The sequence below is a fragment of the Chryseobacterium culicis genome (genome assembly GCF_002979755.1).
GTDB lineage: Bacteria > Bacteroidota > Bacteroidia > Flavobacteriales > Weeksellaceae > Chryseobacterium > Chryseobacterium culicis_A.
This window is the reverse complement of record NZ_PCPP01000001.1, coordinates 1252423-1310093: the sequence shown is the minus strand read 5'-3', so window position 1 is coordinate 1310093 and position 57671 is coordinate 1252423. Positions and strand designations below refer to the sequence as shown.

Here is a 57671-nt window from a genome sequence, read left to right as displayed (position 1 = left end):
TAATATCAAGAACAACCTCCAACTGATTCTGAAACCTTGATTCAAAAGTGGGTGGTGCTTCAGGAATATCCATATTTAAAAGATCAAAATAAGGTTTGAAAGTTTCAACGGCCTTTTGATATTGCTCTTTCGTGTGTTCTTCGTCAATAATATCGTGATCATTTACCCAGAGATTAAGGTTGTAAGGTTGATCTGTTTTGGCTTCTATGGCTTTGTGAATGTCATAGATTTCCTGTGGTGACAATGTGTAAGCTCCAAAACCTCCCAATCCGCCAAGATTACTCACCGTTGTTGTCAACGCAACGGTAGAAAGACCTCCTCCGAAAGGACCTTGCAGAATAGGATATTCAATACCCAATAATTCCGTAATTCTATTTTTATTCCACATGACTTTACTCTTTTTTAGTTAAAAATTTGAATTAAAGGGGTACATTGGTTAATGTCTTGTTAACGATGAACCATTTTCCGTCTATATGATTGAAAGTTATGAAATTATAATAATTAAAATCATACATTCTGACCTGTAATTTTGCTACAGCAATCGAATTAATGACCTCAATAGAAAGAATTATTGCTTTAAAATCTTTTCCGGATTTCTGTGGGCTTACACGGTTTCCCACTCCTTCAATATATTTTTCTGCTGTTTTGAAATAGGGAACTCCATCAACATCTCCGAAAAGCAAAGCGCCTTTATAGAATGCTTTTTTAAGAAGTTCAGTATTCCCTTCATAAATTCCTTTGAAATAATAATTCTCTATGACATTTCTTATTTCGGTTTCTGGGGTTGGGTAGGTTTTCATATCCTTTACATTTTGTGCATGGCCGCTCAACGGAAAGCTGAGCAGCCATGCTATAATTAATGATAGTTTCATGATAAATGGTGTCCGGCTCCCATTCCTCCATCAACATTGATGATGGCACCGGAAATTAATTTGTTTTTGGCGATAGCATGAAGCATCTGAGCGACTTCTTCAGGCTCACCAATGCGGTTAATCAGATGTATTCCTGCATTGTTATCAAGACCTGCACCATGCATCGGTGTTCTGATCAAGCCCGGAGCGACCGTATTTACCCTGATATTCTCTTTCCCAAATTCCGCCGCCAGCTGTAAAGTAAGAGCATGAATAGCTCCTTTGCTTGAAATAGGCGCTGTAGAAGGAGATTCTGCAATTGCATGAGATACCAATGGCGTTCCCACATTGATAACCACTCCGTCTTTTTGCCTGATCATCTGAGGAATGACAGCCTGCGTTGTGAAGAACGTTCCTTTTAAATTGGTTGTTAAAAATCGGTCCAGATAATCTTCAGTGACTTCCAGAAAGGGCTTGTTCTCATAAATTCCGGCATTATTGATAAGAACATCAATTGAACCAAATCTTTCAAGGGCTGTTTTTACCAAGGCTTCTCCCGTTGCTTTCTCTGATACATTTCCGGCAACCATCGCCAGATTTTCTCCGGCTCCCAGTTCATGATAGGCTTCCTCTAATTTGGATGCTGTTTGCGAATTGATGATTACATTGTCACCTCTGTCCAGAAAATAACGTGCTGTTTCTAATCCTATTCCTGAAGAGGCTCCTGTTACAATTATGGTTTGCTTTTTCATTTTTACGCTTATTTTTTTACTGTTGAAAATCCTTGTTCTTTTAACACTGAAACCTGTTCTCCGGCATATCCCCAGTTATCATCTTCAATTTCGTTAATCACGATATGGGTTAAATGAGGATCCTTATTCAAAACCGAAGTGACTGCTTCACTGATTTTTCTGATTAATTGTTGTTTGGTTTCGCGGGTAAGATCTTCGCGAAGCACCTCTACTTTTATGAATGGCATAATGGTAATTTTTTAAGTTGAATAGAATTAATAAGCTTCTGCAACAAGATGAATATGTAAATCAAAATTGTTGTAGATCAAAGTGTCTCCAAGATTGGTGAAGAAATTGGAGGATCTGAATTTGATATTGAATTTCGTTCTGTCGACTATGATTTTGGTTTTTAAAACAGCCGTATCGTTTGTTGTTACAATATGCAGGCTGGTGTCGATAGGATGGGTAATCCCTTTTATGGTAAGATCTCCTTTTACATAATAAAGGTTTTCATCACCAGGTTCAGCGTGAGTGATTTCGAAGTAGGCTTCAGGAAACATTTCAGAATTAAAAAAATCATCAGAAGCCAGGTGATTGGCAAACTGCGTATTGGTTTCAGTATCTTCAATATCAAGAATCCTGATGGTGCGGGTATCAATGGCAAACTTGCCAGATACAGTTTTTCCTTCTCCGAATGTGAAGTTTCCTTCTTTTACACCAATCGTTCCGTTGTGAGCTCCGGTTACTTTTCTTCCGGTCCAGTTGATGGTACTGTTTCCGGCATTGACTTTAAAATTTTTTGTGTCCATTTTTATGGGGTTTAAATATTGACACAAAGTTCAGTCGATCAAAAGAAAAAGTTACGTGATGTACCTCACAAAATAGAGGAGGAGATCAATCATTGTAAAGATGTTAATTATTGGTGCAGTCTGCTCAAGGTTTCTCTGGTTACCCCAAGATAAGAAGCAATCAGATGCTTGGGAACCAGATTATACAATTGAGGATACATGGATAAAAGCTCCTGATACCGGAATTTGGCATCATTATTCATAAAAGAAAGCAGACGTTTCTGTGCGGCAACATATCCTTTGTTGGTTCTCCATCGGAAGAAATGTTCAACCTCGTGAATTTCATTGCAGATTTTCTCTCTGTCTTCATTGGAAATAGAGAGTATCGTTGCGTTGGTGATACAATCTACATTGATGGTAGCCCTTGTTTTGTTATAAAGTGCATCAAAATCGGTAACCCACCAGGTCGGCATAGCAAACTGGAGGATAAACATTTTCATGCTGTCATTAAGATAAAAAGCTTTTAAACAGCCTTCAAGCACAAAATATTCATGGTTTACAAAGTCACCCTCCAAGATCAGGCTTTGTCCTTTCTTTAAAGTAATCAGATTAAAATGGCCAAAAACATAATCCAGCTGCTCGTCTGTGAGCGTCGTAAATTTTGAAATGTGATCTTTTAATATTTCTTTAGAATTAACCATGATGGGGAATGAATATTCAAAAGTAAGTCTTTTTCAGAATAATTTTAATGTAAATAATGCTATACTTCCGATCTTTGATTTCTTGAAGATGATCCTCTAAGTCTTAAATTTATTTTTCATATATTTAAGCAAATACCAGTAAAAATGTTTTTAACAAAACAGAATTTATTGCGACACATTAGAAAAACTTAAAACTATGGGTATATATTTAGCGCCCGTTATTTTCTTCGGGCTTATCATTTTATTTGCTTCGTTTTTTGTTGTTAAACAGGAAACTGCAGCTATTATTGAACGTTTCGGAAAATTTCGGGGTGTAAAACATTCAGGGCTTCATCTTAAACTGCCCATCATAGATCAGATTGCGAAAAGACTGAATTTGAGAATTCAGCAGCTGGACGTAATGATTGATACGAAAACATTGGATAACGTTTTCATCAAAATGAAAATTTCTGTTCAGTACCAGGTGATCCGAAGTCAGGTAGGAGATGCTTATTATCGTTTGGAAAATCCGGAAAATCAAATTACTTCATTTGTATTCGATGTCGTGCGTGCTGAGGTTCCGAAACTGAAACTGGATGATGTTTTTGTAAGAAAAGACGATGTAGCAATTGCGGTGAAAAGTGAACTTCAGGAAGCGATGAACAGCTACGGATATGATATTATCAAAGCGTTGGTAACCGATATTGATCCTGATGAGCAGGTAAAACATGCCATGAACAGAATTAATGCGGCAGAAAGAGAAAAAACAGCTGCAGAATATGAATCAGAAGCACAGAGAATCCGAATTGTAGCCGTTGCAAAAGCAGAAGCAGAATCTAAAAAACTTCAGGGACAAGGGATTGCAGACCAAAGAAGAGAAATTGCAAAAGGACTTGAAGAGTCTGTAAGAATGCTGAATAATGTAGATATCAATTCTCATGAAGCATCAGCACTTATCGTGGTAACACAGCACTATGACACACTGCATTCGGTGGGAGCAAGTAACAGAAGTAGTCTTGTACTTCTTCCCAATTCGCCTACTGCAGCCAGCGGAATGCTGAATGATCTGGTTGTAGCCATGACAACCGCAAATACAGTAGGAGAGACTACCAAAGGAAAATATCCTGATCCCCCTCAAAAAGAAACCGGATTTTAAGATAGAAAGGAAGATGAATATATAATTGTTAACTTTTCCGGATTGACCAAAAGTAACTTCTGACTTCATTCTTCCAGCTTCCAACATAAAAAAAGTTCCTGAAATTTTCAGGAACTTTTTTTATTAATTATTTCTTCGTTTTAGAAACTTGCTCTACCAATGTGTATTTGATTGAAGAAGCGTCTGCCGGAGGGTTTTCGATTTTTTCTGTTTTTACTTTTAAAACATATTCGTAACCCGGTTCATAAGTAAATCCTTCAATACTGCTGTAGAAATTTGTCCAGTTTTCAGAAGCATTTTCTTTTACCTGCATGCATTTCATACGGCCTGCTCCTGCAGAACAGTCTACGGTTTGTGGCCCTACGATAATTGTCTTTTCATTGGCTGCCAGTTCTTTCTTTTTTGTTTTAGAAACCTGTTTTACCAATGTGTATTTTATGGAAGATCCATCAGCTGGCGGATTGGCAATTTTTTCTGTTTTTACTTTTAAAACATATTCATATCCCGGCTCATAAGTAAATCCTTCGATATTGCTGTAGAAATTGGTCCAGTTTGCGGAAGTGTTTTCTTTTACCTGCAAACATTTCATAGGAGCTACGCCTGTACAGTCTGCTGTCTGTGGTCCTACGATGAATGTTTTTTCATCACCTGCGGATGCATTGGCTGTGGTTGTACATTGCGTCATTGCAAATAATGCTAATACGGGTGCTGCTCCTTTTAGAATTGTTGCTATACTTTTCATAAACTTGATTTTTTTCCCCATACCTCGCAATTACCATGCCGAAATTGTAGTACTTCTGCTATTGCTTTTTATTTTTTTAATCGTTTAATTTGAATTTCTTAAACACTAACCACAAAACATAATTCTTATAATAAATATGGAAAATCAAATGCAAGTTGAAAATTACAGGATTCAAAAACCTGAAATGTGGGCAGGAAATATCGGGGATGAGGAAATAAAAAACCGAATCAAAGACTCCGAATTTGCCAAGAGACAAATTGATGAAGGTCGTGATTACTGCTACTTTTTAGACAAAAAATACTATACAAGCAATAAAGAAAACAGTGAATATGTCTGCATGGCATATACCCTGAATGAGCCTGGAAACCTTGAAAGAGCCTCGGTTTCCGATGTCATTGTGGAAGAGAATGAAGTCTATCAGATTCACAGAATCAGCGTTTTGAGAGATGGCGTTTTGATTGATAAGATTCCGGATACGAAAATTAAAGTTCTTGACAGTGAAAATCAAAGTAGTGGAGGCGTTTTGAGTAGTAATAAAAAGATCAATATTACCATCAAAGATCTCAGACTGTATGATGTGCTGATTCTGGAAGATTCAAGAATTAAAGAATTCACAGCCCGTGATTTTCTAAGAAAGGAATTCTCAAAATACGTTTGGGTAAGTCCTGATAATTACTGGGCTTATGGCCGCTTTACATTCACTTTTATCAATGAACGTGAACAGACCATTGCTTATAAGAAGACCTTTTTCAGAGACGAGCAGGGCCATGTTCTTGAGCCGGAAACGAGCTTCCTGAAGAAAGGAGAACAGTTTGTCATTGAAGAACAGAATTATATCAATCCTGTAGATTCCGGGCGTGAAATTTTTCCTTATATAGATTTCGCTACAGACAGTAACTGGAAAGACCTTTCCAATTATATTGTACCGATCTATGAGGAGATTTTCAATGCATCTTCTTTACAAGATTTTGCTCCAAATCTGGTTGAAAAACTGGATGCTATAGCTGATCAGGATGAAAAACTGCAGTTTGCGATAGAATATGTCCAGAACCACATCTATTATATTTTCAATGCTGATGAAATGAATGGGCACAAGCCGCAGGAGCCGTCAGTAACCTATGAAAACAAACAGGGTGACTGTAAAGCGAAATCCGTTCTGTTAAAAGTAATCCTTGATTATATAGGAGTAGATGCATCCGTTGTACTGGTGAATTTTAATACCGATTATTATATTAAATATTATCTGCCATCATTGCTAAACTTTAACCACGTTGTCGTAAAAGTGAACTATAAAGGCGAAGAATATTTTATTGATGCTACTATCCGTGATGAATTCGGACTGATTGAAAACAGAGGATTTATGTATTTTATGCATTATCTGGAAGTGAAAAAAGATCAGGAACTGCAGGTAAGGAAATCTTATAAATTCCCTTACTTCTGTATTGATGAAAAAGTAGATCTGAATGCGCAGGGGAATACCGGAAAGTTCACTTTGTCAACTACTTACAAAGGAAGCAGAGCCAATGCAATGAGAAGGTATTTTAAAAGTACCAATAAAAGAGAAATTATAGACACCTGGAACAGTTTCCTTTTCTATGCGCTTAATTATTCAGGGGACAGAAATGGTACTGATGTCAGAAATGTATTCAAAGATGCTGCAATTGATGTGGTAAGCGATGATAAAAGGCTGAATGAAGTTAAGATTCAATATACAGCTGTTGTTGAGAATCCATATTTTGTAGATCCTCAGAAAAACCGTTTTCTGATGTACTTTGACCGAAATGTAGTGAAGGCAGGTGCAAGAGACTTTATGCACAAAGATTTACCATTCTGGCATAATTTCGACAGTGAGAAATATGAAATCAATCTGCACACAGATCAGAAAATTGATACGGAAGAAAAATATACCATTCAGGAAAGTACCATTGCAAATCCATATTTTGACTATAAAAGCCGTAAAAAAATACATAAAAATGGGGCAAGTGTATCTATAGAATACCATCCTCTGGTCAATCTTGAGATTCCGCAAAATGAGTTTGAACAGTTCAGAACTGACCATCATACTGTTGCAGACAGTAATTTCGGACTGGGAATTGATATCATTGAACCAGGGCTGATGAATATGCTGAAATTCAGCTTTAAGAAGAAATTTAAATAAAATACCGGTTTTAAATTCAACGTTTAGGATTTGTATTCAGCGGGCGGCTTCGCCGCCCGCTGAATACTTTTATTCTAAGGATATATTCGTTTAAAATCATACAATTATAAGATTAACCCATGCACAAGATATTTGTTCTTGCATTTTTTATGGCGGTTTCTCCATTGATGAAGGCGCAAAAATTAACCAAAGAAAATGTTACAGGATTCTGGAAACTGAAGGAAGCCGGATTTTATGAAGATAACAAGAAGGTGGTAAAACAATTTGATAACTGCCGTTTGATGAGGAATTATGCGATCCGAGAAGATGGTTTTGCCGTTTATAATTATGTGGAAGGAAAAACAGGTGACTGCAGTCCCTCAGAACCCAGACTTTCTTTTTGGAGGATTGTAGAAAACAGAATTCAGTTCTATGTAGATGACCAAAATATTCTTGAAGAGGTGGAAGTGACATTGAATAAAGATCATACAATAACTTTTTCAAGTTATATTCCTAAACGGACAAGTGTGAATGGAGATGCTCTTGCTGAAAAAATAGTAAATACGGTTCACTACGACATACTTGAAAAAAAATATTAATGGTAAACCCTAAACTTTTTGATGTATGAATTATGTAACGATAATCTATCTCCTGAATATTCTGCTATATGCTTTATATTTCTTTGGAAGAACCGGAAGTGAGGTGGCAATGTCCAGCCTGGATTATACCGTTTCCGGAATCCTGTCCCTTTTTCTGATCTTTGCGGGATACCTGAATGCAAAGCAGAAAATGATCTACAGAACTGTTCTGTGGGTGTTTTTTGTGAATGTATTTTTATTCATCTGTTCCGGTTTGTTTGATCAGTTTGGAAGCCATTTTAATATCCTTTCCAATGGCAATAGTGACAGTTTTTTCTTTACCTTGGCACTGCTTGTGTATAACGGATATCTTTTCTCTCTAACGGTTATTCTTGAGGGTTCAGGACTGGCATTGATATTCCCGGTAGTATTATCTTTCATTCTGCCTTCATTGGGATATCTGATAGGGAAGAAGCTTCATCCGGATAAACAAAATCCCACTGAATTATAGTCATTGCGAGCCGAAGGCGAAGCAATCTCAATAGAGAAATAGAATTTGGAATACTAAGTATAAGTTTTTTTGAACACGCAAAGGCGCTAAGATTTTTACAAACCAAGTGTATGTAAGACGCAAGTATTTTATCTTTGATAAAATTGGATACTGCATATTCTTAACCTCTCACTTCTAATGTGATCTTTGAGAAATTGATAATATTACTTGCTGAAAATCTGGGATTTTCTTGCGCCTTAAAATATGCGCAAAATATGAACTCTTGCGCCTTTGCGTTTTCCAACATTAAATAATTTTAAGTAAAAAACAAAAAAAAGTTTAAGGTTACTCCTGATTCTGAGGTTTATTATCAGGCATTATGAATTTCTGTTTACCAATCAGCAGTTCAAAAAAGAGCCTGAAATCTGAAATCAGAGACCATAAAGGATATTTAAAAGTAGCAGGTTTGTTTCTCTCAATCACAGCATGACTAAACCATGCAAAACCGTAGCCTACAATGGGAATATACCATAGAAACCTTTCTTTTCCGGAGCTTATGACATACCATATCACGAAAAATACGAGAAATGTTCCGATAAAGTGAAAAATACGGGTTCCTGTTTTACTGTGTTCCGTAAGATAAAACTGATAAAATGCTCTGTATGTTTTAATTCTTTCAGTCATGGCGGTCTAGTTTATTGATTCTATTGAAGTTAAAGCAATAATTCTGCCGATTTTGAAAGAGAATAAAAAAAGAAAAAGGCAAAATCGCAAATCAGTTTCTCCATCAGGTTTAACCTCTTTGCCATTTTGCCTTTTCGCAATTATGCTTGTTTATCTAGTTATTCTTTAATTCTTTTCCCAGTTTACTGTTTTTGTATCCGTAGCAGAAGTAAATCACCATACCAATCAGGAACCACATCCCGAACCAGAACCAGTTCTCATGGCTCATTCCTGTAAGAAGGTACAGACATGAACTTAATCCAATCAATGGAATTAATGATAAATTCTTTACAAAAGCCACAACACATAAGATCAGGTTAATGATGATAAAGAAGAAAATAGAAGCTCTGAATTCTCCTTCATTAGGATCTGACCAGTTCATCAGGTTGTCAAAAAACTCCGGTTGCCATTTGTAGAAAGCCAGCAAACCACCGATAAAAATAACAGGGAAGATGATTTTACCATTCACATAAGGAAGGTGAAATCTGCCTTTGATTTTTTCTTTAGCAGGAAGAAGAAGTACCCCGGCACACACCAATACAAATGCGAAAATAGTTCCGATACTTGTAAAATCAAGGATGAATGTTTTATCTGTAAATAGGATAGGAATTCCTACTACAACCCCGGTAACGATCGTTGCATAGGATGGTGTTTTATATTTAGGATGTACTTTTTGAAATCTTTGAGGCATCAATCCGTCACGGCTCATTGCGTACCAGATTCTTGGCTGTCCCATCTGGAATACCAATAATACAGTGGTAATGGCAACAATCGCTACAAAGGAAACAATAAGTTCCATCCAGGCTACATTAGCGTTTGTTTTTTCAAATATGAATGAAAGCGGGTCTCCCACACCATCGAATTTCTTGTAATCTACCATTCCTGTTAATACAAGCGTCAGTGCAATATAGATCACCGTACACAGTACAAGAGAGATGATCATTCCTTTTGGTAAGGTTTTCTGTGGATCTTTGGTCTCTTCAGAAAGTACACTCAAAGCATCAAATCCTATATAAGCGAAGAATACACCGGATACGGCACTCATTACTCCTGCAAAACCATTAGGCATGAAGGATGGTGTTCCTGTTGTAGGGCTTATTGGGGTCCAGTTTTCAGTGTTGACATAAGCACAGCCCACAAGAATTACCAGTATGATCACTGCCAGTTTTAAGATAACCAGAGAGTTGTTGAAGTTTTTACTTTCTTTTACTCCTACATAACAAAGCCATGTAATCAAACCATTGATAACCAATGCCGGAATATCTACAATGAACTTTAAGCTTCCAATCAGTGGAGCAGTATTCCATGCACTTAAAAGTTCTTTGTTTTCTGAACCATATTGAACAGCTTTTCTGGCTTCCGTATAACTACAGGTCAAATAATCAGGGATATGCATTCCGAGACGTCCTAAGAAGCTCGTGAAATAATCCGACCAGGAAAAGGCTACGTAAATATTTCCGAAAGAATATTCCATGATCAGGGCCCATCCAATTACCCAGGCAATCAGCTCTCCAAAGCTGGCATAGGCATAGGTATAGGCAGATCCTGCTGTAGGTATTCTGCTGGCAAATTCAGCATAGCATAAAGCTGTAAATCCACAGGCAAAGCCGCAAATCAAATATAGCAGGATTACACCGGGACCACCTCTGAAAACGGCTTCTCCTAAACTACTGAAACTTCCAGCTCCAATAATGGCCGCTATACCAAAAAATACAATGTCCCATACACCTAAGACCCTTAAAAGTCCCGTTGAAGTATCTGTATCTGAATAGATTTTTCTTCTAAAAAGTTGACTCATTCAATAACTATATTTGATTTGAAAAAAAGCAAATGTAATGATTTTTTATTTTGATGTTAACAGTTGTTAAGAACATTTGGGGAAAAATGCTCAAACAAAAGGCTTTAATCATTATAAACAGGGATTTCCACGTAGCTGTCGTTATACCATTTTATCTCCAGAGGTTCCCCGGAATCCTTTATCGTTTCATCACTTACATCTTTACCGGACCCATAATTGACCTGCCAGTTTTTACTTTTATTAACTCCTACCACTAATACCAGTTTGCTTCCCTTTTCTATTTTTTTGCTCATAAACAATGAATTTTTGATCGGGATCTCCTCCTTTTTGCCGGGTTTCAGAAGCTGGCGTTTGGAATTGTCTTTTGCAAAGCTGGCTCTTGTAAGATGTGTAGATAGTAAAAACGTCTTACCATCCGGTTGTACCTGATACAATGCAGTACTAGGGTCAAAATCTTTCTTATTAATGGAAACGTTGAATACCCCGGATAAATTTCCGCTTAGTATAATATCTCTGTCCAGAACTTCACTTTCAAAATGAACAGAATTGGTTACATATACACTGTCCTGTTTGCTTACTTTATGATAAAGATATTTAGGATTTCTGTCTTTAAAATCAATGTTCTGTTGGGTAAATTGCTCGGTTTGGGGTTTTTTAAAAACCGAAGATCCTTCTTTATGATTCTGAAGATAAAATTTAAGCGTAGACGAGTGCATTTTATCAAGACTGGGAACATGTTTCCAGGTATTGCTGCTCATAATCTGGAAATTGACTTTATCTTTTAGAAGTTCCGGTTTTTTGCCATCTTTCAGAATATAATCGAACCATGAAAAAGCAAGTTCATCAATACTTATCCTGGCTACAGGATCTATGAGGGTGCTCCCGGTACCATAGACATAGTTGTATCCATAACTTTGAGCTCCTGCGTGATCATAAGGCCCTATCACTAAATAATGGTTAGGGTTTTTGTTGTATTGGTGATGTTGTTTATAATAATACAATGCTCCGATCTGATCAGCATCATAATAGCCTGTAGTCGTTAAAACAGGAATGTTTATTTTAGCAAAATCCTTTTTATAAGGAACCATTTTTTGCCAGTATTTATCATAACCGGGATGATTCAGCCATCGTTGGAAAATTTTATTGGGCTTCCCGCTTATGGAATCCAGCGTTCTGAATGACTTGCCACTTTTATACCACGCTGTATTGATAGAATCCCATTTTGGATAATTAGTGAAGGTTGCTTCATCGGTCAGCTTATTATTGGTAACATAACGAATCCACTGCATCATATAGCTCATGAATACATTGTTTTGAGCAGGATAATCGATCCCGATTCCTACCGCTACCTGAGGGACGATTGTTTTTAAAGCCGGATGCAGTTTTTTTGCTGCTGCCCATTGGCTGAATCCTAAATAACTTCCGCCTATCATTCCTACTTTACCATTGCTCCAGGTTTGTTTGCTTACCCAGTCTATGACTTCGTAAAGATCCTGTGCTTCATCTTCAAATGGATTATTGGGGTCATTACTGTCTCTTTTTCCACGGGTATTAACCACGGCTCCTACATAATTGTAAACGGCTGCTCTTTTTCCCATCCCTGCATCTGCAAGTTCTCCGGCATATATATTATTGGTAAGAATAACGGGAAGAGGAGAGGTGTTTTCTTTTTTTCGTACAATAGTAATCGTGAGTTTCGTTCCGTTTTTTAAAGTAAGATTCTTGGTATCGATGATGAATTTTTCCTGCTCCTTTGCTTTAAATAGCAGCATAATCTGAGGCTTGATGCTGGAATAGGTCTTATAATTGACATAATTTTTACATAAAGCCAGTGCGGAAGCGTAATCTATACTATCCTTATCTTTTTGTTTGGCAAGGGCTGTTTTCAGAGATTTTTTATAATCCTTTACATCACCATCCAGAATGGTCCCTATTTTGGCAATCAGCGGATCGGATAAACTTTCATATTTTGTAGTAAAGGCTGTTTGAAGAGCATTGGGAAAAGAAATTTTTTTATCTTTTTCCATCAGTTTGGCCATGCCGTAGATTTCATAAGCGAGAGATTTGTTCCCTGCCATATTATGATCTGCATATTCTTTACGGTAATCAGTTAAGCTGGCAATAGAATTTTTGTAATCTTTTGCAGCAAGTTGTAAACGAAACAGGTTGTCTAAAAATGTAACGTTAGATTTCGGTTTATTTTTAGAAGACTGATGTTCGGTAATCACCTTGAGAGCCAGTTCCGGGATTTGTTTTTCCAGAATGACTGAATCTGTTGTTGCTGTTTTCGGAAAGTAAAACTTCTGGGCCTGCATTAGATTGGCAAAAACTAATGCTAAAAGTATCTTAAATTTCATTAATAGTGTATTTTGAGCGCTGATGAAAAAGCCTTACATTAAAATAAGGTCTTGATCATTGATTACTCAATTGGTTATTTTTTTTAGCTGACTAAAATAAGAATTTTTTCATATAAAGTCTGCTGAAATTTGCTCAGACAAAAGGCTTTAATCATTATAAACAGGGATTTCCACGTAGCTGTCATTGTACCATTTTATCTCCAGCGGTTCCCCGGAATCCTTTATCGTTTCATCACTTACATCTTTACCGGATCCATAATTGATCTGCCAGTTAGGATTTTTATTAACCCCGACTAATAGCAGGAGCTTGCTTCCTTTTTCTATCCTTTTGCTCATAAAATAGGAATTGCTGATAGGAATCTGTTCTGTTGTATTGGGCTCCAGAAGCTGTCGTTTTTCATTATTCTTTGCATAGCTGGCTCTCACGATATGAGTGGATAATAACGAAGATTTTCCATCCGGAGAAATCTGATACAGATAAGTATCCGTATCAAAATCTTTTTTATTGATGGAAACATTGAAAATCCCTGAAAGGTTTCCACTGATGATCATATCTTTATCCAATACTTCACTTTCAAAAGTGATAGAATTCGTTATTTTTATACTGTCTTTTTTGCTGACTTTGTAATAGGTGTCTTTCTGATCCCTGTTTTTAAAATCAACCGTTTGTTGAGTGAAATTCTGAGTCTCAGGTTTATTGAATACCGAAGATGTATTTTTTTTGTCCTGAAGATAAAATTTCAAAGAAGAAGTATGCATTTTATCAAGATCAGCTACATGCTTCCAGGTATTGGTATTCATCACCTGAAAATTGATTCTGTCTTTTAATATTTCCGGCTTTTTTCCGCCTTTTAGAATATAATCAAACCATGAAAAGGCAAGATCATCAATGCTTATTCTGGCTACCGGATCAATAGGATTGCCATTCACGTAAGTAAATCCGAAACTTTGTGCTCCTCCATGATTGTAAGGGCCAATGACAAGATAATGGTTTGCATTTTTATTGTACTGATGATGTTGCTTGAAATAATAGAGTGCCCCTATCTGATCATCATCATAATATCCTGTTGTCGTTAGAATAGGAATATTGATGTTAGAAAAATCCTCTTTGTAAGGAACCATTTTCTGCCAGTACTGATCATATCCCGGATGATCCAGCCATCGTTGGAATATTTTGCTTGGCTTACCGCTTATTGTATCTAAAGATCTGAATGATTTCCCGCTTTTGTACCATTTTGTATTGATAGAATCCCATTTTATGGCGTTGGCAAAATCCTTTTCATCGGTAAATTTGTTATTGGTTACATACTGTATCCATTGCAACATATAACTCATGAAGATATTATTCTGAGCCGGATAATCGATCCCGATTCCTACTGCAACCTGAGGCACAATGGTTTTTAATGCAGGATGCAGTTTTTTTACTGCTGCCCATTGGCTGAAGCCCAAATAACTTCCTCCAATCATTCCTACCTTTCCGTTGCTCCACGGTTGTTTGCTTACCCAATCGATCACTTCGTAAATGTCTTCAGATTCATGCTCAAAAGGATTGTTCACATTATTACTGTTTCTCTTACCTCGGGTATTAACAACAGCACCTACGTAATTATAAGTAGCAGCCCTCTTTCCAAAGAAATCATCAATGGGTCCAGCATAGATATTGCTAGTAAGAATAACAGGAAGCGGAGAGCTATTATCTTTTTTTCGAACAATGGTAATCGTTAAGGTATTTCCATTTTTTAATTTTAAATCTCTGGTTTCAGTAATAAATCTTTCTTTATTTTTTGAATCCAGCAGCTGCATCACCTGAGGTTTGATACCAGAATAGGTTTTATAACTCAGGTAGCTTTTGCATAATGCAAGAGCCGTTCTGTAATCAATGCTGTCTTTGTCTTTTTGTTTATCCAGTAGTTTGTTCAATTGTTTTCTGGATTCTCTTACATCTCCGTCAAGGGCAAGGATAAGTCTGGGAATCAGTTTTTCCGGAAGGCTTTCATATTTTTGATTGAATACTTTCTGGAGTGCACCGGAAAAAGAAGTGTTACTTTCTTTTTGGGTCATCTTAGCCATGCTGTACAGTTCGAATCCTATATATCTGTATCCTCCCATATTGTGATCGGCAAAAAGATTACGGTTTTCGGAAAGAGAAACTAACGAATTTTTATAATCCTGTGCCACCATCTGTAAACGGAAAAGATTGTCCATAAGATCCACTGTATTTTCCGGTTTGTATTTGGCAGATTGAAGTTGGGGAATCACTTGCTGAGCAAGTCCCGGCATCTGTTTTTCCAATATAACAGAGTCTGTGACAGCTGCCTTTGGAAAGTGAAATTTTTGCGCCTGCAGGAGGTTTACAAAAATTAATGCTAAAAGTATCTTAAATTTCATATATAGTTTGTTTATGGTATGTTTTTCGCTGCTGTTCAAAAAAGTATCCGGTCAAAATAGGTTTTTGATAACTATTTATTAAAATTGTTTACATTTTATCAGACGAAAGTAGTAATTTTTATCATTGTGCAGTGAGAAAATTTTCATTGTTATGGAATGAATATTAACAACCATTAACGCTGTTAAAACTTGCTTAAACAATAAGTTTTTAATATTTTCGTTAACTTATTTAGACTAATTTTCTTATATCAAGAAGAATGAAATCAAAAAAAATACTCTTAGCGGCTGCAGTAATTTATTTCGGAATCTCCGATGCTCAACAGTCTCAATATTTTACCCAGAAAGAAAATTACAGGTTTAATCTAGCCGAAAATCTTTATCAAACTAAAATATACAACGCTTCTCAATACGAATATGCAAGACAATACTTCTATAATCAGAATTTGTCCCGTTCGAAAAAAGAAGGTGCGCAGTTTTTTGATAATGTAATTGGTGTGATTCTTCAGAAAAATCATGCTGAAGAAGGATTAACCGCTTTCATGAAAGAATATCCGAATTCTGCTTATTTTGCGCAGGCTAATCTTCCTTTGGCAGATTATTACTTGGCAAAAAAAGACTTTGACAAAGCACTGGAAACTTTGAAAAAAGTGAATCAGTATCAGCTTTCAAAAGAAGAAAATACCCAGTATATTCTGAAGCTTGGTTATGCCAAATTCATGACGGGTGATTCTAAAGGCGCCATTGATGCTCTGGAAGAAGCTTATAAAACAGCAGATCAGTCTCAAAAAGGAGATATCGCTTATATGCTCGGGCATTTATATTACAGCAACAGACAGAATGATAAAGCTTTCCAATATTTTGATTCTGTAAAAGATCAGGATAAATTCTCTAAGCTGGTACGTCCTTATTATGTACAGATGTATTATAATGATAAGAACTACGATCAGGCAATTACAGAAGGAAATGCTCTGTTAAACGAAAATATTTCAGATTCTTATAAAGCGGAAGTTCATAAGATCATCGGGGAGAGTTACTTCATGAAGAATGATTACACCTCTGCCTATCCGCATTTGAAAGATTATCTCAGCGTACAGCAGAATCCGTCTGAAAACGATTTGTATGAGATGGGATTTGTGGCTGCACAGCTGAAAAAATATGATGAAGCAGTTTCCTATTACAACCAGCTTCTGAACAGTAATTCTGCGTTAGCTCAAAATGCTTACTACCAGCTAGGAAATGCTTACCTGGCAGTAGATAAAAAGCAGGAAGCTCTTTCAGCATTCCGTTCTTCTTATCAGATGGATTATGATGCGAAAGTGAAAAAGCTGGCACATGAGCAGTATGCTAAACTAAGTTATGATATCGGTAACCCGTTTGAAAGCCCTTCTGCGGTAATCCAAAGTTATATCAATGATAATCAGAATGGAGCTAACGCTACGGAAATGAGATCTTTATTGGTGAAATCCTATCTGTATTCCGGAAACTATAAAGAAACGCTGAACGCTATTGACAGATTGCAGAGCTCAACGCCTGAAATCAATAAGGTAGATCAGGAAGTTTCTTATTTATTGGGAACTGAAGAGTTCAACAAAGGAAACTATGACGAAGCTGAGAAATATTTCTTAAGAAGTCTTGGTTTCAATATTAATAAGGAATTCAACAGCCGGGCTTTATACTGGCTGGCACAGGTGTATTACCAGAAAGGGAATTATCCGTCTGCCATTGTTCGTTACGAGAAACTCCTTACCGAAAACTTCCCTGAGAAACAACAGTTGCCTTATGATTTAGGATATGCTTATTTTAAATCTAAGAAATTTGATCAGGCATCAACGTATTTCAAACAATATCTTACCAATCCGAAGCCGGAATTTAAAAATGATGCAGAACTTCGTCTTGCAGATATTCATTATGCGAATAATGACCTGAATGAAGCCATTGCCATCTATGATAAAAATGAAGATGCTACGGATTATACGTTGTACCAAAAAGCCATGGCTTTAGGATTTAAAGGAGATACACAGGCGAAGATTACCAACCTTAAAAACCTTTTATCAAAATATCCGGATTCCGAATATTATGACGATGCTCAATATGAAATAGGAACAGCCTATGCTGCTCAGGATGATTTTGCCAATTCCAATGATTATTTCGGAAAAGTAATTAAAGGATCTTCGGACAAAGACCTGATCGCCAATGCCTCTATTTACAGAGCGCAGAATTATATTGATCAGAATCAAAACGATAAAGCACTTTCTGAACTGAAATCTTTGGGTGAGCAGTATAAAAATACAGCCTATGCTCAAAAGGTTGTTCAGGCAGCAAAACCTATCTTTACGAAAAACGGAGATGTTTCAGGATATGAAAGTTTTGCAAGAAATATTGGAGTGAATGTAGATGCTGCAGAAATTGATGAAATCAACCTTTCTACCGGTAAACAATATTTCGCGAAGAAAGATTATAAAAATGCAATTTCTTACTACGAAAAGTATCTGACACAGAATCCAACAGGGGAAGGATTGTATCAGGCGAAGTATGAATTAGGAGAAAGTTATTACCAGACTAGTAATTCAACTAAAGCTTTACTTGTTCTTCAGGAAGTAGCTGGAATTCAGAATGATTACCAGGATGACGCACAAACTCGTTTAGCTCAAATCTTTATTGCACAAGGCAATACTGCAGAAGCGAAAAAGTATCTTGAAGGCATTAAAAACTCTTCCAATATCAGCATTAAAAACTATGCAAATGTGGAGCTGATGAAACTGTATGCTGAAGAAAATAACTTCTCTGAAGCTGAAAAATTGGCCAATGCAGTAATCGCTAATTCTAAAAACTCAGCAGCGGTAATTGAAACGGCAAAAGTGATCAAAGCAAGAAGTCTGATGAACTCAGGAAAAGATAAAGATGCTCAGGCGGCTTATGTTTCTCTTGAGAAATCATCCAACACTTCAGTAGCTGCGGAAGCTTTGTATGCTAAAGCGTATTATCAGAATAAAGGAAAGGCTTTCAAATCTTCTAATGAGACGATCTTTAAGCTTGCCAATAACTATGCATCAGAAGAATTCTGGGGAGCGAAGGCCTTGGTATTGATGGCGAAAAACTATATCGGTCTGAAGGATAACTATCAGGCAAGTTATACATGTGACCAGATCATTACCAATTATAAGGATTTCCCTGAAATTGTTGCTGAGGCTAAAGAAGTTAAAAAACAGATTAAGAAATAGGACATGAAGGTGTTTAAAATTGCCACATATTCTTTTTTAATTTCTGCTTCTCTTTGGAGCTGCATTCCATCGTACAGTGCATATCCTAAAGAGTATAACCACGCAAAAGCTGATTTCAAGAAGCAAAAAGCTTTTGTAGTGAATAAGGATCTTAAGGAAGAATTTGACATTTTAAAACATTCAGATATTTATGAAATTGTAGAAGACAGTACCCATGCAGCTAAAATAACACTGCATCCGATGAAAACCTATACTCCTCCTTGTGGAAACCCAATGATTGGAAGTATGCTTACAGTGGGATTATTGCCTTCAGGATTTCCTTACGATATTTCTTACAGTTATGATGTAGCAGAGAACAGCACAACAAAAAATTATCAATACAAATTACAAGTTTATCAAAGCCTTTGGCTGTTTAATATATTCAGACTAGGGAGAACTTTTTCAAAACAGTCAGGGAAAGCTTTATTAGGCAATTATATTGCTTCCAATAAATAAAACCCGTTATATATTTTTTTCAAATAAAGAAAATATGAACAAGAAGATTCAAATATTATCCATATTATTTTTAGGAATTTCGTCAGTGGCGTTTTCCCAGATCAAGGAGGAAAAACTGGTTCTTAACAAAAAGAGAGAGCCGGAAGTGAAGAAGATCGAGAAGAAGAAAACTTCTGTGGAAACCATTAAAAATTATCCGCCGGAAGAGAAATCGCAAACCCCTGTGAAGTATACCATCACAGATGTTCCTGCTGTTTCAGACTTCAAAACGTCAACCATTCAGGGGGAAGATGTTGCTCCGAAATTTGACGGAACGGCTCAGAATAATTACTTCCAGTTCGGAATGGGTAATTACGGGAAAGTGCTGGTAGACGGAAACGTTTCAAAAACCCTTGAAAATAAGTTTGAAGTAGGAGCAGATGTTCATGTACTTTCCACCAATGGTCTTAAAAAAGATTACGACTGGAAATCCGGACAGACTTCAGCGAATATCGGAGCTTTCTTAAACTCTTATGGAGAAAAAGGAAAATTCAATATCAATGCGGAATATGGTTTAGACAGCTATAATTACTACGGTATTTATGCCATGCAGCCAACGGGTGAACTGGATCTGAAGCAGAAAGTCAATCAGTTTAAAGTAAACGGTTACTATGATTTTTATTCCAACGAAATTTTAAATGATGTAAGGGTAAAATCTTCTTTCCTTAAAGATCATTTTGATGCTCAGGAAAACCAGGTTTCCATACTTGCCAATTTCTCCAAACATGCGGTGGAATTAGGGAAATCAGGAATCAACCTGAATGCTGATCTTGGAGTAGGATTGGATGCGGTGAAGACCGATTTTGCGATCAGGGATAAAAATTCTTCCAATTTCTTCAATACCAGCCTGACTCCGAAAGTGACGTTCAGAAAAGGGGATTCTTATTTAACCTTAGGTTCTTCATTCTCTTTCCTGAATGCTAAAAACTCAGCAGAACTTGTTTCTCAGCAGAAAAACAATAAAACGTATTGGTTCCCACAGGCAGAGTTTCAGTTTGCGGCTGCCAAAGAATTTAAATTCTACGGAGGGGTAGACGGAGGTTTAAAGCTTAATACTTACGGGGATATGCTACAGACGAATCCATTCATCCTTTCTGACCAGTTTTTAAAGCCTACAGAGACGAAATATCATTTTTATGTAGGATTGAGAGGAGATATTGATGAAACGTTGAAATACGACTTCTCTGCAGGGTACGGAAAAATGAGAGATATTATGTTCTTTAAAGCCAACGGTCTTTTTGACAATACCTCTGTTAACCGTTCTGCCTACAATTTTGCCAATACATTCTCTGCAGTATATGACGATGGAAATGTAAGTGATATCAAAGGTAGCGTGCAGTATTTCCCATTGGCTAACCTTATTTTAGATGGAGAATTAAGATTTACAAAGTACGATCTTAAGAATTACGACAACATTTATAATGTTCCATTGTTCAATGCGAGCATCGGGGCAAAATATACTATGCTTGACAAAAAGTTATTGTTAGGTTTCAAAGGAATCTTTGCAAGTGACAGAACTACAAATTCTTATGCAATCGAAGGGGTAGGAGCTCCGAATGTAATTTTCCAGTCTACAGAAAATACAAACGATAAAGTTGGTGGTTATGCTGATTTAAATCTTTCTGCAGAGTATAAAATTCACAAAAATTTCAGTATTTTCGCACTCGGAAATAATCTTCTGAGCTCAAAATACCAGACGTACAAAGGCTATAAAGTCCTGGGTGCACAGATTCTGGGAGGGGTGAAAATTACTTTCTAAAGGTAGAAGGATAAATGTGAAAAGGCTCAGTGCCTGTTACCTAAATCCTACAATCTGCTACCTGGAATAGGCTGCATAGTTTAATGGATAGAACTTCGGATTTCGGCTCCGACAGTGAGGGTTCGAATCCTTCTGCGGTCACTTAAGGAGACAACAATTTATTAGTTGTCTCTTTTTTTTATTCATAAATATCTCTTTATCAGATTTTTAAAATTTGATGTTTTGTGTTCGATATTTTAAACGTAAAATATTTAGTCTGTTTGAAATAAGCAGGCTGAGAGTGCCACAATAGGCTTTTAGTCTACAATTGTTAAGTGTTCGAAATCTCTTTAAGGTTAGAGCTTTTTCTCACTTCTGATTTATTGTAGTTTTTCGCTATTAGATATAGTAGTTCTAATATAATTTTAGCTTCCTTATCATTTACCTGAACTCCATTTTTGGCCAAAATAATAATTGCTTGTTCTACTGAAACATTTCTATCAATGTAATTCATTTTTCTTATTGTTTTTTCTATTCCTTTTTTTTGACAATATTTTTGAGAATGCTGGATTTAAATCTAAAGAAAGATCTCCAGTTTTATAATCAATGTTGATGGGAGGAAAAAGATTTACAAGATGCTTCTTATCCGAAATATCAAACTCTGAAAATTTTTGAAATAGATCAACAAATATTTTATCTTCCATTTGATTCATTTTATCGATTATTCTTAATTTAAGATTAATATCCCGATCTTCTTTCTTTATATTTTTTGTGTTAAGTTGACTTTCCTTTTTTAATTCATAATAATCATCGATCTTAAATATTCCGGCTATAAACAATTTCCTACCTTGGGATAGAGTTAATCTTTCCTCTTTTATTTTCCTACCTAATATCTGTTGAGCGTACAAATAACTTGCCTTTTGAGTTCTAATATTATGATCTTCTAGAACCTTATTAAATAATTCAATTGACGTATTTGATAGTACCAATTGTTGAAGTTTACGTTGATAACATTCATTAAGCAGAATTGCTCCGATCCTAGTACTGCATCCGCCCTGGCAATGGTAATAGGGATATCTTTTTTGCTTACCTTTAGAAAAACTTCCAGTAAGTTTTTGGCCACAAACGGGACAAGTCAAAAAACCTCTGAGAAAAAACATTTCTTTTAAATCATCTCTTTTAGCTGTAATTTTTCTTTTTGTATTAATAATAGATTGTACTTGATAAAATAAAGACTCTGAAATCAATGGTTCGTGCAAACCCTTTATCATCTGTTTTTCATTAGAATTAAGTTTGATTGCAATAAGTCCACAATAAATTGGATTGCGCAAAATTCTAAAAAAGTGTGACCTCGAACATATTAGACCTTTATCATTGGCCATTCTATTAATTTCAGATATTTTATGGTCATTCTGGGCAACTTTGTTGAATGTCCACTTTATAATTTCAGCTTCAGGTTCTTTAGGTACAATTGCTTTTTTACCATCAATTAATGTTACGTTGATAAATCCTATGGGAGCTTTATTAGGATATCTGCCCATTAACTTCGCTCGACGAATACCATTCAAAGTATTTTGGGCTCTCCGGGTGTTTTCTGCTTCAGGAACAGCTAAATATACAGCCAGCATAACTGTGCTTTCCGGTACGGAGAAATCAATAGGCTGATCAATAGCCATTGCAGTTGTTTTGTACTTCCGAAGTTTTCCAATCATTTCGTAAGCATACTCGACATTACGACTGAATCGATCCCATTTAATAAATAATATATTTTTATCTTCTCCTGATGACTTCTTTTTAATTTCGGAGAATAGTTCCTTCCATTTAGGTCGATTGAAATTCTTAGCAGAGTAATCTTCACGATAAATTCCTTTGACTTCGATATTGTTGTATTTACAATATTTCAATAATCTGTCCTCCTGCTCAGGCAAAGAGTAACCTTTTCTTTTTTGTTCGTCTGTGCTTACACGGACATATAAATAGGCTGTTTTCATAAATATAGAGTTTACGAAATACTAACGTTTAAATTGGATTGATTTATTTGGAATTAAATGTTAACATCTTTATATGAAGAAATCAGTAGTATATGCTGTGTCCTGTAGAACTCTTTCCTAAACCTTATAATTACCTTATATCGGTGCCCTACGAAGGGGTGGATTATGGATTTCCGTAATTGATTAGGCACTTGTTTTTGGTATATTTGTATAACTAAGAAAATAGTATTAAATGTCAGCCATATCAGCTTTACGAGGTTATAGAACCCAATTTTTATACTCACTACATTATATCTTGTCTACTCTTGAAAACAATCTTATTTACCGGTTAGAAGGAGAGGAAGATTTGGATGTATTAGATCACCAAGGGGAACTACTTTATGCAATACAGTTAAAGAACCTTGGAAAAACCATTACCTTATCAGATATTTTATCCGATAAGAAAACTTCATTTGTAAAAAGATTTTTGGAGAAGTATATATCTGCAATTCCTGTATTGGTTTCTTATGGTGAAGTAAGCACTGACTTGTCAAGCTGGAATCAACATGCAAATGATGTTTCTGTAAAAGAAAAAGCTGTTTTAAAAAAGTATAAAATTTCTGAAGAACAATGGAAACTGGTAAAATCTAAAATACAATTTGAAGAGGTTGTAGAAGAAACGATAGCAGAGGAAGTGGAAAAAATGATGAAAAAACATTTTCCGGAGATTGACCCGATACCAACAATAGGCTATCTATTAAATTTGCTACAACTTATTGCTGAAAAACAGCAACCTACTACTGCAAAAGATTTTTACAGTAAAGTTCAAGATTTTGCAAGTTATCTTACAGAAAGGATTGCCCTACATGAACAATATGGTTTGGTCTTAAAACCTTTACACAAAGTTTCTACAGATAATGTAAATATTGAGCTTTTAGAAAAAGAATTTTATAATGCAACGTTGACAAGATATGAGCATATTTTATGCGGACTCGATGTAAGCAGGGAAGAGCATTTAGAAAAAATAAAAGACCATTTAGTAGAAACCAATGTAGTTATTGTTAAAGGTGCGTCCGGACAAGGAAAAACGGCTTTACTATATAGCTATGTTCACCATTATATAAATGTTTGGCTTTCTTTTGAGCTGAAAATTCAACAGGATCCGGTGATTTCTCAACAATCCATTCAGGCTATTGCAGCCATCAGTAAAAAACTGGATATGCCCGTTGTTTTTGTAATCAATGTAACGCCAAATGCAACGGATTGGCTTCAGATTGTAAAAGAATCGGCGCATTTTAGTCATATAAAATTTTTGGTAGCAATAAGAAATGAAGATTGGTACAGGGCAACAACTGTTGGTATAGAGTTTTCACACCATGAAATCGATCTGTTTCTTTCTATGAGCGAAGCAGAAATGATTTATTCCAGGTTGAACAAAAGAAGTATGATTCATCATTTTACCGACTTTGAAGAAGCCTGGATACAGATGGGTGAAGATATCCCCTTGTTAGAGTTTGTTTACTCTATCACTCAGGGTAATTCTTTGTATAACAAATTAAAACACCAGGTTCAGCAAATTGTAAATGAAGGATCTTACAATAGTAACAAACAGATCGGGTTTTTGAGAATCGTTAGCCTTGCAGATTCTTTGGGGGCAAAGATTGATGTTTCCAAACTTGATGAAAATGTTGATTACCAATTTATAGTTGAAAAATTAGAAAATGAATATTTAATTAAGAGATCGGCTGACAGGAAATATATTCAGGGATTACATATCGTAAGGTCTGCCAAATTAGTTGAAATTCTTTTTGATTCGTTTACCAATAGTAAACGTGAGTATGCATATAAATGTGTTTCCGTAATTGCAGAAGAGGATCTGTATTTATTTCTCTTACAATTATTTTATGAGGAAGTTTTTGAACCGGAATTTTTTATTTCTGACCTATCCAAACAAATCGCTGTAAATAATTGGTCAATATATATAGCGATTATTAAAGCATTTATTTGGGCAGGTATTCATCAGTATGTTGAACAAAACCGGGCAATCATAGATGAATGCCAGGTTATTACTAAAGGTGCCTGGGTAATGTTTGTGGACATCCGTTTTGGAAACAATTATGATACAAATGCTATGCTTGATCTGGTGAATGCAGATGATGAGTTTAGGAAAATGATTGATGACATTAATGAAAGGTTACTTCCAAAACAGCATGTTTTCAATTTAGCAATTTCGATAATCAATAAACTTCCATTTCCGGAAATAGTGCCACATAGTACTTTTGAATGGAGGTCATATGGAGAGGCGTTATTTTGGCTAAGGAATATTCCTAATGATAAAGAGACTGTACCGGACATTTCAGAAAGTCATTTTGAATCGGCATTCAAAACAATGGATAGCAAAAGTTTGTCAAAGCTTATGTTGGGAATGTATTCTTATTCACTAAAGCTAAACATGATCAGGGAAGAATACATAGAATACTTTATTGAAAGAATAAAAAAAGATTTTGATATTATCCATTTCTCTATAAATGAAGATCAGGTTAATGTGCACTTCGTTATTGATATAATTAAATATGATTTTGAAAGGTCTACCAATGGTTTTGCAGTGAACATACTGGATATTGTCAGAGCTGCTTTACCGGATAAAAAACAGTTTAACTCTCAAGGACATGGACATCGGTTTAAGCAGCTTTCTCTGGATTACGATGCTACACACAAGACCATTTCCATTGAAAATATGCATCTGGAAGAATGGGTAAACATAAATTCGTGCTTAATAAAACTCTATGATTATAAAAACAGGCCGGCAGATTGGAATGAGTATCGTATCCTGCTAAATCAATGGGAAATGCTGGGTCGGGAAAAAATCAATGAATACAACAACGCTTTTAAACAATTATTTAAAGAAAGGAATGTATATACGCCAATTGTCCCTATTATGCACAATGCACTATTTGAGTGGCCCGAAAGTATTTTAGAACCACAATCAATCACTGATCCATTGGGAATATATCGTACGGATAAAAATCAATCAAGTGATGAAAATGTAAAACTTGAGATAAATAAAAAATTAATATCTAAGTATGAAAAGTTTTTTGAAAGCCTTTCTGGCTTTAAGGGTAGCTTTGAAACCTTTATGAAACAGTCTGCTGAGACGATTTACTCAAAAGCCAGATTAAAAACCGAGAAAGGGTACATTCATAACGAAAATACAGAACGTTTATCCCAAGTTAATTTATTTGATTCGATTAAAAAACTGCGCAGTTATAATTTGAATTATAAGGACACTTTTGGAAGTGTTGACTCAAATCATGTGAATCAAATAGAGACCAATGCTTTACTTGTAACAGCTACTTTCTGGAAGGATTTCTTAAGTGACAGTACCAATGGTGATCATTCTTTCAAGCGAATCCTTAAGCTAAAAGACGATTTTGAAAAAAAGATTATCAAAGCTTGTAAAGCAGTTTCCACATCCAATATATTTTCTGTACAATATATCAACAATAGTACAACAGGAGGAAAGCCTGTTTTCATCATTGATAGTGATAATCCTCTTTTGTCACTAACCGGATATAGGGAAGTTTATATGATGCTTCGACAAATAATTGATACACCTGAAGCTACCAGTCTTAAATATCTGATGTTGGAATTATGGTTTCCTAAAATCTATATTATTCAAACAGTACGTGAAAAAAGCATGAATCATCTTTGGTATGAAATACGATTTTATACGATTGTTGATAACCCATTTGAAAAGCAGGGGGTGGTTAACACCATTCCAAAGCGCATCGATGAAAATATTATAGAGAAACTTAAAATTGAAAGTTGGGCAGCTTTATATCCCGAAATTAGTGAAGTATTAAAAGTTTCTGAAAGCTATGGCAGACTAGTATTTTTAGTTGATCACTTTCACGATCTCCGCCATTTTGATGACCTCTTGCTAAACGAATCTGAAATTGAGAATTTAAAACAACACACAGATAAGATTTGTGCAGAAATACAACAATCATTACAAGCTGTACTGGACGCATTGGTTCTTTGGGTGAACATGTTTCCTATAGATGAGGTAACTTACCTGGCAGATGAAACAGAAAGAGCATATTTTGAGACATTGTTAAATATTAAAGATAATATATGCCCGGAGTCAATGGTATTTGAAGATAATGCTAAAATTAATCTTGATATGAAATTAGCTTCAGAATGGTTAGAGAGACTGAATGGCTGTACGCTACACTGGGGTACATTTTTATTATTGTTACAGGGTAAAATTATTGATTCTTATCAAAATAAAATTCCAACTATTAATCAATAATATAGATTGAATTTTTGACTGAAGTTGTTGTGTTTGAGAATGCGATTTTTCCTATCTTGTTATGCAGAAACAAAACTAAAATTAAAGGAATGGCAAATACCAGACGCCCAATGTTTGATGCCCAAATTTTGGAGGGTTTATGCAAAACAATTGCAGATACAAATAATGGTTTAACGGGCTCTGAAATTGAGCATTTGTTGGCAAATGCTCGAATTAATGATGTTGATCCTGCAAATACAAAATGGAGGCGGTTGTTTAATGCTTTTGTCGGTTGGCAGAATAGCAATCAATGCTCGAACGCCATTTTAATATTTATACAGCAAGCCATGATGCCTGTCAGATATATTGGGAAAGAAGAATTATTTCACGATCGTAGATTAGAAGTAAATAAACGCCTGGCATTTATCGGGGTGGAATTGAAAGAGAATGGAAAATTTACAACGGTTGAAGCAGCTACCACAATTGCTGAAGCAGAGCAAAAGGCTAACCGTTTAAAACATAAATTGGAAAGCCGTAATACGCATGTTGAAATATTCAACTACTGTAAATCTGAATTACTGGTTGAAAATTATTTTCATGCCGTTTTTGAAGCAACCAAAAGTGTGGCCGACCGATTAAGAAAGATGACAGGGTTAAATACCGATGGCAGTACTTTAGCTGATACTGTTTTTTCAACAAACCATCCGTTGGTACGCATAAACAATATGCTGACACAAACAGATAGGAGTGAACATCTTGGATTATGTTATTTAATCAAAGGAATTTTTGGAATGATAAGAAACTCGACGGCACATGAGCCCAAAATTTCTTTTGTAATTACAGAAGAAGAAGCATTAGACAGTTTGACTACTATTTCTCTTATCCATAAAAAGTTGGATAAGGCAATATAAAAAAGAGCGCTTAATTTAAACGCTCTTTTTTAATGCAATACTAAGTTTATTTTTATAGAACAAGAATCGAATCTTCAGGGTTATTACCTTCTATGAAAGTTTTCTTCTTGTCATCTTTACTATCCCAGAATTTTGAAGTTCTTGAAAAAGAACTCTTATGTTTTTATATGTTTGGGGCTGCATACCAAAACGACCATTTTCCCTAATACTACTAAATGTAAACACAACTCGTTCTTTCGCCCTTGAAAGAGCTACAAAGAATGCACATTTATCTTCATCAGGTTGGCGTTGAAAGTTCCAAAAAGCTCCGTCTTCGAGACCAATAAAGATTACGGTGTGATATTCTAAGCCTTTGCTTTTGTGAATTGTCATTACCGGAATTGTATCTTTTCCAACAAGCATGTCCAACGCAGCGATTATATTGCTTGAAATAGCATAGTTTTTAATTAATTCATCCTGAACATTATTAATTGAAGTAGTGAGTTCTTTAAGATTACGATATTCGGGATAATATGCCAATATACGGTCTTCGTTGGCAAATATGATGATTTCGGAAATAAGCGTTTTAATGCTATCGTCATTCAAGTTGGCCCCACCATATTTTTTCCTTGCCTCCTTTATAAATTTCATTAGTTCATTTTCCAGTTTTAATAACTGCTCATCTTCTATTTCAATACGAATATTACTTATGAAATCGAAGACTTGTTTTTTTGCTTCAAAATCTTTTCTATTAAAAATTAGATAAAAAGCATTAATTATATACAGACAGACTTCCTTGGTAAGAATATCTTGAAACTTACTTTCGTCCCGGGCATTTATTCCGTTAGTATTGAAATATTCAATCAGTTTACCCGCATAGCTCTCCAAGTTTTGTTTAATAAGGATACAAATATCTCTTGGATCTAAACCATCATTCTTCACCCACTTCGATACGTCTTGGAAGAGTACTTCCATTTCTACATTAGGATTTTCAAATGTCCAAACAAAACACTCACCCTGATCAGGGTGCCATTTAGGCGATGGTCTGGCAAAATCTGTCTTGCCAAGCAAATGTTCAGTAAGGTAGTTTAATAGATGAACTAATCGAGGGGCACAACGAAAATTCATAGTAAGTGGAACGCGAAATGCTCTGGTATTTTTAGTGAAATCGTCAAACACTGTTTTTCTTGCCCCTGCCCACATCATAATTCTTTGTTTGTCGTCGCCAACTGCGGTAAAAAAACTTTCACTTCCCAGAAAGCAACTTTTAAATAACTCGTACTGCATATCTGTTGTATCCTGAAATTCATCAAGGAAAACATACTTGTAGGTTTGTTGCAGATATTGTTTAATCTTAGGATTTGAATTGATAATGAGTTCAGCCAATCTCATTATCATGGGAAAAGACAATGGAGTAGGATTTGATTTTAATATTTTTTGCCATACTTTATTTCTAATATTTTCTGCAAAATTGTTACTACTCTGTGGTAATTTGCCACCATGTAATGCCAACATTTCTTTATTACCCGTAGTATTAGCATAGTCAATGTTTTCGGATTTATAATAATCCAAAATAGCTGCGTCTTTAACTGCAACTTCATATTCATTTTCCATTTTATATTCATCTGGCAGTGCCTGCTTAAATCTATCTAAAATCTGCTTGGCAAACGAATCAAAAGTTAATGAATCAAATCTTTTTGAAAGCTCATCACCGCACCTTTCTCGTACCCGCTCTTTCAAATTATAAGCAGCATCTTTTTTAAAACTGATAGCTAAAATTTTATAAGGAAACGGACAGGTATTTGTTTGTAAAAGGTAGCAGGCTTTTTGAGCCAGCAATTCTGTTTTCCCCGCTCCCGGTCCGGCAACGACTAAATGGTTTTCAGATGCCTTAGCAATATGAAGAGCACTCGGTTCGAGTTGCATATCATCCACAGGTATCCATAATTCTGGTTTAATTCGTTTCATCTTCTTAATGAGCTTTTAGAATAGAAGATATACGATCGAAAATTTCGGTAAATACAGGTGGTAAATTGTCTTTAATATCCTCATCAGTCATTGATGACAATACTTGGATATGAGTGGTTGGTTTTCCCCTGCCTAAAAAATGGTAGTGATACCAGATCATTAGTTCCTTTTCTTCCTCAGAATAGGTGTAACCGGTTGCTTTTTTTGATTTCAATGTGGCTTGTATAGACCCTGTTAATTTTTCTTCAAATTCCTCTGGTTCTTTATCTTTATCGGGGATTTGAGGGCCACCTCCTTTTGGTATGTTTTTTTTATAAAACTCAGGATAGTGGGTAAGCATTAGAAAGTCCAGATCGAGTGGGGCAGAATAAAAAACGTCATACTCTTTTAAGCGTCTAAGCCATCCTTGAAGCGTTTTAACTTTCGTTAAATCCCAAGTATGCATTTTTTCAAGTTGTTGTGCTGTTAATATGCTATTATCCTTTAGCTTTAATACCTCATTCTTTTTAATCTCAATTTCCAAAAGCTGTTTCAAAGCATATTTTATTCTTCCCCAACCACCTCCTTCTCTTTCTCTATCCAAGTCGAGTAACGTAATATAGGGAATATGCAAGGCGTTTAATAATTTCCAGATATGGTTAACAAACCTATGTCCCAAAGGAGCAAAAGTGATGATGTTATCATCAAAGTCAACATCCTTAACATCCATTAACCTGTTGAATAAAACTTCTTCACTATCGCCTTCACCAATAACAACCAATCTGGCAAAATAAATTTCAGGATAATTGCGAACGGCTTCTTTTACGTATTTATACGCTTCATCGGCCTTGTCAGGAAGTAATATCAGATTCACTTTAGTTTCATATTTTTCTGTAATTCTAAAATGAAGGATTTGTTCCGGATCAAGTCGTTTGATGATAGCAGGTGTATGGGATGATAGTAATACTTGTGAATTTTCTTTTTCTGAAATTGATTGAAGAATTTTAATAACCCTTCCTAGCAACTGCGGAGCAATGTGGTTTTCCGGTTCTTCAATTGCCAAAATAGTAAGTAATGGTCTTGTTATTCCAATGGTTTCTTCGTCTTCTTCTTTGGCCAATTCTTCTTCTACGTCCAGTAACGAACATACCAGAGTCAGATAAAATAGTGAACGATAACCTTCACCCAACTCATCAATACCAAATGGTTTGTGAGTACCCGTAGGGCTAAAGGATATTTCCAGCTTTTTAAGAATGGAGTCAAGGTCACTTCCTCCAAAGCTTAACGTTGTTTCGCTATAACGTTCATCTTTGTGAAATTTTTGCCAAAAGGAAGTAATGGAAGTTTGAATAGTATTAAACTCTGACAATCCTTTGAAGGCATCATTGATCTCACTTATCTTGGCATCAAATTCTTCTTTGAAATCCTCCTTCCAATTGATTTTTTTTAATAGCCGATGCAGGATACTACCAGACGCATACTTTAATTGTTCACCTGGCTTTCGGATTGCAGGAACATAATATATTTGAATAAGGCCTCTAAGATGACTTGGGAAAATTTTCTTTGTGTCTGCCCCTTCCGGCACGCCTTCTGCTGCCTTGATGAAATAGGTCTTTACTTCTATTTCTCCTTGCTGTATTAGTTCTGATTTTCTCCAGCTTGATTCAAGTCGTATCCGTAAATAAGGATCTTCATACGTATCGTCCACAACCATATCTGAAAAGAAATGAGGAACTGAATCATCTCCATCTGTTGGAAAATCAATTCTTACTTCAATAGAAAGTTCTCTTTCTGTAATATCTTCAGGCCTTTCATCTTTTCCGATGTGAAAGTCTGATGCGAAAATTTCCCGCTCCATAAGCGATGCACCGAAAAGTTTTCTAAGTGTTTCTAATGCGGAAGTCTTTCCGGCACTGTTTAAACCAATAAAGCCGGCCAGCTTATCCTGTAAAGGAATGGTTACTCCTTTAGGACCGAATGATTTATAGCCCTTTATTGTAATCGATGATATTCTCATAATGATATTTCGAGTTATTAGATTATTTCCTGTCTTTATCTATCCTGTTTTTAACATCGATAGAAATCCTTTTCGTTATTGTATTAAGTTCATGGTTTTATTTACACTAAAATATAAAAGTTAAGGCTATCAAGATTATGGTTTCCCATAATTGACCTGAATAGTTATTGATTAAAACTACAACCTATAAACATTTATGGTTCGTTTTATTAATTTTTTAAAAATATATTTTCAAAGTTTATAAGGCATTACACATATCCTTATAGAAGTCACATTGTCCCCACAAATTTTTATTGCCAATGATGTAGATTCTTTTCTTTGCGCGGGTGAGCGCTACATTGAGCATATTGGGTTTTTGAGAAGCCCAGTTTCTTGCTCCCGGAGATTTTGGGTCACTACCTAAAACAAGGAATACAACATCCGCTTCCTTACCCTGAAATCTATGAATGGTTCCGCAATATATTTTGGGATTATTTTTAAATTCCCATTCACAAAAACCGGCAACCAAGGCGAAAGGAGAAATAATGAAGATTTCACCCTGATACTCATTTTCTTTTAATTCCTGTATTTTTATTTTCAGCAATTCAATCTCACCTTTGAGTGTATGTTTATTGACCAGGTTTGTGTCCTCTACATGAAACCACGTGGAATTTCCAATAAATTTATTTTTGGTATCATCTTCGGTGTCTTTTACCATCTGTCCGTCATAAGCTATTTTGTTGGCAATGTCAAACATCGGATTATCACATCTTCGATGTGTACGAAGTGGAAAGCCTGTCCATATTTGTTCATCTGAATTTGCAAGTGGCATATAAGTTCCGTTTGCCGAAATTCTATCGGCTAACTGTTGAACAGAAGTTTGTACCGGTGACCATATTTCATCTACCTTTTCTTGTTGCATGAGTTTATACACCAAATTTTTAGGGATTGTTACGACCGGTTCAACCTGTAAAGGATCACCAACAATTACGCATCGCTTAGAACGATAAATGATGCCTGCCGCCGATTGTGGAGTGGCCTGCCCTGCTTCGTCAATCAACAACCATCCGATTTGATCTTTTTCTTTGTTAGGAAATAATCGGCTGACGGAAGCGAGGGTAGTGGATACTACGGGTACACACAAAAAGAAGGTGCTCCATAAATTGCTGACAATATTTTCACTGACATTTGTGTATCCGGAAAGCATTTCAAAAAAGAGACTGAGGTTATTGCGTACATATTTTGCATTTGCCATAATAGCATGTTGATGAAGCTCTATGCTTAGCAAAAATATCTCACTTCTCAATTTTGCAACTTGAGCAGAGTGATAAGGCATTCTTTTATGCATCTCACTCATAGGTAAAGAAATAAAATCGGCATCCGCTAAATTTTCATAACCAATGCCGTACAAAGTATGAAGTTCTTCCCGCTGAGCAAGATAGAGATGGATAGAGCGTTGTAGAGCATCTAATTCTTTTGAAATTTGTTGCAGTTTAGTCTCTATTGTTGATAATTCTGTCTCAGATTCTTGTCGCTCTTTACGCTGGGTTACACAGTGAGATTGCAACCAATCATATTGATTGAGGTACTGTTCAATTTTTTTCCTCCATTGTTGATAGGAAGACGTTTTAAACAATTTCTGGAAAAAGAACCATAGAGGCTTTGTAGCTTGCAATTGTTGTAAGTAAAATCGTAAATTCTCAATAGATAATTCTTGTTCGGTTATTTGTCGCTCAAGCATTTTAATCTTTTCAAGTAACATTTTTTCACGAAGCTCCAATGGGCTTTTTTCCCGTTCCAGATTGGCCTTTTCTTCTATATCTTTTTGATATTGTGTTAAACCATTATGGAATGCTGTTGCTTTTTGTTGAAATGCCTTAAAATCTTTCAAATGAAGAGCCAATTTTTCTTTGGTTGTCTCAAAGTTTACACGATGATTTTCACTCTGGTCATTTTCCTTATCGCGATAAACATTGCGAAGTAAATCATGGAAATATATAAAATCTTTACTTTTATTAGATTTTCCCTTTTTGCCATTATCGGATTTCCAAAAAGCATTTCTAAAAATATTTCTATTCTCTGCTTTTCCCAAAGCGGCACTTAACGTTCCCCAATTGGGAGTCTTTGTTAGATACTGTGCCTGTTCTGTAAAATAGGCTGCTTGAGGGAAAGCACCACTGTCTATCTTCTTCAGAGAAGGCAATTCTTTGGTGATATTTTCTACCGCTGTATTATTGCTGCTGGCAACGACAATACCATACTGATTGATCAGGCTCTTATGCAGGTGGAAATAGCCGGCAAAACCTTCATCTTTTTCTATTTTCTCATACTTTCTATGAAAAAGATTATTACATCCTAATTTCATCATTTGCATAGCTCTCTTAACGATCACTTCGGAAACAACATCAAGCAACAAGGTTGTTTTTCCCGTTCCGGGAGGACCATTTATGCCTCTAATTCCACCATCTTCTTCAAAAGAAGAAAATAGATCGTTTACTGCGGCAGACTGTGCAGTATAAAGACTGTAAGATGTTGAAGAAGGCCATTTTCCGGCAGACATATTTTTGGGGTTAATGCAGTCAAAGAAGTGTTTGCGATCAGCTAAAACATCTTTTCTTTGAGTTTCAACATTTTTAAGATTCAGGTATTCCTGCAATGACCTATTGTAATTCTTAGCATCTAAAGAACACAGATGGTTAAGATCATCTAAATAAAAACTATTCAGAAAATTGACATCATATTTACTATTCTTATGAACCTCCTTTGCTATTAAAAATATTTTTACAGGCTCTTTATTCCAGGCCTGTATTTGTTTTTGCAAGTAGTTTAATTCATGATGCAACAGCTCCAATGTTACAACCTTTCCCTTTCTTACCGGTTTTTCATCATCTTCTATTTTATTTTCAGGAGCAGGGGGAATATTGTAGCGGAGTTCAAAATCTGCTTGCACAGTATTGAGTAATGATAAAACCTCTTCACAATTTTTGTTTTGCTCAAGCACTTGCATACCGGCAATATAAGATGCGAGAACATAGCTTCTTTCATCAGGCCTTCCTTCGGCATCCAGAAGGATAGTGGCAAGGCAAGTGTCTCCGGTCACTGACTGTTCCCAATCTGCTTGCGTATCTTTTACTTTTAGCAAGGCATCAATATTTTCAACGACTTTTTTCTTCTCTAATTTTCCAAAAAGCAAAGTGTATTGCCAAACATAGTCTTCCTTTGCAAGTCGCTCTTCCTGTAACCATGGCAGAGGGCTATTCTCTATAAGCTGATAACTATTTTTATTAAATTGAGGAAGATCAAAAACCTCCACATTTCTCCAAAAATTAAGTACATGTTGCTCTGGTGTGCTCATGATTCATTAGTTTGATCCTCTATAATACGAAAAATATCAATACTTTTTGATTTATAGATTGTCAATGCAGAAAGAAAAGGTTGTTTTTCAAAGTAGCTGTTTGAAATAAACATTCTGGACGTGCCATAATATAATTGTAATCTACAATAATTTGCTATTCGAAATCTCCTTAAGTTACATTTTATTTGTTAGAGCATTATAGATGCGTAATGCAACTTCTTTATCTTTTAAATATCCAGTGATTCCATGTTTGTTTGACGTATCGTTTAGAACCTTTCCATTATTTGTGATAGCAGGGTCTGTATAAAAATGAGGATCTATTAGAGGAAAGAGTGAAACAGTATCATTCTTATCAAAAGCATTGTACCAGCCATTTGTTGAGCATAAGGGCATAATTAGCGGGCTTTTTAAGTTCTTCTTAATTACTTTCATGCCAAGTGGTGATCCAAGAGTAATAATTTCCTTTATTGTTTTGGCTTTATAAGTACTCAGGATATTATAGGATATTACAGAACCTAATGAGTGTCCCACCCAAACACATTCTTCTTCAGGAAGGAAAGATTTTACAAAATCATCTATTTTACGTCTAATTATTGGATTCTTCAAGTAATGAAATACATCATTTGTAAAAGCCCAAAGGGTAGATTGGCCGAAAGAATATTCTGAGTCGATCTTTCGTAACATAGCCAGTACCCAAGGCCAATTTAGCGGACCTTTTTCAGTTATGGAAATTTTTGAGAATTCAGCTATCTGCTGATCTGATATTCCTGCATTAATGGCAACTTCCTCTAGAAATTGAGAACAGAACGCAGCATATTCTGGATCAAGTCCTCCTGCACCTTTTTCAATGACATCTTTTTGGTAGTTATTTCGGTTATCAATCAAGTCAATTAGTAAATTGCCATAGTAGGGAAAGATAATATCATCTTCGGACAGATTTAAAGTCAGCCCGCTTTTTTGTAATCCCCGCTCTAATGAATCTATCCATTCTTCTTTTAATTTAGCCTCTTCTTTATTTTGCTGCGAACGGCCATGTAATAGTACTAGTTTCATATTCTATATTTTATTTTGATGAATTTCTGGTATCAGAATTTTCGTGCCTTTACGATTGAAAGTAGTCCACAAGCCAGGCTCAAGAAAATTCGCTGCTTCGGCTATTCTAGAATTTATAATGTCTTTGTATAGACGCTTGTAAGACCATCCACTTGTCATTAAGGGACAAAATGATGCAGTTTTTTTATTTTTAGTAAGCTTACCTGATAGCATAGCAACATCATAAATTACAGCAGGATTGTCATGTTGCATATAATTGTAAACTGACTTTATCTTATTTTGATTTTCAAACTCTTTAAAGGCGTAAGCTGCATAAAGACCTAGTGATGGATCAAGATTTTTTCCTATACGAAGAAAGCTCCCCGCGTCAGGATATCCTTGTCTAAGTCTTTCAAAATTTACATCATCAAATACACTATTATAACTTAGACCATTATTTGCTGCACTTGCAACAAAATTTCGTTTTTTGTTTATCATTTCTTTGTTTGAGAGGTAGCTATAATGTGTATATTCATTTGATTTAGCTGGTGTGTAATTAATTGTAAAAAGGTGACCTTCTTTGAATATGAGCTGTGCCACGTAACCTTTTATAATTCCAATGGGAATAGATCTACCATCTTTAAGTACCAAAAGACCGTAAGGTTTAGGGTTGTCGGTTTTAATTTCGACCATAGAAGGAGACATAATAAATTCTACTCCCTTTGGAACAATAAAGTCAATGATTCTTTGACCTATAATCTGTATACCAGTTTCTTCCAAATCTTCAAATTTGTTAAAAAGACGAATGTCTGTTTCAAATAATTTATTAGCAAGTATTTCAGTGTTTTTATCAGATTTTTTAGTTCGGGACCAAAGTCTTCCTAAACCAAAGTTGAATTTATATTTGTAATGAGTTACTATTTCTATTGGAATAATTGTTTCATCAAGCCTGAATACTGGATTTGGCTGTATTTCGACTTTTATCTGACTTTTGAGAACAAGATTTTTACCTTGTTCGTCAGTGAAAGTTGAAAGAGGGTATTCTTGTCTATGTTGGCTAATATTTAATTGAGGTGACTGACCATTACTAACAAGAAATGATTTATTTTCAACGATTTCTTTTAGTTTAATACTTACTTCGTTTGCAGATATAATCCACTTATGATCTGGTTTTCGTAGATTTTTGTAGTGAAAGTTTTTTGAAAGCTCTTTAGGATCATAATATTTATTTAAAAACCATTTAACTTCTGCTTCTTCGTTGCTATCATTGTTTATAATGGTTTCCGTATATGAACCATTGAGATATTCAACCAATGTTTCTGTAAAAATTCCATAAGCATCTTTTAGGTTATTTCCCGCAACCTCGTACGCCACAGCTCCTGGCCGTGTGGCATAGAAAATATCGATTACATTGTCATCAATACTCTCCATTATTGGAAAGATTGAGCTTGCACCGTTTGTTTGATTTAGATTTGTTGGTAATGATCTGCAGGCATCAGAAATAAAAAGTACATAAGGGATTGGACAGGTGGATGCATTGTCTTTTGATTCGTTTACATTGATAAATTCATTTGGGTTAGTTCCAGCATTAGAAAGCAACCATAATTCCTGTTTAGGACCTCGTAAGATGCCATGACCAGAGAAATAAATTAACATTTGACTATATCTCATGGAATTCAGACATTCCTGTATAAAATCAAATATATCATTTGCTTTAACTACAAACTTATCATCATCCAAAAAGAGTTTGATTTCGTAATCTTGACTTTTCGCCCATTCGGAGAATTTTATGGCACCTTTGGTAGCACCTTGAAGAGGTGTAAAATTTTTGACAGTATTTACACCAATACATATTGCAATTTTAGACATGGTTAATAGTAGTTTTAGCTTTAAATAATAAAATTAGCAAAATAATTAATATTGAAATAACTATTAAATAAATTGCAGGGTTTTCATGAAAATACCTTTATTCTATTTTGGATTGTATATACTTGGTTTTCAAAAAAGAATATATATGAAAGACTAATAATAATTGATTGTTGAAAGTTCTGCAAGTTTATTTAGGTCTTCTACAAAAGTGTTCGGAAAATGCACCGTTGCGGTCACAAAAAAATGGCTCCAATTTAATCTAAATTGGAGCCATTTTTTTTGTTTTTAATTCTAGAATAATCCAGATTAATCTTTTTTAATGTTTTAGTAATTTAGGTTCGAAACACAAAAAAAATAATTTTTAGTAAATGATACCTCTTAAAAATTACTAAGATTCTCTTGGTACATTAAAGTATATTGTTATCAAAAATTACTACATACTTTAATGTAACCAGATTATATTTTTAAAAGTAATATCTTATTTGATTAAATGTATTCAAGTTTATAACTGATTAAGTCTATCCCAACATTTTTATTGTTTATTAATATACTAAATTTCAATTTAATAGGTGTATAATAAAAATTAGTTTTATTATTTCACTGTACCAAACAATAACCATTTCAAATGCAGTCAGATCAAGAACAATTAATAGGTAAACACTTGTTTAAAAAATACTTATTAGCGGTATGGCTTAAAGGCTTAGATTTGCCTGTCGATAAATCAACTCCCAATAAAAACATAGAAAGCTTACTGAGGATATCTCAAAGAGATCTGAAGCAATTGAAACTATTGCTGGATGATCAATAAAGCACCATATAGATTATTGCGAGTAAGATCATGTTATTAACCCAAAATCCCTAAATAATATGAATTTTAAAACTAAAATAGTTATGATTTTATTATCCTCTTTATTAATTACGAATTGTAAGGAGGAAATGAAAAATTGTGTAAGCCAATCTACCGATACTAATGTAAAACTATATAATGATTTAACAGATCAGTTGATACCTATTTTTTTTGGAGATAATTATTTAGGTGAAAAAAAATATTTTGATAGTTTAAGAGTAGCTTGGCTTAAAAATAGTGATGATAAATATGTCGAAGAGAGGACAAAAGCTCATAACAACCTTTTTAATAATCCTGAAAAATTTTGCAATTTGTATATAGATTCTACCAAAAATAAAAATACAGATTTTGCTACAGGTAGTAACAATTTTATTACAGGTAATACCAATTTTGCTGTAGATAATCCCGAAGCTCATATAAATTACATAAAAAGAAGGAAGGAGTTTTTAAAAGAATTTTCCAGTAATACAGATATTATTAAAAAATTAAGAACACGAAGTACTATAAAAGCAAATCAATTTAATTTGTGTACCGCAAAAGTCCTAGATCTGGCAGAGTATGATAAACATACAAATGAATGTGAGATAGGAATAGTATATTTTTCAGAGATTGTATTTGATCCTTCTAAAAAAAGAGCATTAGTTTTTGTTGACCATCGTATAAAAAAATATTTCCATAGAAATGCTATATTTAAACTAAGATTGCATGATAATTATTGGGAAATAGAAGATTTTACGTTATTGTTAACTTCCTAATTTCCGGCTCTTTTCTTTTTTCTCATGAAATTTAGAATAAGAATAACACAAAAGCCAACTTTTTCGGGAGTTGGCTTTTTATATATCATTGTATTTTTGGTCGTCTTGCGAAGTGTTGAAGATAATGAATGATGAGAGTTTAGCAAGTTTATCTAAATCTTCTATAAAAGTGTTCGGAAAATGCACTGCTGAGGTCACTAATCGCCCCTGTTTTAGGGGCGATTTTATTTATATTACCCCGATATTATCCACACACATAGCTATTTTGTTTCTGTATCTATTTTTCACCATAAATCACATTCGCACTAAAGTTTATAGCTACTTTACCGTCAGGATAGGTGTCATTTATCGTTTTATACACTTCACTTTTTATTTTTTGCCTCAAGGCATCATCTGCCATACTTAATGAATTGACAACAGGGCCGACTACTTCCGATGCGAAGCCCCAGTAAACATCTGCAGTTCCACAGTTCAGTTTACCTTCAATGTTTTTCTGAGAGATATTTTTAAAACCTGCTTTGGAAAATAAATCAGCTATTAAGTTTTCCTCAGCACAGCGAAACATTCCCGGAGCACCAGGTGATGGCGGAGGTAATGTCATATTTCTATTCACGCTTGACATGGCAGAGGTGAACCAGAGGTTTTTATCGGGTCCATTCCATACCGATGCTGCTATTCGTCCTCCGGGTTTCAGTACACGGATCATTTCCTGGGCTGCCATTAGCATATCCGGAAAAAACATAAATCCCATGCGGCAACTGATGACGTCGAACATGTTGTCCTGAAAAGGGAGTTCACTCACATCACAAACTACAGTTTCCACATTCTTTATTCCTCTTTTAACTGCATTTTCCCGGGCTACTTCAAGCATGCCTTCAGCAAGGTCGGTGATAACAACTTTTCCGTTGTTCAGCATGGTTGCAATGGTCAAACCCGGTTCACCTGTACCGGCTGCAATATCAAGAACATAATTATCGCCCTGCGGTTTCAGCTTTTGAATGATTTCCTCACCCACTGGCTTAAGAAAATCCATTGTAAGCTCATCCCATTTTCTCCAGCCGGGAGAAGATTGGTTCCAGGTTTTTTTTTGCAAATCGCGGATTTGTTCTAGTTGGGTTTCCATCTTTCATTGATTTTAATTATTACTTACTCTTTTGGGTTTTCAGCTTCTCCCTTTATTTTAAGTCATTAATTTCTTGAGATCATTTCGATTTCACGAGCATGATGGATTATGAAAAAGTATTGGCGGAATGTGGATAGGATTTAATTGAACATTCATTCAGGCAGTATGAAGCCAATATTTTTTTAACTACACTAAGTTACTTAAAAAAAATGATATGTAAAATATTGAAAACTAAATAAATAAAGTGGTTTTTATGTTTTCGGTCTTTTGTTAAACTGTGAGGTTGCAAATTCAAATTTTGTAATGATTAACATTAGATTTCACTATAGAATTCAGTATCGTGGATTTCGTTATAAAAATAAGGGATTTCGTTACATTGATGTTTTTTCATTATTTGAACTTTGTCACATGATTTTAATAGTAATAAAAGAACATTATGAAAAATAGAACAATTCTAATAACCGGAGCAAATATTGGTCTTGGTAAAGAAGTCGCAAGACAATTATCTTCAAATGGAAACATTGAAAAGATCTTTCTGGCATGCCGGAATTTAGACAAAGCGAATCAGGCTAAAAAAGACCTTGAATATACTACGGGCAGAAAAATCTTCGATATTATATTAATGGATATCAGTGACCCAAGCTCAGTCAAAACTGCAGTTAATGCCTTACCATATGCCGTGGATGCTGTTATATTGAATGCCGGGGGTCAAGGTGGAAAAGATCCTCTAGCCCTTTCTCAAAGTGGTATGACAAATATAGCCGCGACAAACCTGTTGGGTCATATGGTTCTTGTTGATGAGCTTGTAAAAATGAATAAGGTTAAAAACGAGTTCATATACGTCAGTTCAGAAGGTGCCAGAGGAATAAAAGGGGTTATGAAGAAACCTAATCTCAAAACAAACTCTGTGGCTGAATTTATCTCTGTACTCAATGGTTCTTTTTCAGATCCAAAATTTGATGGAAATGAGGCATATGGCTATGGATATATAAAATATATCGGTGCTTTATGGACAGCGGCAAACAGCCGTAAATATCCACATATAAAATTTATCAGCGTAAGCCCCGGAAATACAAGAGGAACGGCAGGGTATGACAATTTACCGACACTGACCAGATTCTTCTTCAAGTATCTGCTGGCACCAATCGTCATGCCACTGATTGGCATGATACACAGTATTCGTAAAGGGGCAGCAAGATATATAGCCGTACTGGACAATCCTCAAATTGAAAACGGCTCTTTTTATGCCAGTAAGGAAGGAAAGGTGATTGGAGATATGGTAGAACAGGGAGCAATATTTCCTGAATTTAGAAACACGGTCTTTCAAGATAATGCCGATATAGCCATGCACAGCTTTCTGAAATAATAAAGTTTATAAAACAACATATAATAGTTGCTTTACTTATTTTTGTTTTTACGATAAGTTTCACACACCTGACATTTATTTAACCAATGAAAAATAAAATAAATCCACCCCAGCTTCTTTCAATTTCAAAAGTTCATCAGGTTTTGAAATTGGAAAAACCCACCAACCCTCTTGTCAGTGTGATTGATCTTTCCACAATCAGCATTGACACCAATGAAATCGAGAAAACGATCTCCTATAACTTTTTTAGTATAGCACTCAAAAAAAATTGCGATGGATTTGGTTATGGCCAGCAGCATTATGACTTCGATGACGGAGTTATGTCATTCATTGCTCCACAGCAGATAATATCTCCCGCCAAGACCGTGGATCTTCAACCTGAAGGAATGCTGCTGATAGTGCATCCCGATTTTTTCAGGAATTATCCGCTGGCAAAAATAATCCGTTCCTATGGATTTTTCTTTTATGAAGTTAATGAAGGTTTATATCTGTCGAAATCTGAAAATGAACTAGTGATTGACATAATGAATAATATCAGTAAAGAAATTTCTAATTCTATCGATGCCTTTACCCAGGATCTGATCGTATCCCATATAGAGCTTCTTTTAACATATTGCGATAGATTCTATCACCGTCAGTTTTTAACAAGAAAAATGGCTACCAGCGATATTTTAAGTAAAGTGGAAGATCTGCTGGATAGCTGCTTTGAAGAGCAGGATCTGAAATTACACGGAGTACCAACCGTAAATTTTCTTGCTTCAAAGATGAATATGTCACCCAACTACCTAACCGATATGTTACGTACACTTACAGGGCAAACCACACAGCAACATATACAGAATAAAATTATTGAAAAGGCAAAAATATTATTGTCAACAACCAGTCTTACCGTAAGTGAAATTGCTTATTCCTTAGGATTTGACTATCCACAGTCATTTCAGAGGCTTTTTAAAAATTTAGCTAAAACATCTCCGCTGGAATTTAGAAACAACTGTAACTAAATCTAATATTAAAAAGATCGATTTAAAATACTATTTCATAAATAATCAGATAAAATATTCGAAAGACAAAATTTCAAATAATAAATAAATTGACCACTCCAATATTCGGGGTGGTTTTTTTCTGTACTGCCCTCCGTTTTTTGTGGAGAATAGTTTGTTAGAAGTAGTTATTAACCATAGATCGTGTAATTGTTTTTAGCCTATGAAGATCAATAAAAACTACATCCGCGTCTGTTTATTCTTACGGTGTTTTTTTTTGGTAAATTGTTAAATCTCCTAATTTTGGAAATTATTAGTTATTAAATAATAAGGAAATTTTAATTGCATATTGTGCAATGGATGGTCTTCTTAAGAGACATTTTATTTTTGGTATATTTTCGGATTTTCCTATTGAGATTTTCAAATCATTTGATTGTATAAATAATTTCACGGATTTCCTGAGGAAGTTCAAAAAATACTGTAAGTTCATCTCTATTGTTCTTCCAGGCTTGTATTGCATAAGTGTATTTTCTTTTCTGTTTTCAATAAAACAGCGTAATGATTATGGATATGCTAAAGGATAATTTTTTTTGTAAGTATTTCAAAATCTTATCAACTACAATCATGTAAATAATTAGTATTAAGAGATAAGTACAAAAAATGAAAAGAAAAACAAACGTATTTTTAGATTTTGGCAACACACAATTTGATGGGCATCTTCATAATATTGTGAGTAAGTTTAGGAATGGGTATAAGGATAATACTATTCCTGGGTTAGCAAAAGATCAGTTAATGAGAGAGCTTACAGGTAAAGATCCTCTTACACCGGAATCTAAGTGGGCAGTACAGCAGGCATTGATGGAGGCTAAACAAAAATCTGAAAAATCAGATAAAACATTTGATTTTTTTGATGCAAAGGGCTTGAATGAATTTGTTAAAAAAAGTAAAGCTCAAGAGGTTGATGTTATTGTATTAACGGCTTCTAGTTTTCCCAATGCAATTAGAGCGATATATGAAATAAAAGGCTTAACACAACTAAAAGATATCTCAATGATTTCTGTTCCCATTCATAGTAATCGTACTGTAATGGCTGAAAGTAAGAACACGGAAATACAGCGATATGAAAAAGAGCAAAAATCAAGAATTAAAGGGCTGGATACTGTTCATAATATTTTTGTTGATGATACTAAGATCAATATTGAGGTATTTCAGAAAAGTAAAAATCCGGCTACCAATATCGGGATTTTAGCGACCAGGGGGATTGATCTGAAGCAACTTAATAATGAGGTTGATAGAACACTTACTCATCTCAACACAATAGGGAAACCCAAGCCGCAAAGTGAAATTGAGCCTATTTATGAGAATGTTAATCCACTTAAGGTTGAGGAAAATCAAGATATAGAAGAGGATCTGTATGGATCTTATGATGTAACAGGAGAGCTTAAATCAAGTAAACATAAATATAGAGAAGAAGTAGTCTCTACCGAGAAAAACAATTCGAAAAGTGCTTCATATGCAAATTCAGAAGTGAAGGATATGAAACTCAACCTTTCAAGGTTTACTGAACCCAAGAATCAAAGACAAAGAGAGGTAAAACAAGGGGTTAGGTCTCCTGCATCTAATGCACAAGGAATTGATAGGCCTCAAGTTGCTGCTAAAGGACCAAAACTGCATTAAAAATATCTAATAAAGATAAATGCAAATTTTGTAATGATCAATATCTTTTTTCAAATAAAATAAGCACAATCTTGTATGGAATATAAAACCCCAAAAACGTTAGAAAGGACACCTTTAATCTTTGGCTATCCTGTAGTCACGGCTATGATTGTTGTGATATGTTTGATGTTGTTTCTTTTTATTGTATTTAAAAAGGTGTTATTATCATTGGTGTTTTTAGTAATTCCTACCCTTTATTTATACATCATAAAAAAGTACCCTAGAAAAGGGGAATTCAAAGAATTCTTCTTTGATTTTAAGATGGGAGCACAATGTATCAGATTTGATGAGAAATTAGAAAATCTGATTAATATAAATTCAAAAAATAGTACGGGATCTAGGGAAAACAGTTGATCATAAGGATTTTAAATTGAGGAAGTTCTTAGATCCAGTGTCTCATTTATCAAAAGCTTTTTGGTAGATTCCATAGAATGTTATCATTCTGCGAGATGCCTGTAACAAAAGACAGAATACTAAACTTTCAAAGGATATTCTAGTTACAAATAAACATGAACAAACAAAAATTACAATTTAGTTTTAAAATACAGAAGAAATGAAAAATTTGAAATTTATGAGAAGGAATTTGATTGCATTATTATTGCCAATAAGTAGTTTATTATACTCTCAGACAGCCACAATTGATGTGAAAATTAAAGGATGGACAGAAACTCTTAAAACTTCATTGAATGCAGGGGTTGCTGCTTTTGCAATTGTTGGTGCTTTTCTGATATTCGTTCAGTATATGCAAGGTAACGAACAGGCTCAAAAGAATTTTGTCCGTTTTGTAATAGGTTTAGCTATTTTTGGTCTGGTAGATGTCATTACGCACGTATTCATCCCCAAATAAATATAGCTTACATTTAAAACTAACATTCACTGGCGCTACGAGAATTATTCAACATCTCAATTAATTTTTTAAAATTTTGCTTGTGGTATGTATTCTCATACTACGCTCATTAAGAACGCCTTTAATTTAACTATGGAATTTAAATCTTTTCTTAAAGCTTCAAATATTGAAGAAGAAGGAGTAGAGTTCGCTTCAATGGAGGCTGAAAATAATGCATTAATAACAAAAGTTAACTTGCCGGATAACCATGATATTAAGTGTATAAAGTGTAAAGGTAATCAAAATGTTAAGCTGGCTACTATTGCGCCTGCATCAGAAAATAGAGATGATTATCCATATTTTTTATGTGAGAATTGCAGAAAAACTTCTTTTAAGCTTAAAATATTCAGATAGAGTACTTTTCTGTTATCCCTATCATCATTTATCAATACTTAAAACAACAATGGATTTAAAAAAATTACGTGAGATTCCTTCTACTTATTCTTTAGTTAAAAAAGCATTATTTCTTAGCTTTTTTATCACAATAATAGCTATCGTTTCCAGTTCAATCTGGGCTGTTTATGTAAGTAAAGTTTTTACTAAAAAGATATATGTTATCACAGAGAAGGGGCAGGCTGCCATTGCAAATTCTATGAATAATGATCAGGATTATGAAAATTACAGATTGCCTGAGATTAAGAATCATATTAAAGTGTTTCACAGATTATTTTTTGGATATGATCAGTTTAGTTATGATAAAAATATCAATGAGGCTCTCTATCTAATCGGAAACTCTGGAAAACAACTGTATTTATCCCTTAAAGCATCGGGGCATTTTGCGAGAATACAGTCTCAAAATCTGGTTCAAAAATTAGAGATAGATTCCATTAAAGTTAATGATAAAGAATATCCTTATCACGCGTCTGTGTATGGAAAGCTCAATGTTTCCAGAATTGATCAGAACGTGAGTACAAAAAACCTGTTCTATGCTTCATTTGATTTATACAATGTAGCAAGAACTGAAAATAATCCTCACGGTTTACTTATTGAAAACTATCTATTCAAAAGTAAAGGGCTTGAAGATGCTTCGGCTAAAGATTTCGGCAATGCTGTACAAGAGGAAGCTTCTCTTAATACAGAGGATAACTGATGCAGTGTAGGATTTTTGAAATCCTTGTGAGGGCTGAGTACTGGTAGATAATTTGGAATTTCAGCAATTGGATGCTATTGTAATTTGTAGATAATGAAAAATGATAAATATTCTTTAGATATTTTAATTATATTTTCCTTTTTAATAAGTATACTATTTGTTTTAGTAGATATTTATTATTCTAAATATAGTTATGTGGCTGAAAGACACTTGAGTAACGAGTATATTAATATATTCATCATAAAGTTATTTAAAACTTTCCCAATCATTAAGAACCCTTTATTATTGCGGACTTTAAGTCTTGCTATTGTTTCTTTTTGTTGCTTTGGTTTTGAAGTTAAAAGAGAAATAGGAGAAAATTCTTCTTTTATGAAGAATATAATAGTAGCAGGGGCATCTCTTGTCATTTTCTTAGGCGTATCGGTTGTAAAGATCGAGATTATATCTTATACTATTCTATCTTTTGCTTCTTTTATTATTTATATCGTTGGGTTTTTAAAATTGAGAAAATTCTTCAATTTTTATGATAAGAAGGATGAATTTAATGATAAGAACCAAATTTTTGAACAGGAGAAAGTCGTTAAGAAAAACCCTTATTCTGTCAATTTTAAGACAGAAAATGGAGTCATTAATGTAGTGAATCCTTTTAGGGCTACTATGGTTTTGGGAACTCCGGGATCAGGAAAGTCTTACTCTGTGGTTGAAGAGTATATACGACAGCATATTCAAAAGCAATTTTCGATGATGGTGTATGATTTTAAATTTCCTGCATTGGCAAAAGAAACATTTGCTTTTTATGAATATTATAAAAAGAAATACAACATTGAACCCCGATTTTGTGTGGTTTCTTTAGATGATTTGGAGAAATCCAATTTTGTGAATCCTCTGGATCCTGAATTGATAAAGAAAGCAGCAGATGCCATCGAAGCCTCACAAACCATTTTATTTAATTTGAATAAAGAATGGATTACTGAAAAAGACTTTTTTGCTCAGTCGGCTATTTCTTACTTCGCTGCCTGTATTTATTTTTTGAGAATTTATGAAGACGGGAAGTACTGTACGTTGCCTCATGCAATATCTCTGGCATCTTTGCCGGATGAAAAAGTATTTAAAGTATTTGGTCAATACTCAGAACTAAGGTTTTTTATGACTCCCTTTGCAGATGCGTTAGCAAAGCAGGCTTACGAGCAGCTTTCAGGTCAGACAGCTTCTGCGAGAATACCGCTGTCTCAGTTGGCAACAAAAGAATTATTCTGGGTAATGGGTAATAATGTTTTTCCGGAAGAGAATATTTCATTAAGTATCAATAATCCTGAAAGCCCATGCATATTAATTATTGCCAATTCACCCAGTACCCAAACCACTAATTCTCCAGCTTTAGGGCTCGTGGTTACCCAACTTCTGAAAGAAATTAATCAGCAGGGAAGACAGCCTTGCTCAGTCATATTGGATGAGTTGCCAACCATGTATTTTATGGGGTTAGATAACCTGATTGCAACGGCCAGATCCAACAAAGTTTCTACCACCATCGGAATGCAGGATCTTGAGCAGCTGAAGCGGGATTACGGCGATAAAGTAGCTGAAACCATATTCAATATCGTAGGTAATATTTTTAGCGGTTCGGTAAGAAGTGAGACAGCGAATAAGCTTCAGGAAATATTTGGAAAGAAAAAGCAAAGGTTAAAAAATGTAACCATTGATACGAATAATTCTTATTCTGTAAATGAAAATTTAGAGTATGCCATTCCGGTATCTACGATATCTCAGCTTTCTCAGGGAGAATTTGTAGGGGTTGTTGCCGATAATTTCGGAGAAGAAATAAACAGGAAGATTTTTAGAGGAAAAATAGAAGTAGAGAAGCGTACCGATCAGATAAAGAGGGAGATACCAACAATCATAGAAGGAGAAATGATCAATGAGGTTTTGAATGGAAATTTTGAAAGAATTGTAAAAGAGGTAGATATTCTTATTGAAAACGAATTATATAGAATTTCCCAAGAAGAAGAGGCTGCTGAGGCCGATGAGCCGTTGCCACATGTGGACACTCAATAGAATTGATTTTTTTGTAACTAAAATGATGTGAACTTCTTATGTATGTATTGTTGAGTAGAAAAAACAGATTGCTTCCTGTGTGTTTTCTTATAGTATTTATGGGTCAGAAATTACAATCACAACAACTTATACCACCGGTTGAAGCCTATGACAAAATCGTTTCATCAAATTATGGGTATCGAAAACATCCCATTGATGGAGTGATTAAAAAGCATCAGGGTGTTGATTTTTCTGTACCTGCAGGAACTGCTGTATTTTCTACCTATTACGGGATCGTATTAAGTTCAAAGTACGAAAGAGGTTATGGAAATACCATCTTAATTGATAATCAGGGAGGTTTTAGAACCCGATACGGACATTTACGGTCTTTATTTGTTGGGAAAGGTGAATATGTAAAACCCGGACAGCTGATAGGCAGGAAACTCTACAGGGCCTCATCTCCATTATGAAATAATAGTTGAAGGTAAAAGAATTGACCCTTTACTGTTTCTGAATATTATGTGTAATAATAGTTTATAAAATATGTTTGCAAATCTGGACAAAAAAAAGAAGATCATCATTGGTGTTGTCTTTGTGGCCGCTTTAGGTATTCTTATTTTGATTATGAGTCTCATACTTTTCCCAAAAATGAAGGCGTCAGATGATAAGTTGATTTTAACCCCTAATGTAGATGAGAATCAGCTTGAAGAAAAATCAAAATTAGAAATTTATAATCAGGATGAGAGGGATTTAAAGAAGTACTTTTCAAAAGATGGAAAATATGGGATAGATACAGAACTTCCGGAAGATGAAAAGTTAATGCAGGAGCAGCTTCAGAGCTTTGATGGCAGGGCTGAAGAAAATGATTATGCCAAAAGGCAGGAGCGTTATATGAAAGCCTTATCTAATATTTCTTCACAAGAGAGAAGTTATCCTTCCGGCTCCGGCTCTGGTTATAATTCCGGTTATGGTTCCGGTTCCAGCTCTGAAAATAGTTTGAGCAAAATATTTGAGATTCAGGATAAGATCCGTTCAGGATTAGCGGCAGATGCTGCCTCTCGTAATACTGATGGAGAGTCCTGGGATTCTGCTAATAGTCCGAAAACCAGGGAAAGTAAAAAAGATTTGGTTAAAAATGATAGTAGAGATAAAAAGAATTTTTTCCAGGGAACAACAGCAGGAAATAATAAGAAAATTTTACAGTTGATTCCTTCAGAAACCATAGAGCAGAAGAGAATATTAGATAAAAATATTATTCCTATCAGAATCAAAGAAGATATGAGACTTTCAGATGTCCCGGGAGGATTGGTAATCCCTAAGAATGCCATTGTTTATGGAAGAATATCTTTAGGGGAAGACCGGATCAATATTGATATTGAAAGCTATAAAAAGGATAATGTCCTTTACCAGTTAAACTTTAGAGTTTACGACTATGACGGAAGAGAGGGTATTCATATGAATAACCATTCCTGGCTTAAAATTCCATCCACAGTTTCAAAAGATGTTTTTGATTATGCTATTGAAAGAGGAACAAATTCTGGAGGTTCTATTTTAGGCGGTACCAATACTGGAGTAGATTTAAAGGAGGCTAGGAATCTGGCTATTTTATCAGCAGGAAAAGAAATCAGTAAAGAAGTATTTGAGAAAAAGAGAGTGTTTCTCCCTAAAAAATACCAATTATGGATCAATATAAGATCCTCCAATAATGCCTCCGGTTTTAATTAGAGTGTTCTTATTATAGAAATGAAGTAAAATGGCAGTAATAGTTATTTCCTAAGATTATGAAAGATACGGATATCAAAAAAATATTTAACATATTAGCGGTAGATGATGATTTGTTAATAAGTAAAAAAGGAGATGTTAGCTTAGTGTATAAGGTGATGCTTCCTCAGATATATTCGCTTGATAGCGACCAGATTGAACAGATCAGTGTTATTTTTGATAAAGTAATCAGGTCTTTACCAGCCGGAACAATTCTGCAAAAACAGGATTTCTTTTTTGTAGACGCTATCACAGAGCATGTATCGGAAAGCCGTAATTTTTTATCAGCAAGTGATAACAGGTTTTTCCATGAAAAGCCGACCATGAGTCATGAATGTTATCTCACGATAATAAAGGACTCCAAAAGTAAGGTAAGCATACTTAATAATTCCAGTCAATATAATAAATACTTAGACGGAATAGATGATTTCATCAAAGCTGTAGAATCGAGTCTTTCATTCTTAACAAAGGAAGGTTTTTTCACTGTAGAAAGGTTGAATAATGATCAGATTATTGCCCTTTTAGGAAAATACCTATCTCTTTCAAAAGAAGGGGAGACCAATCTAAGAGATATGTTTTTTGATAAGAACCTGCAGATAGGAAATAAATTTGCAGAATTGTATACCATCTCTTCCAATAATCAACTTCCTATTACCATTAACAGTACCATCAAAAGCATTGAATATTCTACACCCAAAACTGATTTTAGAATTCCTTTTATACAGCCGGTGTCTACAGGGCTGGATGTAAACCATATTTACAATCAGGTGATTTTTATTGAGGATTCAGAAAAAGTTTTTTCTTCCCTGAAGACCAAAATGAATCAATTTAAAAGTATGGCGATACTTTCAAGAGAAAATCAGGTTACTTACCAACAGGTGGAAGATCTTGTAGAAGATGTGTTGGAAAGGGAGTTAACATTTATTTACCAGCACTTTAGTGTGATCGTCTGGAATGTTTCGCAAAAGAAACTGGAACATGATGTCAACTTATTGGAAAATGCTTTCAGGGATTTAGGAATTACTCCTTATCAGGTTAAGTATGCTCTAAAGGAATTGTATATGAATAATTGTCCCGGAGCTCCAGCGTATATTTCGGAGAATCATAAATTTATCGGGATATCCGAGCAAACCTCTTCATTACTGAATTTTGAGTCCTATTACGAAAGCAATAAAGATGGAATTCTTTTCTGTGACCGTAAAAACGAATCTCCTTTACGCCTGGATTTATGGGACGAGCCTGTTAAAAAGGGGATCATCGTGAACAGAAACAGATTGATTTTTGGACCTTCAGGAACCGGGAAATCATTTTTGATCAATCATATTGCAAGTCAGTATTATGAGCAGGGTCACCATATTGTCATGATAGATATCGGAAACTCTTATAAAAAGTTATGTGAACTGGTGGATGGTGTTTACTTTACATATGACTTAAACTCACCTTTACAATTTAATCCTTTCTATTACTATGATGAAGATGAAATTAACATAGATAAGAAAACCTTTCTGCTTTCACTGATCTTTTTCTTATGGAAAGGAGAAGAAGGAGCTTCCAGAGAAGAAAAACAGATACTGTCCAGCTATCTGGATCTTTATTACGAACATGTCATCAGAAATGGTATTTTTCCTTGTATGTCTACTTTCTATGAGTTTATTTCAGAAAATACGGCGGTTGAAGAAGAATCAAGTTATTTTGATAAGATCAGCTTTAAACTCTCACTTAAAGATTTTTACGACGGACATTATAAAGATATCCTCAATGCAGCAGAACCGGCTAACCTTATTCATGAGCGTTTTATTGTATTTGAAATGGACAATATCAAAGACCATCCTATACTGTTCCCTTTAGTGACCATGTTGTGTATTAATCTGGTGATGACTAAGATTCAGAAGATTCCCGGAGAGAAAAAATCAATATTTATAGACGAATGCTGGAAGCCCATTTCTAAAGGTGAAATGGCGGAGTTTATTAAATATTTGTATAAGACCGTTCGTAAATTTTATGGAGAGGTGGCCATTGCAACCCAGGATCTTGAAGATATCTTAGATACAGCTGCCGGACCTGCCATGGTGAATAATACGGATACTTTGATTATGCTCTCCCATAAAAAGAAAATGGCATCTAAAGATAAGTTTTCTAAATACTTGTCACTCAGTGAATCTGATCTTCAAAAACTTTACTCCACAGATAAAGGAGAGGTGTATGTTAAAGTGGGAAGTATGTCTAATGTATATAAAGTAAAAGTATCTCCTGAAAGATACGCCTGTTATTCTTCCAATGCTGATGAAAACAAAGTAATCAGAGGTATATACGAAGCCAAAGGAAATATGTCGGTGGCTATTAATGATTTTATTGATTTAAATTCTCAAAAGAAATGAAAAAACACATTGTATTATTTATTCTATTTTTCCTCTGTTCTCAGGGATCTTTTGCCCAGGAAATATTGGAGCCTTTATCTCAGCGCCAGGCCATTGAAGTTTCAGACGTGAAGACCACCCACATTATTTTTGATGAAAAAATAAAGTATGTGGATGTGGGATCTACTTATTTCGTTGCGGATACCATTGGTAATATGCTCAAATTAAAACATACAGGTGAAGAGCTGGAGAATCCAAAGAGCCAGCAGGCGAATCTTACGGTTATTAATGGTAAAGGAAGCTATTATTCTATTGATATGGGGTACAGCAGAGACCCGGATATCACAACCTATAAAGCAGTGGAAACCAATACTAAGATCGATTATTTTGCCAAGGAAAGTATAAACAAAATTGAAAAGGAAGAAAGAACAGCACAGGATCTTCAGGAGCTGTGTATGCTATCTGAAAGTGCTCCTTCCACCGTAAAGATTAAAGATAATAACGATGGATTGAACCTGACTTTAAATGGAATCTATTACAGAAACTTTCAGAATAAAATTGTCTTACGGGTAGAAATTTATAATACCTCTAAAATCACTTTAGATATAGACCAGATCCTTTTCAGATCAAAGCTGAAGAATAACAATGCCGCCAAAAAAGATTATGTCTATCAGGAGAGAATACTGACCCCTGTAAAATCCTGTGGTGACCAGCGAAATATTAAACTGGGTGAAACGAGAATCCTTACTTTCATCTTTGACAAGTTCACATTAAACGAAGATGAGATATTGAGTCTTGAAGTAGGGGAATATGCCGGTGGCAGAAGCGTAAATATCCGCATTCCCAGAAAGAAACTTTTATTTCCGGAATATATATAACTCTACTTAATCTATTCAGTTATGAAATATCTGATTCTGCTATTACTGTTTTTTTCACTGCAGTATAAGGGACAGTTACCCTATATTGACCCCATAGGTTTTGTGGAAAGAATTTTTGAGAAAAATGCGACTAATAATTATGAAAAATCCACAAAGAAAAGCCTGGATGAGCTGGCTCAGATTGAGGCTGTCAATGAATTTGAAAATCTGGCCAGAACTACGATCTCTACAAAGAACCTTATCAACTTTGCCAGGTACTCCAATGTCTGCAATCCTTACCTTAATCCAGTTAAAAAAAGCAAGTGCAAAAAGAAACTGGAATATATTAAAGCCGCAAACAGCATATTAGAAGAGGCATTTATAGCAGGGGTAGGGATAAAAGTTAACCGCGGAAATAGAGAAAAGCTGGATGAAGGATTTATGAGTACGATCAATTTTCTGACTAAGGAATTGGATGAAATGAAATATGAAGCGGAACAAAGCAATCTATTCTACAGATTAGGATTTGTGCCTAAGTAATTTTAATATTTATTCAACAATCATAATTTCTAACAAATTGTATTATGAGAGCATTACCATTTTTGTTTTTTTTCACATTTCAGCTATTTTCGGCTCAGTTTGTACATGTTGCCATCCATTTGAATAATACAGATTCGGACACAAGACAGAAGCTTTTAGAAATTGCTGGACATACCGCTGCAAGAGCTATACAGCTAAAACTACAGAATGATTACCTAGAAGAAATGATTAAGAATGATGAAGAATTTTTAGAAAGGAATTATAAAAAGTCCAGCAAATTTGATAAACAAAATAGTTTTATTAAAAACTCTATAAAAACCGGGGCTTTAGGTGTAGGACCTGTTATATTGAATAGGTTTAAAAAACTTCCTTATATAACGAATGTTAAGAATGATTATTTACAATCTTTAGCCTTAGATAAATTAGTGCTTCTTGCTCTTCAAAATGTTGATGCCTCAAAAATTAAAGCGTCTGAAAGGCAGGAAATCTATAGAATTCGTGATCTGTTGGTAAGGGTATATTCTAAAAATGATAAGGAAGTTTTTGGGGTGATGACTTTGCCTGCTTTGGCACTTCTCATACAAAGCAATCCGGATCTCATCCAATTGATCAAGAACCTTGAAATTGTATTTTAGTTTTCTCTACAATCTTGTTGGTAACCCTATTATAAATTTATTTCCATATGTATAGGTTTCTCATTCTAATATTACTATTGGGTTCAGTAAAAGCTTATTCTCAGCCGGTTGCCAATAATCCTATTGGCCCCATATCGGATGTCCCCTCGAATATTGGATCAATTGCAATTATTGTAGAATTAGAATTTTTGAAGGGAAGAGAAGAAACAACGGAGAAAAGGACTAAAGATTTTGTAAAAGAGTATAGAAAAAGGCTTCTGTATTATGGTGGTGTTGCCTGGCTCTCTACGGTAAATAATGTTATCAATAATGTCAGAGACCGATCTCGTCAACTTAGGCAGGATAATGAAAAGCTTTCTTTCCTGTTTTATTCAAAAAAGAAAGAGAACAGGGTGTATTTACTTTCAGCGGACAGTCAGATTGAGAATATGTCTTCCCACTTCTTAAATGGCGAAATTAATACCATTCTGGGAGAAAAATTTAATCTGTATGAAGAATTAAGAGCGTCATTGTCTGCCATTAACCGGGAACTTGATAGGGTGGATGGTAATATAAAAGAGAGCAATCTAAAGAAGAAATTGGTTCAGCAATTTGCCAAATAGTTAATATAAATTTTTAGAGTCATGAATATAATATATAATAATTTCAAATCATTGTGTGTTAAGGCATTTTTCATAGGATCATTATTGTTATCTGTACTTCCCAAAGCTCAGCTTATTACGTTTCATTTCACTTGGAATTGGTCAGCTAATGATCTCCTGTCAAAGACATATTACAAAGATATGGCCTCAGCCCATAGAAAACTAGAAGCATACGCTATAACCAAAACAGGGGTTGTTGCAAGAACAAAAGACATTTATATAGAACCTAATAAAGAACTTACCCGTATATCATCTGGTTTAACTTCAAAGAAAGACGATATGCTGAAATTTTTATCCGGAACAAGTTATGATTATATAAAGGATAAATATCCGATCGTGGCTGTTTCCCCGCTTGCAAGTGGTAAACTTTCAAATGCTTTGGTAAGAAGAAGATTCAAAAAGAAATTTGATGCTGAGAAAGAAAACATTACCAACTATCTGGATACGACCAACTATATTCCTGAGGGAGAGCGGCTGCGCTTAATTCAACAGGCCTTAGATAAAGTAATACGAGTAACACTTGAAGATGAAAACTATTAAACCCCTATCTACATTTCTTCTTCTTTTTAGCTTTAGTTTGTTTTATACACAGACATGGTCTTTTGATATTAATGATTATACTGTTGCAGGAACCAAAACCGGAATTATTGCAGGTTTAGGAGGAGAAATTTATCTAAAAGATGAACAAAATAAGTTAATTGAAAAACTGATAAAGCTGGAAAAAGAGATTGATGATAAAAAGAGTGTAGCCAACATCAATAGCCTTGCGCTTGCTGCTGCCTCTATCGCTACGATTGAGACGACCAAAAAAGATATAAAAAATATAAAAAAGGTCATTAACATCATAAAGTTCAATCCATTATTTCTTAAACATTCCCTGGGAAAGAAATCTGAAGAACTGGACATTGAAAACAGATATTTAGAGGAAGCTGATTCTGACTACAAACGATATCTGGCATCAGGACTTCTTTCGGGAGGTTTAGGGCAGTTTTATACTGTTTTTGGAAAGCTTTTAACAAGGATTTTGAAAATAAGAGCCATTGTTTTGTCTATCAAGAAAGATATTGAATCCCTATCGGTCATCAATAAAGTACTATTAAATAATTAATAATAACATCTGTAAATATAAAGTTATTGATGGATAAAAAACTACAAGCTAAATGACAATAGATGAAATTTTAAATCAATATAGATCCATTCTTCAAACCAGATTTGAACTCTTTATTACAGAGTCGAGACCCTATGTTCTCCTCATAGCCGTTACATTTACTTTTGTTTTTGTAGGGTATAAAGTAATGAAAGCAATGGCTGATCCGGATGAAAAGATTGGGCGAGATGCTCTTTTAAGGCCTATTCTCACGCTTATGGCCATCACATTATACATTCCTTTGGTCAAATTATTATTATTTGATACGGTAGATATTCTATCAGATATTGTAAAACATGGTGCCTATAAAGTGACAGGACGGAGCCCTGGTGATTTTGAGAAAGCCTTTCAAACGGCTATAACCCATGTGCAGGGAACAGGAGCAGATGGAAATGGAGTGTATGATGTGCTGCAGGTCAACCCTTTCTTAGAACTTTTCCATATCATTATTTATTTTATTGCTTCTGTTGTGGGAGGATATATATTAATGAGACAATTGCTGATGATATTTGTCTATTATGTTTTGGGAATATTTGTGTTACCGTTTTCCCTTATTGTATCTAATGAAAGAATTCTGAAGTCATGGTTCTTTGGCTTTCTGTCTATACTGTTATGGGAACCCATATTAACGATTTTGAAAGTGATTATCGTTCTTTTGCCTGTTGGAAATACCGAAT

47 protein-coding genes and 1 tRNA gene (2 of these 48 only partly in view) are annotated in these 57671 nt (G+C 34.8%); 29 read left to right on the top strand and 19 right to left on the bottom strand.

Annotation, left to right across the window (positions count from 1 at the left end):
* The 6 genes from CQ022_RS06055 to CQ022_RS06030 form a co-directional block, all read right to left on the bottom strand.
* Nucleotides 1-388, bottom strand: partial view of an NAD(P)H-dependent flavin oxidoreductase gene (locus tag CQ022_RS06055; protein WP_105681879.1) — the 5' end (the start) only. The gene continues 686 nt to the left of window position 1, outside the view; 388 of the gene's 1074 nt are visible here — the first part of the coding sequence; its start codon is at nt 386-388; its stop codon lies off the left edge, out of view.
* A 31-nt stretch (nt 389-419) separates the two neighbouring features.
* Nucleotides 420-872, bottom strand: coding sequence for a nuclear transport factor 2 family protein (locus CQ022_RS06050; protein WP_105681880.1), 453 nt, complete (start codon nt 870-872; stop codon nt 420-422).
* Complete coding sequence (locus CQ022_RS06045; protein WP_105681881.1) at nt 869-1603, bottom strand: SDR family NAD(P)-dependent oxidoreductase; 735 nt, start codon at nt 1601-1603, stop codon at nt 869-871. The genes CQ022_RS06050 and CQ022_RS06045 overlap by 4 nt, the downstream gene beginning before the upstream one ends.
* A gap of 8 nt (nt 1604-1611) precedes the next feature.
* A complete protein-coding gene (locus tag CQ022_RS06040; RefSeq protein ID WP_105681882.1) occupies nt 1612-1830 on the bottom strand; it encodes a tautomerase family protein in 219 nt (72 codons plus the stop codon).
* 27 nt (nt 1831-1857) lie between these two features.
* Nucleotides 1858-2391: a YceI family protein gene (locus tag CQ022_RS06035; RefSeq protein ID WP_105681883.1), complete on the bottom strand. Its 534-nt coding sequence runs from the start codon at nt 2389-2391 to the stop codon at nt 1858-1860.
* Between the two features lie 107 nt (nt 2392-2498).
* Nucleotides 2499-3071: a Crp/Fnr family transcriptional regulator gene (locus CQ022_RS06030; RefSeq protein ID WP_105681884.1), complete on the bottom strand. Its 573-nt coding sequence runs from the start codon at nt 3069-3071 to the stop codon at nt 2499-2501.
* A 196-nt stretch (nt 3072-3267) separates the two neighbouring features.
* On the opposite strand from CQ022_RS06030, the gene CQ022_RS06025 reads away from it, so the two are divergent.
* Nucleotides 3268-4206, top strand: a complete 939-nt coding sequence (locus CQ022_RS06025; protein WP_105681885.1) for an SPFH domain-containing protein — start codon at nt 3268-3270, stop codon at nt 4204-4206.
* A 127-nt stretch (nt 4207-4333) separates the two neighbouring features.
* On the opposite strand, the gene CQ022_RS23145 is transcribed toward CQ022_RS06025, so the two are convergent.
* A complete protein-coding gene (locus CQ022_RS23145) occupies nt 4334-4948 on the bottom strand; it encodes a DUF4377 domain-containing protein (RefSeq protein WP_228421580.1) in 615 nt (204 codons plus the stop codon).
* A 136-nt stretch (nt 4949-5084) separates the two neighbouring features.
* Here CQ022_RS23145 and CQ022_RS06010 point away from each other — a divergent pair, with 136 nt between their 5' ends.
* The 3 genes from CQ022_RS06010 to CQ022_RS06000 all read left to right on the top strand — a co-directional run bounded on the left by CQ022_RS06010 (nt 5085) and on the right by CQ022_RS06000 (nt 8174).
* Nucleotides 5085-7106: a hypothetical protein gene (locus tag CQ022_RS06010; RefSeq protein ID WP_105681886.1), complete on the top strand. Its 2022-nt coding sequence runs from the start codon at nt 5085-5087 to the stop codon at nt 7104-7106.
* 119 nt (nt 7107-7225) lie between these two features.
* The gene (locus tag CQ022_RS06005; protein ID WP_105681887.1) at nt 7226-7684 is read left to right on the top strand and encodes a lipocalin family protein; all 459 of its coding nucleotides are present in this window, start codon (nt 7226-7228) and stop codon (nt 7682-7684) included.
* Nucleotides 7685-7709: 25 nt separating this feature from the next.
* Nucleotides 7710-8174 (top strand): hypothetical protein, encoded by a 465-nt coding sequence (locus CQ022_RS06000; protein WP_105681888.1) that lies wholly within the window; start codon nt 7710-7712, stop codon nt 8172-8174.
* A 324-nt stretch (nt 8175-8498) separates the two neighbouring features.
* Here the strand turns inward: CQ022_RS06000 and CQ022_RS05995 are convergent, their stop codons facing one another.
* From CQ022_RS05995 to CQ022_RS05980, 4 genes are all read right to left on the bottom strand, one after another.
* Nucleotides 8499-8837, bottom strand: a complete 339-nt coding sequence (locus tag CQ022_RS05995) for a DUF962 domain-containing protein (protein WP_105681889.1) — start codon at nt 8835-8837, stop codon at nt 8499-8501.
* Nucleotides 8838-8991: 154 nt separating this feature from the next.
* Entirely contained in the window at nt 8992-10674 is a 1683-nt protein-coding gene (locus CQ022_RS05990) for an APC family permease (protein WP_105681890.1), read from the bottom strand.
* Between the two features lie 104 nt (nt 10675-10778).
* Entirely contained in the window at nt 10779-13031 is a 2253-nt protein-coding gene (locus CQ022_RS05985; RefSeq protein WP_105681891.1) for a CocE/NonD family hydrolase, read from the bottom strand.
* A 147-nt stretch (nt 13032-13178) separates the two neighbouring features.
* Nucleotides 13179-15419 (bottom strand): CocE/NonD family hydrolase, encoded by a 2241-nt coding sequence (locus CQ022_RS05980; RefSeq protein WP_105681892.1) that lies wholly within the window; start codon nt 15417-15419, stop codon nt 13179-13181.
* 257 nt (nt 15420-15676) lie between these two features.
* On the opposite strand from CQ022_RS05980, the gene CQ022_RS05975 reads away from it, so the two are divergent.
* The 4 genes from CQ022_RS05975 to CQ022_RS05960 all read left to right on the top strand — a co-directional run bounded on the left by CQ022_RS05975 (nt 15677) and on the right by CQ022_RS05960 (nt 21074).
* Nucleotides 15677-18640, top strand: a complete 2964-nt coding sequence (locus CQ022_RS05975; RefSeq protein WP_105681893.1) for a tetratricopeptide repeat protein — start codon at nt 15677-15679, stop codon at nt 18638-18640.
* Nucleotides 18641-18643: 3 nt separating this feature from the next.
* Nucleotides 18644-19135, top strand: a complete 492-nt coding sequence (locus CQ022_RS05970; RefSeq protein ID WP_105681894.1) for a hypothetical protein — start codon at nt 18644-18646, stop codon at nt 19133-19135.
* 34 nt (nt 19136-19169) lie between these two features.
* Nucleotides 19170-20933: a TonB-dependent receptor gene (locus tag CQ022_RS05965; protein ID WP_105682752.1), complete on the top strand. Its 1764-nt coding sequence runs from the start codon at nt 19170-19172 to the stop codon at nt 20931-20933.
* A 69-nt stretch (nt 20934-21002) separates the two neighbouring features.
* Nucleotides 21003-21074 (top strand) — tRNA-Arg (locus tag CQ022_RS05960).
* 169 nt (nt 21075-21243) lie between these two features.
* Here CQ022_RS05960 and CQ022_RS05955 read toward each other — a convergent pair.
* Together CQ022_RS05955 and CQ022_RS05950 are read right to left on the bottom strand one after the other, a co-directional pair.
* Nucleotides 21244-21426 carry a PTS sugar transporter subunit IIBC gene (locus tag CQ022_RS05955; RefSeq protein ID WP_105681895.1) on the bottom strand — a complete coding sequence of 61 codons (183 nt, stop codon included), beginning with the start codon at nt 21424-21426 and terminating at the stop codon, nt 21244-21246.
* Nucleotides 21413-22903 (bottom strand): recombinase family protein, encoded by a 1491-nt coding sequence (locus CQ022_RS05950; RefSeq protein WP_105681896.1) that lies wholly within the window; start codon nt 22901-22903, stop codon nt 21413-21415. The genes CQ022_RS05955 and CQ022_RS05950 overlap by 14 nt, the downstream gene beginning before the upstream one ends.
* Before the next feature lie 232 nt (nt 22904-23135).
* Between CQ022_RS05950 and CQ022_RS05945 the strand changes: the two genes are divergently transcribed.
* Together CQ022_RS05945 and CQ022_RS05940 are read left to right on the top strand one after the other, a co-directional pair.
* The gene (locus CQ022_RS05945) at nt 23136-27194 is read left to right on the top strand and encodes a hypothetical protein (protein ID WP_105681897.1); all 4059 of its coding nucleotides are present in this window, start codon (nt 23136-23138) and stop codon (nt 27192-27194) included.
* Nucleotides 27195-27283: 89 nt separating this feature from the next.
* Nucleotides 27284-28084, top strand: a complete 801-nt coding sequence (locus tag CQ022_RS05940) for a TIGR02391 family protein (RefSeq protein WP_123864393.1) — start codon at nt 27284-27286, stop codon at nt 28082-28084.
* Nucleotides 28085-28174: 90 nt separating this feature from the next.
* Here CQ022_RS05940 and CQ022_RS05935 read toward each other — a convergent pair whose 3' ends face one another.
* From CQ022_RS05935 to CQ022_RS05915, 5 genes are all read right to left on the bottom strand, one after another.
* Entirely contained in the window at nt 28175-30031 is a 1857-nt protein-coding gene (locus tag CQ022_RS05935) for a UvrD-helicase domain-containing protein (protein ID WP_105681899.1), read from the bottom strand.
* 4 nt (nt 30032-30035) lie between these two features.
* Nucleotides 30036-32027 (bottom strand): ATP-dependent nuclease, encoded by a 1992-nt coding sequence (locus CQ022_RS05930; RefSeq protein ID WP_105681900.1) that lies wholly within the window; start codon nt 32025-32027, stop codon nt 30036-30038.
* Nucleotides 32028-32265: 238 nt separating this feature from the next.
* The gene (locus CQ022_RS05925; protein WP_105681901.1) at nt 32266-35361 is read right to left on the bottom strand and encodes a DEAD/DEAH box helicase; all 3096 of its coding nucleotides are present in this window, start codon (nt 35359-35361) and stop codon (nt 32266-32268) included.
* A gap of 174 nt (nt 35362-35535) precedes the next feature.
* A complete protein-coding gene (locus CQ022_RS05920) occupies nt 35536-36414 on the bottom strand; it encodes a hypothetical protein (protein WP_105681902.1) in 879 nt (292 codons plus the stop codon).
* A gap of 3 nt (nt 36415-36417) precedes the next feature.
* Complete coding sequence (locus CQ022_RS05915; protein ID WP_105681903.1) at nt 36418-38262, bottom strand: caspase family protein; 1845 nt, start codon at nt 38260-38262, stop codon at nt 36418-36420.
* A 625-nt stretch (nt 38263-38887) separates the two neighbouring features.
* On the opposite strand from CQ022_RS05915, the gene CQ022_RS05910 reads away from it, so the two are divergent.
* Nucleotides 38888-39070, top strand: a complete 183-nt coding sequence (locus CQ022_RS05910; RefSeq protein ID WP_105681904.1) for a hypothetical protein — start codon at nt 38888-38890, stop codon at nt 39068-39070.
* A 59-nt stretch (nt 39071-39129) separates the two neighbouring features.
* Complete coding sequence (locus tag CQ022_RS05905; protein ID WP_105681905.1) at nt 39130-39864, top strand: hypothetical protein; 735 nt, start codon at nt 39130-39132, stop codon at nt 39862-39864.
* A gap of 277 nt (nt 39865-40141) precedes the next feature.
* On the opposite strand, the gene CQ022_RS05900 is transcribed toward CQ022_RS05905, so the two are convergent.
* Entirely contained in the window at nt 40142-40987 is an 846-nt protein-coding gene (locus CQ022_RS05900; protein ID WP_105681906.1) for a class I SAM-dependent methyltransferase, read from the bottom strand.
* Nucleotides 40988-41423: 436 nt separating this feature from the next.
* On the opposite strand from CQ022_RS05900, the gene CQ022_RS05895 reads away from it, so the two are divergent.
* From CQ022_RS05895 to CQ022_RS05810, 17 genes are all read left to right on the top strand, one after another.
* Nucleotides 41424-42353: an SDR family NAD(P)-dependent oxidoreductase gene (locus CQ022_RS05895; protein ID WP_228421582.1), complete on the top strand. Its 930-nt coding sequence runs from the start codon at nt 41424-41426 to the stop codon at nt 42351-42353.
* 86 nt (nt 42354-42439) lie between these two features.
* The gene (locus CQ022_RS05890) at nt 42440-43354 is read left to right on the top strand and encodes a helix-turn-helix domain-containing protein (RefSeq protein WP_105681908.1); all 915 of its coding nucleotides are present in this window, start codon (nt 42440-42442) and stop codon (nt 43352-43354) included.
* Between the two features lie 639 nt (nt 43355-43993).
* Nucleotides 43994-45010 (top strand): hypothetical protein, encoded by a 1017-nt coding sequence (locus CQ022_RS05885; RefSeq protein ID WP_105681909.1) that lies wholly within the window; start codon nt 43994-43996, stop codon nt 45008-45010.
* Between the two features lie 592 nt (nt 45011-45602).
* On the top strand, nt 45603-45896 hold the full coding sequence (locus CQ022_RS05875; protein WP_105681911.1) for a hypothetical protein: 294 nt from the start codon (nt 45603-45605) through the stop codon (nt 45894-45896).
* A gap of 132 nt (nt 45897-46028) precedes the next feature.
* Entirely contained in the window at nt 46029-46289 is a 261-nt protein-coding gene (locus tag CQ022_RS05870; protein WP_123864392.1) for a hypothetical protein, read from the top strand.
* A gap of 49 nt (nt 46290-46338) precedes the next feature.
* Nucleotides 46339-47025 carry a hypothetical protein gene (locus tag CQ022_RS05865; protein WP_105681913.1) on the top strand — a complete coding sequence of 229 codons (687 nt, stop codon included), beginning with the start codon at nt 46339-46341 and terminating at the stop codon, nt 47023-47025.
* A gap of 369 nt (nt 47026-47394) precedes the next feature.
* The gene (locus tag CQ022_RS05860; RefSeq protein WP_165791633.1) at nt 47395-49077 is read left to right on the top strand and encodes a type IV secretory system conjugative DNA transfer family protein; all 1683 of its coding nucleotides are present in this window, start codon (nt 47395-47397) and stop codon (nt 49075-49077) included.
* 98 nt (nt 49078-49175) lie between these two features.
* A complete protein-coding gene (locus tag CQ022_RS05855) occupies nt 49176-49526 on the top strand; it encodes a M23 family metallopeptidase (RefSeq protein WP_165791634.1) in 351 nt (116 codons plus the stop codon).
* Between the two features lie 73 nt (nt 49527-49599).
* Nucleotides 49600-50781 carry a conjugative transposon protein TraM gene (gene traM, locus CQ022_RS05850; protein WP_105681916.1) on the top strand — a complete coding sequence of 394 codons (1182 nt, stop codon included), beginning with the start codon at nt 49600-49602 and terminating at the stop codon, nt 50779-50781.
* A gap of 56 nt (nt 50782-50837) precedes the next feature.
* Complete coding sequence (locus CQ022_RS05845) at nt 50838-53195, top strand: TraG family conjugative transposon ATPase (RefSeq protein WP_105681917.1); 2358 nt, start codon at nt 50838-50840, stop codon at nt 53193-53195.
* Nucleotides 53192-54052, top strand: a complete 861-nt coding sequence (locus CQ022_RS05840) for a DUF4138 domain-containing protein (protein WP_105681918.1) — start codon at nt 53192-53194, stop codon at nt 54050-54052. The genes CQ022_RS05845 and CQ022_RS05840 overlap by 4 nt, the downstream gene beginning before the upstream one ends.
* Before the next feature lie 21 nt (nt 54053-54073).
* Complete coding sequence (locus CQ022_RS05835) at nt 54074-54571, top strand: hypothetical protein (RefSeq protein WP_105681919.1); 498 nt, start codon at nt 54074-54076, stop codon at nt 54569-54571.
* Nucleotides 54572-54615: 44 nt separating this feature from the next.
* Nucleotides 54616-55206 carry a hypothetical protein gene (locus CQ022_RS05830; protein WP_105681920.1) on the top strand — a complete coding sequence of 197 codons (591 nt, stop codon included), beginning with the start codon at nt 54616-54618 and terminating at the stop codon, nt 55204-55206.
* A 47-nt stretch (nt 55207-55253) separates the two neighbouring features.
* The gene (locus CQ022_RS05825) at nt 55254-55808 is read left to right on the top strand and encodes a hypothetical protein (RefSeq protein ID WP_123864391.1); all 555 of its coding nucleotides are present in this window, start codon (nt 55254-55256) and stop codon (nt 55806-55808) included.
* A gap of 21 nt (nt 55809-55829) precedes the next feature.
* Nucleotides 55830-56387 carry a hypothetical protein gene (locus CQ022_RS05820; RefSeq protein ID WP_105681922.1) on the top strand — a complete coding sequence of 186 codons (558 nt, stop codon included), beginning with the start codon at nt 55830-55832 and terminating at the stop codon, nt 56385-56387.
* Nucleotides 56374-56955: a hypothetical protein gene (locus CQ022_RS05815; RefSeq protein ID WP_105681923.1), complete on the top strand. Its 582-nt coding sequence runs from the start codon at nt 56374-56376 to the stop codon at nt 56953-56955. Before CQ022_RS05820 ends, CQ022_RS05815 begins: the two co-directional genes overlap by 14 nt.
* A gap of 52 nt (nt 56956-57007) precedes the next feature.
* On the top strand, nt 57008-57671 hold the 5' portion of the coding sequence (locus CQ022_RS05810; RefSeq protein ID WP_123864390.1) for a hypothetical protein. The gene runs 179 nt beyond the window's last position; 664 of the gene's 843 nt are visible here — the first part of the coding sequence; its start codon is at nt 57008-57010; the stop codon falls past the right edge of the window.

Bases quoted from the DNA above. Each gene is read 5' to 3' on its own strand.
- CQ022_RS06050 (WP_105681880.1), bottom strand. From the start codon at position 872: ATGAAACTATCATTAATTATAGCATGGCTGCTCAGCTTTCCGTTGAGC.
- CQ022_RS06045 (WP_105681881.1), bottom strand. From the start codon at position 1,603: ATGAAAAAGCAAACCATAATTGTAACAGGAGCCTCTTCAGGAATAGGA.
- CQ022_RS06040 (WP_105681882.1), bottom strand. From the start codon at position 1,830: ATGCCATTCATAAAAGTAGAGGTGCTTCGCGAAGATCTTACCCGCGAA.
- CQ022_RS06035 (WP_105681883.1), bottom strand. From the start codon at position 2,391: ATGGACACAAAAAATTTTAAAGTCAATGCCGGAAACAGTACCATCAAC.
- CQ022_RS06030 (WP_105681884.1), bottom strand. From the start codon at position 3,071: ATGGTTAATTCTAAAGAAATATTAAAAGATCACATTTCAAAATTTACG.
- CQ022_RS06025 (WP_105681885.1), top strand. From the start codon at position 3,268: ATGGGTATATATTTAGCGCCCGTTATTTTCTTCGGGCTTATCATTTTA.
- CQ022_RS23145 (WP_228421580.1), bottom strand. From the start codon at position 4,948: ATGAAAAGTATAGCAACAATTCTAAAAGGAGCAGCACCCGTATTAGCA.
- CQ022_RS06010 (WP_105681886.1), top strand. From the start codon at position 5,085: ATGGAAAATCAAATGCAAGTTGAAAATTACAGGATTCAAAAACCTGAA.
- CQ022_RS06005 (WP_105681887.1), top strand. From the start codon at position 7,226: ATGCACAAGATATTTGTTCTTGCATTTTTTATGGCGGTTTCTCCATTG.
- CQ022_RS06000 (WP_105681888.1), top strand. From the start codon at position 7,710: ATGAATTATGTAACGATAATCTATCTCCTGAATATTCTGCTATATGCT.
- CQ022_RS05995 (WP_105681889.1), bottom strand. From the start codon at position 8,837: ATGACTGAAAGAATTAAAACATACAGAGCATTTTATCAGTTTTATCTT.
- CQ022_RS05990 (WP_105681890.1), bottom strand. From the start codon at position 10,674: ATGAGTCAACTTTTTAGAAGAAAAATCTATTCAGATACAGATACTTCA.
- CQ022_RS05985 (WP_105681891.1), bottom strand. From the start codon at position 13,031: ATGAAATTTAAGATACTTTTAGCATTAGTTTTTGCCAATCTAATGCAG.
- CQ022_RS05980 (WP_105681892.1), bottom strand. From the start codon at position 15,419: ATGAAATTTAAGATACTTTTAGCATTAATTTTTGTAAACCTCCTGCAG.
- CQ022_RS05975 (WP_105681893.1), top strand. From the start codon at position 15,677: ATGAAATCAAAAAAAATACTCTTAGCGGCTGCAGTAATTTATTTCGGA.
- CQ022_RS05970 (WP_105681894.1), top strand. From the start codon at position 18,644: ATGAAGGTGTTTAAAATTGCCACATATTCTTTTTTAATTTCTGCTTCT.
- CQ022_RS05965 (WP_105682752.1), top strand. From the start codon at position 19,170: ATGAACAAGAAGATTCAAATATTATCCATATTATTTTTAGGAATTTCG.
- CQ022_RS05955 (WP_105681895.1), bottom strand. From the start codon at position 21,426: ATGAATTACATTGATAGAAATGTTTCAGTAGAACAAGCAATTATTATT.
- CQ022_RS05950 (WP_105681896.1), bottom strand. From the start codon at position 22,903: ATGAAAACAGCCTATTTATATGTCCGTGTAAGCACAGACGAACAAAAA.
- CQ022_RS05945 (WP_105681897.1), top strand. From the start codon at position 23,136: ATGTCAGCCATATCAGCTTTACGAGGTTATAGAACCCAATTTTTATAC.
- CQ022_RS05940 (WP_123864393.1), top strand. From the start codon at position 27,284: ATGGCAAATACCAGACGCCCAATGTTTGATGCCCAAATTTTGGAGGGT.
- CQ022_RS05935 (WP_105681899.1), bottom strand. From the start codon at position 30,031: ATGAAACGAATTAAACCAGAATTATGGATACCTGTGGATGATATGCAA.
- CQ022_RS05930 (WP_105681900.1), bottom strand. From the start codon at position 32,027: ATGAGAATATCATCGATTACAATAAAGGGCTATAAATCATTCGGTCCT.
- CQ022_RS05925 (WP_105681901.1), bottom strand. From the start codon at position 35,361: ATGAGCACACCAGAGCAACATGTACTTAATTTTTGGAGAAATGTGGAG.
- CQ022_RS05920 (WP_105681902.1), bottom strand. From the start codon at position 36,414: ATGAAACTAGTACTATTACATGGCCGTTCGCAGCAAAATAAAGAAGAG.
- CQ022_RS05915 (WP_105681903.1), bottom strand. From the start codon at position 38,262: ATGTCTAAAATTGCAATATGTATTGGTGTAAATACTGTCAAAAATTTT.
- CQ022_RS05910 (WP_105681904.1), top strand. From the start codon at position 38,888: ATGCAGTCAGATCAAGAACAATTAATAGGTAAACACTTGTTTAAAAAA.
- CQ022_RS05905 (WP_105681905.1), top strand. From the start codon at position 39,130: ATGAATTTTAAAACTAAAATAGTTATGATTTTATTATCCTCTTTATTA.
- CQ022_RS05900 (WP_105681906.1), bottom strand. From the start codon at position 40,987: ATGGAAACCCAACTAGAACAAATCCGCGATTTGCAAAAAAAAACCTGG.
- CQ022_RS05895 (WP_228421582.1), top strand. From the start codon at position 41,424: ATGAAAAATAGAACAATTCTAATAACCGGAGCAAATATTGGTCTTGGT.
- CQ022_RS05890 (WP_105681908.1), top strand. From the start codon at position 42,440: ATGAAAAATAAAATAAATCCACCCCAGCTTCTTTCAATTTCAAAAGTT.
- CQ022_RS05885 (WP_105681909.1), top strand. From the start codon at position 43,994: ATGAAAAGAAAAACAAACGTATTTTTAGATTTTGGCAACACACAATTT.
- CQ022_RS05875 (WP_105681911.1), top strand. From the start codon at position 45,603: ATGAAAAATTTGAAATTTATGAGAAGGAATTTGATTGCATTATTATTG.
- CQ022_RS05870 (WP_123864392.1), top strand. From the start codon at position 46,029: ATGGAATTTAAATCTTTTCTTAAAGCTTCAAATATTGAAGAAGAAGGA.
- CQ022_RS05865 (WP_105681913.1), top strand. From the start codon at position 46,339: ATGGATTTAAAAAAATTACGTGAGATTCCTTCTACTTATTCTTTAGTT.
- CQ022_RS05860 (WP_165791633.1), top strand. From the start codon at position 47,395: ATGAAGAATATAATAGTAGCAGGGGCATCTCTTGTCATTTTCTTAGGC.
- CQ022_RS05855 (WP_165791634.1), top strand. From the start codon at position 49,176: ATGGGTCAGAAATTACAATCACAACAACTTATACCACCGGTTGAAGCC.
- traM (WP_105681916.1), top strand. From the start codon at position 49,600: ATGTTTGCAAATCTGGACAAAAAAAAGAAGATCATCATTGGTGTTGTC.
- CQ022_RS05845 (WP_105681917.1), top strand. From the start codon at position 50,838: ATGAAAGATACGGATATCAAAAAAATATTTAACATATTAGCGGTAGAT.
- CQ022_RS05840 (WP_105681918.1), top strand. From the start codon at position 53,192: ATGAAAAAACACATTGTATTATTTATTCTATTTTTCCTCTGTTCTCAG.
- CQ022_RS05835 (WP_105681919.1), top strand. From the start codon at position 54,074: ATGAAATATCTGATTCTGCTATTACTGTTTTTTTCACTGCAGTATAAG.
- CQ022_RS05830 (WP_105681920.1), top strand. From the start codon at position 54,616: ATGAGAGCATTACCATTTTTGTTTTTTTTCACATTTCAGCTATTTTCG.
- CQ022_RS05825 (WP_123864391.1), top strand. From the start codon at position 55,254: ATGTATAGGTTTCTCATTCTAATATTACTATTGGGTTCAGTAAAAGCT.
- CQ022_RS05820 (WP_105681922.1), top strand. From the start codon at position 55,830: ATGAATATAATATATAATAATTTCAAATCATTGTGTGTTAAGGCATTT.
- CQ022_RS05815 (WP_105681923.1), top strand. From the start codon at position 56,374: ATGAAAACTATTAAACCCCTATCTACATTTCTTCTTCTTTTTAGCTTT.